The sequence below is a fragment of the Rhodospirillales bacterium genome, from assembly GCA_016872535.1.
Classification (GTDB): domain Bacteria; phylum Pseudomonadota; class Alphaproteobacteria; order Rhodospirillales; family 2-12-FULL-67-15; genus 2-12-FULL-67-15.
This window is the reverse complement of the sequence record VGZQ01000022.1, coordinates 1-41,730: the sequence shown is the minus strand read 5'-3', so window position 1 is coordinate 41,730 and position 41,730 is coordinate 1. Positions and strand designations below refer to the sequence as shown.

The following is a 41,730-nucleotide window of genomic DNA, read 5'->3' as shown; positions in this document are numbered from 1 at the left end:
GGAAGCATCAGACCGGCGACGACGACCGCTGGCTGTTCCTGCCGGCCCTCGATCTGGTCCGCCGCATCGCCGCCTCCGACAAGCGCACCAGCTTCGCGGGCTCGGATTTCTTCTACGAGGACGTCTCCGGGCGATCCATCGACGCCGATGAACATGAACTCGTCGGGACGACCGAGCATTACTACGTGCTGAGAAACCGTCCGAAAGACGCGGGCACGGTTGAGTTCTCCTACTACGACATGCATATCCACAAGGGGACGTTCTTGCCGATCCAGGCCGAGTATTTCGACCGTAACGGCGCCAAGTACCGCGTCTACAAGACCCTGGCGGTCGACACCATCCAGGGACGGCCGACAGTGACCAGGGCCAGCATGTCCGACCTGAAAAAGGGCGGCACCACCACCGTCAGCTACCGGGATGTCGCCTATGACGTCGGCCTGCCCGAGGAAATCTTCACCGAACGCTTCCTTCGCCAGGCGCCAGCGGGGCTTTTGCGGTGAGGCGACTTCTTGTCGCGGGCATCGTTGCGTTTTTCACTGTCCAGGCTTCGGCGGAGGAACCCGCCCTGCCGACGGGACTGGCCCCGGCAACCGAACCGGCGCTGCCGGAAGGATTGACCGGCCCCGCCCCAAAGGACAAACCGGCTGTCGCGCCGCGGCGCGATGAAGGCCCAAGGTTGCGAGGCTTCCTTGAAGGCCGGGGCGCCCTGTGGGTGGACCGCGATCCCCGGCAGCAACATGCGGCGCTGTCGGAAACACGCCTGGAGATCGAGGCGGAGCAGCGGGTAAAAACCGTCTCTTTCCGTGTTGCGGCCGACCTTCTCTACGATCCCCTGGCCGACGGCCATGGCATCGACCTGGAGAACGGCGCCGGGGCGCTCGACTTGCGCGAGGCGCACGCGACGTTCTCGCCGGCCTCCTTTCTTGACGTCAAATTCGGGCGCCAGATCCTCACCTGGGGCACCGGCGACCTGTTGTTCGTCAACGATCTGTTCCCCAAGGACTGGAACGCCTTCCTGCTGGGGCGCCCCGAGCAGTACCTGAAAGCGCCGTCCGACGCCATGAAACTCTCGGTCTTTTCCGAGGTCGCGAATCTCGATTTGGTCTACGTTCCCCGCTTCGATGCCGACCGATTCATCGATGGTCGGCGCATATCATATTTCAACTCGTCCCAACGGCGGATCACCGGTCGCGATACCGTCGTGCAGGAGGATCGCCCAACCGCCTGGGGGCGGGACGACGAATGGACGGCGCGGCTCTACCGCAACTTTGGCGCTTACGAAGGAGCGCTTTATGTTTATGACGGTTTCTGGAAGAGCCCGGCCGGCTCGGACTCGGTCACTGGGCGCTCCACCTTTCCCCGTCTGTCCGTGTTCGGCGCGTCCTTGCGCGGCCCCATGGCGGGAGGGATCGCCAACTCGGAGGTCGGCTACTACCATTCGGCCGAGGACACATCGGGCGGCAATCCCAATATCCGCAACAGCGAAGTGCGTGTCCTCGTCGGCTATGAGCGGGAAGTGGCGCCGGACGTCACTCTCGGGCTCCAGTACTATCTCGAACACATGCGCGATTTTGGGGCCTATCGGGCTTCGCTGTCCTCCGGTTCGCCGGCCAGGGACGAAAACCGCCATGTCCTGACGCAGAGGCTGACCTGGCTCGCCATGAACCAGACCCTGGAATGGTCGCTGTTCATCTTCCTTTCGCCGTCGGACAGGGACGTCTACGTCCGGCCCAAGGCCAGCTACAAGTTCGATGACCATGTGACGCTCGAAGCGGGCGCCAATATCTTCGCGGGCGAACGAAAGCACACATTTTTCGGTCAGTTCGAGGACGGCAGCAATGTCTATGCGGCGGTTCGGTATGGATTCTGAAGCCTTTGAAACCGGAGTTGACCCTTTCCGGTCGCAAGGGTATCAAGAAACCAATTGAATAATGTGATTGTACCGATGAACATCCCACCCAAGATATCGATGTTCGAGCAGTTTGCCATCGTGGCAAAGGCTTTATCCAGTTCGCAAAGGCTCAATCTCCTCGAACTGTTGGCGCAAGGAGAACGCGATGTCGAAGGATTGGCCAAGGCGGCCGACCTGTCCATCGCCAACGCATCTCAACATCTCCAGGTGCTCCGCCGCTCGGGTCTAGTGGTATCGCGCAAAAGAGGCCCCTATGTTCTTTATCGACTCTCCGACGACGATGTTCTGAAGTTGCTGGCCGCCTTGCGGCATACGGCCGAGCGGCATTTGGCCGAAGTCGATCGTCTGGTTCGCAGCTATTTCCGGGAAAAGGATGGTTTGAAGCCCATTTCCCACAACGATCTGATGCTGCGCATGAAGGAAGGCTTGGTTACGGTTCTCGATGTCCGTTCGCCGGATGAATATGCGGCCGGCCATCTTCCGGGGAGCATCAACATTCCCCTCAAGAACCTCAAACGCAAGTTAGGCGATTTGCCCAAGAATCCGGAAATTATCGCGTACTGCCGCGGTCCCTACTGTGTTCTGGCCTATGAGGCCATTGCCGTATTGCGCGCGAACGGTCGCAAGGCCAGACGCATGGAGGATGGATTTCCGGAATGGCGGGCGGCGGGTCTTCCGGTCGAAACAGCCTGCAAGTGATGCAGATCGGGTTTCTTAGGCGGCGGTTGGTGCGGCGTGGGGGTGGCGGTGCGAACGCCGCTCTCTCTTGGGCCTTCTTCGGATATGACCTATCGAACGGAGAGCGTTCGATAGGAAGGAATTGGAGGAAGGGGAGTCCGCCAACACCCTGTTTCGGGCCGTTCTGCATCATCCCTACCCATCCCGTGAAAATGGCCTTTTATAAGGCTTTTCGTCCCTATTCGTCTTGAACTGTCCGCCACCGTTTCGTACAATCCAGCGCGCCTGGATGGGTAGGAGGATGGGTAGAAAGGAAGGCGGAAAATGGCGCTCACGGCCCTTGCAGTCACGCGGGCGAAGACCCCCGGCCTCCACGGCGACGGGAACGGCCTCTACCTTCAGGTTTCGCGCGTGGGCTCGAAATCTTGGCTTCTGCGATTCCGGCTGCATGGCCGCCGGCGCGACATGGGCCTGGGCGCGCTCGCAGACGTTTCCCTGGCCGAGGCCCGCGTGAAGGCCCAGGACGCCCGCAAGCTGATTGCGGCGGGGATAGACCCCATAGACGCCCGGCACGAATCCAGAGCCAAAATCGCCGTTGAGAAGGCCAGCGCGCTAACGTTCGAGCAAGCGGCGCAAGCCTACATCGCGGCCCATGCCGATTCCTGGCGCAACCCGAAGCACCGCCAGCAATGGCCGAACACCCTGGAAACCTACGCCTACCCCGTCATCGGCAAATTGCCCGTCGCGGCGGTCAACGTCGGGCACGTTCTCAAGGTGCTGGAACCCGTCTGGAAGAAAAAGCCCGAAACCGCCTCGCGGGTGCGCGGGCGGATCGAGGCGGTTCTCGATTGGGCCAAGGCGCGGGGATTGCGGACGGGAGAGAACCCGGCGCAATGGCGCGGGCATTTGTCCAAGCTGCTGCCGAGCCCGGTCAAGGTGCGGAAGGTGACCCATCATCCGGCGCTGCCCTATGCCGACGTGGGGGCCTTCATGGCCGCGCTGCGGGAGCAAGAGGGCGTTGCCGCGCTGGCGTTTCGGTTCCTGGTCCTGACGGCCGCGAGGACCAGCGAAATCATCGGCGCGCGATGGGACGAAATCGACCTGGACAACGGCGTTTGGACCATCCCGGCGGACCGGATCAAGGCGGGCCGGGAGCATCGCGTTCCCCTGTCCGCGCCCGCGCTCGCCATCCTGAAGGCGCTCCACAAGACCCGCGAGGGCGAACTGGTGTTCCCCGGCTGGAAGCGCGGCAAGGCGCTTTCGAGCAACGCCCTGCTCGCGCTCTTGAAGCGCATGGGGCGCGAGAACATCACGCCGCACGGGTTCCGCAGCACGTTCCGCGATTGGTGCGCGGAGCAAACGAATTACCCCCGCGACGTTGCCGAGGCCGCGCTGGCTCACGCCATCGGCGACAAGGTTGAGGCCGCCTATCGGCGCGGCGATATGTTCGAGAAGCGCGCCCGCCTGATGGAGGATTGGGCCATTTACTGCGGCACCGTCGCCAAGCCTGAGAAGGGCGCGAAGGTTGTCCCTATGCATGGAAAACGTCGCGCGTGAAAGCTCAGACTGTGACCGCCAGATGGTTAGTGCGGACGTGTATCGTTAGGTAATTTATCGGCAAGTAAACTGTCAATCGCCTTAACAATTCGCTTCCAAACAGAAACGCCGTCCATATCTCCCGCCGCCAGTAATTCATCAGCCCGCATGGCCGCACGGATCGGCGCGTCCCTGCCGTGGTGGTCAATCAGTAGCTTGGCGGAATGGTAGATGTCGAGATCAGATAGCACCTGGTTAAGCCTTCGACTTATCGGCTTCCAGAGTTGGCCACGAGGCGAACGCGAAGACCCACAGCCAAATAACATTGACCAGAGGGATGCAGGCCAGAACGAATTGCCATCTGGACTTACCCGCTTTCTTTAGAATCCAAAATAGCGGCAGATTTGGAACAACAAACATGAGCAATAGGATGATCCAATGCCATAGGCTGAAGGTTCCCATTATGCGCTCTCCTTCGCATGGGGCCACTTTGAAACAGCTAGGACCAGCAAAAGCAGAGAATAACCAGCGATGGGCACAAGTAGGGTGATTAACCAGCCCTTGTTGATTCCCGTCTTGTCATACATTTTCCAAAATGGAATACCGATGATCGCAATAAAAGTGGCGAACCAAAGCCAATCCCCGATATCAGAACCCATATGTGCCTCCTAGTTTTTTTGAGAGCGCCTCCACTCCCACGGCGGGAGAAACTCTGACGCCCATATCCCGCGCTTTGCTTCCCTTGCAGCATCCTCAGCGGCAACGTAGTCCAGCGAATAGTGCCGATAAGCCATCGCCCAGCCCTCACTCACCATCCAGGCGTTCAAGTCCTCGCCATTGAGCCGGCAAACAGCGACGGTGCGCCCGTAGCGGTCCCTGTCTTTCGGGGAACATTCTAGCGGATCGGAGCCAACCTTGTCCGCAAGGGCCTGAGTTGCCTCAATCCCGCAGCGCCATTCCCCGCCGTACCTGTTGCAAGTCTGACGACTTTCGGGTGCGTCAATTCCATACAGGCGTATGCGCTCGCCGTGAATTTCTATGGTATCGCCGTCCTTCACCTGCACCGGGCCGGAGATTTCCGCGAGGGCGGCCGTGGGAAGCGCGCCCGCGAAAAAAAACACGACAAGTCGGATCATTTTTTCCAGGGCGACCGGCACTCCGCGCGCATCAGCGAACTTTTTCTGACCAGCGCGTCGTGTTTAATGGAACTCAGGAGAACCTCGCCGTTGCCGTTCTCGTCCAGGCGGAAATGATAAACTTCGATAGCGCCGCCATACATGACAATGACGACAAAATGGCCGGGACCATTCCCCACAAGAATCGCCTTGCCACCCTCCGCCACGCTATCTTTCAAACCAACGCTGTCCCTATACAAGATGCGCGGTTTGTCACCCTCCATAACCAGGATGGTTTGGCCGCCACTGATTTTATCGTCGGTCCATTCACCTCCACCCTTGAGTTTTGGCACAAGCTGGTTCTGGAAATAATACGCCTTTCCATTCATTGCGCCACATTCGGTGATAACACCGGCTGATGCGGCCCCTGATAGGGCGGCGGTTACCACGACCGCGATGGAGACCAGAAGATATTTTTTCATGGCTACATCCCCAGTATTTCCTCGGGTCACAAGACCCGGTGGATCACCTTCACGGCTAACCTTTCAGCGCCCCCGTACATTTTATCGTGCATCCATTTTTGGAAGCGCGTGAAATACGGGGCCAAGACGACGGCGAGACCGGCGGTCAACCCAATCCGGAAACTTTGCTCGTCCATCCGCAAAGTTTACCACGACCCGGCCCATCGGCAGGGTTCATATCGAGGCGAAAACGAGGCTAAAATTACCCTTCGGCGGGGATAGGCTGATCCCCGACGCGCGCGGCACCGCACCGCGTTTCCCCGCCGGTCCTTTGCGGAGCCCGAGCGGAGGGCGCAGTCATGGACATTTACGTTAAGAAGGCGGTCGGTATACTTGGCTTGCAAGCCGACCTTGCGCCAGTCGCTGAGAAGGTGGCGCGTGATATTTGCGATTTTGTCCGCAAAGAAGCCCGAGCAAGAATCGCGACGCCAACAGAAGCCCGTCGACAGCTGGAAGCGGTTGCAAGGCACGCTGCGTTACTTCGCCGAGCGCTCGAAAAAGTGGAAGCCTACGAGGGATTGCTTCATGCCCATTGGGGCCGCGACGAATCGGCTGATGCACCAGAAGCCGACCGTGCCCTTGCTGCAATCCCACGCCTTATAGGCCTCCGCCGCGAAGAATTCTCCAAAGAAGAAGTGCCCGGCGACCTTTCCCAAGACCTTCAGTTGATCGAATTGTCGGCGCGCGAGGCTATCAACAAGCTCGGACTCGCGGGGCGGCGCGGAAAGGTCAAGGCAAACTGGACCTATCGTCTCGATCCGGTCCAAATGTTCGCGCTTTGCGCGATGCGGCTTTGGATGGTAGCCAAGCAAACGGATCGGAAGCCATCGGAAAAAAACGTGGGGTTTTGCGGATTTCTTACCGAACTCGCACATGCCGCCTTGCCCAACCGCGATGGGGGAGATTTTGCACGTCCGATCCGCGTAGCCCGTTTCCAGGATCAAACCAAAGGAAGGGCGGTTGCGCACCTCGCCGCGCGCCTTAACGCAAGCAACCTTGTGCAGCCGCTAATCGAGGCGATCAACGCGAGTCAGAAAAAAAACGCGAACTGCCGTTGATGCCATCAGCCTCAGATTTTTATTAAATTTTCCCTCCAACGCGGCGACGTGCCGCTGGATTGGAGGGAACATGCAGATTGAACCGCTCGCGTACACCGTTGCCCAGGCCGTCGCGGTTTCGGGGCAGAGCCGAACCAGCCTTTACGCCGCGTTCAAATCGGGCGCGCTGATAGCCCGTAAACGCGGCTTCCGCAGTGTCATTTTAGCCGATGACCTGCGCGCTTGGCTCGAAAACCTCCCGCGCCTTGAAACGCGGCCCGCCGCATGACCCGAAAGGAAAACCCCGCCGGCGCTGGAACGCCGACGGGGCGAAAGATTGTCCGAACCCCTATGAAAGGAATCGAACGTGAGGAAAATACGCCCGCGCCGCATCCGGCGCAATCTCGAAATCTTGCCCCTGCTCGCCTGGATCGAGGCCCGCGACCAGCGGTTTTCGCTGGCCGCGCGGCTGCTGGCCGTCCGCCATCGCCTTCCGCTGGCCCGCGCGGCGCTGGTGGCCGAACTCGCCGGCATCGGCCAGGGAGGCGAGCGATGACCGAGCGTGTCGCAATCAAGGCTATCGTCGCCGACCCGGACCAGCCCGAGCGCATCATCGCCCCGCGCGGGCGCGACGCCTGGGCGCTGTTAGAGCTGGTCAAGGCCGGCGCTCGCGGCTGCACCCCGATAGACCATCCCGGCCCGCGCTGGTCGGGATACGTCCACAACCTTCGCCGCGAGTACGGCCTGCAAATCGAAACCGTCCATGAGCGCCACGGCCCGCCGTTCTCAGGCACGCACGCGCGCTACGTCCTGCGGTCCGTGGTCCGAATCGTGGCCGCCGATGGGCAGGAACCGGAGGCGGCATGAACTGCCTCTGGTGCGACGCTAGTTTCGTTCCCGGCGGGCGGGGCAAGCCGCAAAGATTCTGCTCCGCCCGTTGCCGGTCCGCATTTTTCGCCGCCGCTCGATCCTGGGCGGCGATGGAGGCCCTGGCGGGAAGGCTGCCAATCGACTGCCTCCGAAACGCCTCTAAAAAAACGTGCACGTTTCCTACGCGCAAAACCGGAGGTGAAATTGACCCCGGCAAGGTTTCCGACACATGACCGGCGTGCACGTTTCCTCAGAGGCAGCGCCTAGCCGGGGGCGCTTCTCGCTGGTTCCGCTTGCGACCACCGAAGACGGCCGAATTTCGGATCGGACGTATCGGGTGTTGAACGTGCTATTGGCTTACGCTGACCGCGAGGGAAAATGCTGGCCCTCGCAAGCGAAAATCGCCGCGCATCTTGGCGTCTCCCGCCAAGCCATCGGCCAGCACGTCATGGCGTTGCGAAAACTCGGCTATGTCACGCTGGAACGTCGTGTTCGCCAGCGAGGCGGCTGGGCGTCCAATCGGTACGTCCTCCACAACCCGCCGCTGGTCAATGGCGCTCCCCATGCGGAAGCGGTGCAAGGCCAGGTCTTGCAGCGGTAGGCAAGGCCAGGTCTTGCACTAACTGACCATCTCCTAACAGTAAGATGTCTCCAAGGAAGTAAGGATTAGGGAGAGGAGTTTCGTTTGAAGTCAGGGGCGCGCGGCCCTCAAGGCCAAGCGCGCCTCGACGAAGGCGAACGAATGAAGCGAAAAAGAAAATGCCGAACCTGTAGTCAGCCCTTCGCTGCCAAGAGGTGCCGAGCCCGATTTTGTTCCGGTGCGTGTCGGCAGCGGGCCTACAGGCGACGGGGGCGGCGCGCCATGCTGCTTGCGCTCGGGATACCTGAACGGGTGGTCAGAATGCTCACGAAAGCGTAACGGAGCAGGCGTAAAATAGTTTCACAGAATCAATCCGCTAGCGATTTATATACGGGTTCGAGCGAACCGCGCCTGCGTGTGCTACAGTCCCGGCATGGAAGCCCTGCTTGCCATCCTGCGCGTGTTCGACGTGCTGACCGTCCTCTCGGGCGTGGCGCGTCTTGCTGAGGATGCAGCACAACCTTCCTACCGCCAGCCACCGGCCCACGTAGCGCCCGCTAAGCCCTGCGAGCGCAGCGAGGAACGTCAAAGCGAGCGGTCGCAGCCCAGCTGCTGACGGACAGAACCGCCCCGAATTTCCGAAAATCCCCCGCCCCCTTATGGCCCCCTCTTGGATGGGTAGAAGGATGGGTAGATACTATTTTAAAATATATAAGTGTTTGTATTTATTGCATAAAATGCAGTTAAATGGCGGAAGGGGAGGGATTCGAACCCTCGGTACGGCGTTACCACCGTACGACGGTTTAGCAAACCGCTGGTTTAAGCCACTCACCCACCCTTCCGGCAGACCCCTTACATAGCGGGCCGGGCGCGCCCGTTCAACGGCCCTCGCGGATGGCGCCGCCGCTCATTTCTTCTTCGCGGCCGCCGGCGGCGCCGCGGCTTCGCTCTCCGCCACGATGCTGTAGGAGACGATCGCCCCGGTCATGTCCTTCAAGGCCTCGACCGTGGTCGGGAACACGCAATGGGGATGCCCGGCGGCCGCGAACACGTTGTCGAAGCGCTTGAGGCTGCGATCGAGCACGCACGGCAGCTTGCGCGCGATCCCGACCGGCGCGACGCCGCCCGGCGCGAAGCCGGTGGCGAAGCGCACCTCGCCCGGCTGGGCGAGGCGCACGTCTCCCTTCAGGTTGAGCGCGCGGGCCACGTTCTCCGGCACGCAGGTACGGTCGCCCGCGACCAGGGCGAGCACGAAGCGGTTGCCGACCAGGAACACGAGACTCTTGACGATGGCGCCCAGCTCGCAGCCGATCGCCTTGGCCGCGGCTTTCGCCGTCGCCGCGGTTTCCTTCAACGTCAACACGTCGGTCGGCTGCTTGGCGGCCGCGAGCGCCGCCACCACGCGCTTGACGCCCGGATCTTCGAGCAGGTCGCTCATGGTTTGGCGCTCGGCGCGCGCGAGCCCGCCGCCTCCGGCACCTTCATGCCCTTGATCACCGCCGGACGCTTGCCGATGGTTTCGTACCAGCGCCGGACGTTGGGGAACTCGGCCAGATCGACCTGATGGAACTCGTGGCGCGCGACCCAGGGATAGGTCGCGATGTCGGCGATGCTGTAGTTATCCCCGGCGAGGTAGGCGGCCTCGGCGAGCCGCCGGTCCATCACGCCGTAAAGCCGCTTGGTTTCGTCGTGGTAGCGTTTCTTGCCGTAGGGCACGTCTTCCTTGGCGAACTTGAGGAAGTGATGCGCCTGGCCGAACATCGGTCCGACGCCGCCCATCTGCCACATCAGCCATTGGATGGTGATCGCGCGGGCGCGCGGTTCCTTGGGCAACAGCGGACTGTTGGTTTTGTCGGCGAGATAGATCAGGATCGCGCCGGATTCGAACAAAGACAGCGGCTTGCCGTCCGGCCCGTCGCGATCGACGATCGCCGGGATGCGGTTGTTGGGCGCGATCTTGAGAAACCAGGGTTGGAACTGCTCGTCGGCGTTGATGTCGATGGGATGAACCTCGTAGGCCAACCCCAATTCCTCGAGCATGACCGACGCTTTCCGCCCGTTGGGGGTGCTCCAGGTGTAAAGATCGATCATCGGAAGCCCTCCGTCACGGCCCGGCGGCGGCGCGGAACTTGGCGCCGACATTAGACCAATGGATCGCGGCCATGAAGGCGTCGACGTAGGCGGCGGCCTTGGCGCCGTAGTCCATGTGATAGGAATGCTCGTACATGTCGAGGGCGAGAATCGGCCGGCCCGAGGCGAGCACGTGGGTGTGGTCCGCGGCCCATTGATTGATCAGCCGTTGCTCGCGCGGCGAATAGGTCAACAGCACCCAGCCCGACCCGCCGCCCAAGGCCTTGCCCATCGCCGAAAACTCCGCCCGCCAGCGATCGACCGACCCGAAATCGCGCGCGAGCGCGGCGGCCGCATCGCCCTCGGGCCCGCCGCCCTTGCCCAAACATTCGAAAAACAGTTCGTGCAAGATCATCGAGTTCTCGGCGATCAGTTCCTCGCGCTTCAGGCCGTTGACGACAAAGTTGGGCGCGGTCGCGAAATCGAGCGCGGCCAGTTGCGCGCGGATCGCGTTGAGGCGCTTCACCGCGCCGCCGTAGTTGTTCTCGTAGTGGCTGACGATCAGACGCTCCGACATGCCGGCGATATTCTTCGGATCGCACGCGAGCGGTTTCATTTCGCAGATCACGGCGTGCCCCCCGTCAGCTTCTTCTTCAAGATCTCGTTGACCTGGCCCGGGTTGGCCTTGCCGCCGGTCGCCTTCATCACCTGGCCGACGAACCAGCCGAGCAGCTTCTCCTTGCCGCCCTTGACCTCGGCCGCCTTGTCCGGGTTGGCGGCGATCACCTGATCGACCGCGGCCTCGATCGCGCCGGTGTCGGTGATCTGGCGCAGGCCCTTTTCGGCGACGATGTCGGCCGGATCCTTGCCGCTTTCGGCCATCAACACGAACACGTCCTTGGCGATGCGCCCGGAAATGGTGCCGTCGGCGATCAGGTCGACCAGCCGGCCGAGATGGTCGGCCGAAATCGGGCTCTGGCCGATGGCAAGGCCCTTGGCGTTCAGCAGCCCGAACAGGCCGGTAATGGTCCAGTTGGCGACCTGCTTGGCGTCGCGGGGCTTTTCTTTTCCCCCGCGAGCGGCTTTTTCAAAATAATCCGCCGTCTCGCGCTCGACCACCAGCACGCCCGCGTCGTAGGCCGAAAGCCCGTAATCGCGCATGAAGCGCTCCTTCTTCTCGTCGGGCAGTTCGGGGAGCGTCGCGGCGATGGTATCGACGTATTCGCGCGACAGTTTGAGCGGCAGCAGGTCGGGGTCGGGAAAATAGCGGTAGTCGTGGGCGAATTCCTTCGCCCGCATCGGCCGGGTTTCGCCCTTGCCCGGATCGTAGAGCCGGGTTTCCTGGACGATGGTGCCGCCCTCTTCCCACACGCGCACCTGGCGTTCGGCTTCGTGCGCGATTGCCTGCATGACGAAGCGGACCGAATTCACGTTCTTGACCTCGACCCGGGTGCGCAAGGGCTCGCCGGGCTTGCGCACCGAGACGTTGATGTCGCAGCGCATGGAGCCTTCCTCCATGTTGCCGTCGCAGGTGCCGAGGTAACGCAAAATCGAGCGGAGCTTGCGCAGGTAGGCGCCCGCCTCCTCCGGCGCGCGCAGATCGGGCTTGGAAACGATTTCCATCAGCGCGACCCCGGAGCGGTTGAGGTCGATGAACGAGCGTTTGGGATCCTGGTCGTGGAGCGACTTGCCCGCGTCCTGCTCCATGTGCAGGCGCTCGATGCCGACGCTCCGGCTGGTGCCGTCGGGCATGTCGAGGATCACGGTGCCCTCGCCCACCAACGGATGCTTGTACTGGGAAATCTGATAACCGGCGGGAAGGTCGGCGTAGAAATAGTTCTTCCGCTCGAACACCGAAACCAGGTTGATCTTGGCCTTCAAACCCAAGCCCGTCCGTACCGCCTGCTCGACGCAGCGTTCGTTGAGAACCGGCAGCATGCCGGGAAAGCCGGCGTCGACCAGCGACACCTGGGTGTTGGGCTCGGCGCCGAACGCGGTCGCCGCGCCGGAAAAAAGTTTGGACTCGGAAATGATCTGGGCGTGGACCTCGAGGCCGATCACCGCCTCCCACTCGCCGGTTTCGCCCTGGATGCGGTAATTCATGAAACGGATCCTTCGCCGGGGTTTGTAGCGCCCCGGGCATGGATGAGTCGATGCGCCGCGAAGCCCGCGCCGAGCGCCCGGACACGGGTTCGCACGGCCTTGGCGCAGCCCAAGCGCACATTGCGCCACGCCGGCACCGGGTAAATCAGGCTTAAGTATTTGATATTCCTGGAAACCACCTGATTCCTGTAGGCATTTGTAGGCATGTTTCCATTTTCCTTTTCTTTTCCGGCCTTTTTCCCGAACCGTCGGGCCGGCCCCGCTTTTTATTCATGGGCCCGGACTCTCCGCTTTGCCCGGACCGGAGCCACGAACGGGCTGATTTATGGGTTATATATCCTATGAAATCTATATTGTCCATATTTTTTATTTTTAATGAAAATATTCTTGACACGATGTTCTTAGTGTGTTCTTATGCGGGCCAGCGAACGCCCCAACCATGTCCATCGCATGCCCCGTCTCCAAGGGCCGCTGACCGGCATCGCGAAACTGGGATGCGCGCTTCTTATCGTCCGAAAGCGCGGCGCGGGATGGGAACGCCGGGGCGAAACGTCCGTCGGCGATCAATTCGTTTGGATCACCGATCGGAGGATCTGGAAACCGATCCGGTAACGCGTCCGCCTATCTCCGCCCCACCTGGGATGGGCGGGCATCGAACGCCGACGCGCGCTCGATCGCGGCCCCGGCGCGCAGCACCGTTTCCTCGTCGAAGGCGCGGCCGATCACCTGGAGGCCGAGCGGCAGGCCGTTCGCGCTCAGGCCCGCCGGCACCGAGATCGCGGGCAGGCCGGCCAGGCTCGCCGGCACCGTGAACACGTCGTTGAGATACATGGCGACCGGATCGTCCATCTTTTCGCCCAGCGCGAACGCGGGCGACGGCGCGGTCGGCGCCAGGATCGCGTCCACGTCCTCGAACGCGGCGCGGAAATCGCGCGCGATCAGGGTCCGCACCTGCTGCGCCTTCAGGTAATAGGCGTCGTAGTAGCCGGCCGACAGCACGTAGGTGCCGATCAGGATGCGCCGGCGGACCTCGGCGCCGAAGCCCGCGGCGCGGGTGTTCATGTACATGTCGTCGAGCGTTTCGCCCGGGACGCGCAGCCCGAAGCGCACCCCGTCGTAGCGCGCGAGGTTGGAAGACGCCTCCGCCGGGGCGACGATGTAATAGGTGGGGAGCGCGTAGCGGGTGTGCGGCAGCGACACCTCGACGACTTCGCATCCTTGCGCGCGGAACCAGTCTTCCGCCTTGCGCCAAAGGGCGTCGATCTCGGCCGGCATGCCGTCGAGCCGGTATTCCTTCGGGATGCCGACGCGCAGGCCCTTGACCGGCCGGTCGACCGCCTGGGCGAAATCCGGGCACGGCACGTTGGCCGAGGTCGAATCCCGGGGATCGTGCCCGGCCATGGCCGAAAGCATGAGCGCCGCGTCCTTGACGGTCCGCGTCATCGGCCCCGCCTGGTCGAGGGAGGACGCGAACGCGACGATGCCGAAGCGCGAGCAGCGCCCGTAGGTCGGCTTGAGCCCGACGATGCCGCAGAACGACGCGGGCTGGCGGATCGAGCCGCCGGTATCGGTGCCGGTGGCGCCGAGCGCGAGCCCGGCCGCGACCGCCGCCGCCGAGCCGCCCGACGAGCCGCCGGGAACCAGTTCCTTGTTGCCGACGCGGCCCATGGGCGGTCCCCACGGATTCTTCGCCGGACCGAAGGCTGAGGTGATGTTGGACGAACCCATGGCGAATTCGTCGAGGTTGGTCTTGCCGACGAACACCGCCCCGGCGCGCTTCAGGTTCGCGCTCACGGTCGATTCGTAAGGAGGGACGAAGCCCTTGAGGATGTTCGAGGCGGCGGTGGTCTGCACCCCTTCGGTGCAGAACAGGTCCTTGATCGCGAGCGGAAGGCCGTCGAGGGCCCCGAGCGCCCTGCCGGCGAGCCGGCGCTTGTCCGATTCGGCGGCCTGGGCGAGCGCCAGCTCCGGCGTCTCGACGATGAAGGCGTTGAGCGCGCGCGCCTTCGCCATCGCCGCGAGGTGCGCCTGCGCCAGTTCGACGGCGGAAAATTGGCGCTGGGCGAGCCCGGCCAGCGCCCCGGCGATATCGAGGTCGGTGAGCGCGCTCATGGTAATGGCCTTCGATCGTTAACGATCGAAGGCCCCCTCAGTCGCCGGGCGGCGACCTCCGGTCGCCTTGACTTTCGCGCCATAGGGCGCGCCGCCGCAGTCGCGGCGGCCAACGGCCGCGAAAAAACGATTGTGGCCGTTGGTATCATTCCACCACCTTCGGCACCGCGTAGAAGCCTTCCGCCGGTTCGGGCGCGTTCTTGAGCGCGGCGGCGGCAATGCCGCCGTCGTCGACCTTGTCGGCGCGCAGCCTCAGCGTCATGTCGGCGACCGAGGTCATCGGCTCGACGCCCTCGGTCTTGACCTCGTTCAACTGCTCGATCCAGGCGAGGATGCCGGAGATTTCCCTGGCCATGGCGTCGAGATCCTCGTCCTTGACGCGGATGCGGGCGAGGAACGCGATGGTCCGGACTTGATCGCGGGTAAGCGCCATGGGGGATGACCTGGAACGGCGGAAACGGGCGGCGAAAGTATCACCCGGCGCGCGGCGGCGGCAACCGTCCTAGCGCTTGGCGATCGCCTCCCACGGCTTCGGGCCCCAGGCGGCGAGCGTCAATTCGGCGGCGGCGGCGAGCGCGGCGGCGATTTCGTCGGCCATCGGCCCGTTGGCCTTGCGCGCCACGCGCCGGGGCGCCGGCTTGGTCTTGGCCAGCCATTCCGCCGGCCACGCGGTTTCCACCGCGACCTCGCCCTTGTCGCGATCATAGAACAGGATGGTGGAGAACGCCTGGTCGGGATCGGGCGAGACGCCGAGCACGTCGAGGGCGATCTGGTAGACCGGCCGGGGCCCGCCCTGGTGGGGCATTTCGCTCATGAACATCGGCGCCTCGAAACTGAAGCGCGCGCTTCCCCGGCCGCAGGCGAACGACGCGCTGTAGTCGGCGAGCCGGCCGGAGCCGATCTCGACCTCGGTCCGGCCCTCGAAGCGGATCGTGTAGCGGCAGTCGTGGCCGCCGGCGGCGAGCGATCCCGCAATCTCGCGCGCCAGCGTGCCGTCGAGGATCGGCAGCACCGCGTCCGCCGCGACGAAGCCGAGTTTCACGTCCCCCTTTTGCACCGCGAGCCAGGAACCGGACTTGCCGAACACGCTGACTTCGTCGCCCTTTTTCAAATCGTCGGCTTTCTTGGGGCCCGCCTTACCCTTGTCTTTGTCTTTGTCTTTTTCCTTGCCCTTGTCCTTGGCGGCGGCCTTGCCCTTCTCCGGGGCCGACGCCGCGGCGCGCTCGGGCGTATCGAACACGGGCGTGTCCTTGATCGCGAGGTGGAGGCCGGAAGCCGCCCCCAGCTCGACGCCCCGGAAAATCTCGACGGCACCGGCCGGCGACGGCGCGCCCGATGCCAGCAGGATGCCCAGGATCCACGCGCGGGCGGCGACCAGGGCGTCGCCGGCATCCGGCGGAGAATCGGCCAATCGGGCGTTCGCGCTGACCACTATGCTCCGCGGCCGGCGGGACCTGAGTTTCCCGGCGCGCCGCGCTCCGATATTATGGAGCCTATAATATACGTGTCACCCGCGCTTGGCCACTTGCCCCCACCGCCCACCACTGCCCCGGCATGCCCGTTATTCCCCTCGAAGCCCTGGCGGCGAGCCTGAAAGGCGAGGCCCGCGTGCTCGGCCTCGACGTCGGGACGAAAACCATCGGGCTCGCGCTGTCGGACGCGCGCCGGATGGTGGCGAGCCCGATGGAAACGATTCGGCGGACGCGGCTTGCCGCCGACCTCGCGCGCATCGGGGAACTGGTCGCCAAGCACGGCGTCGGCGGATTTGTGGTCGGGTTGCCGGTCGCGCTCGACGGACGCGAGGGGCCCCGCTGCCAGGCGGTGCGCCAGTTCGCCAAGGACCTGCTCGGCGCGTGCGACCTGCCGCTCGCGTTCTGGGACGAGCGGCTGTCGTCGGCCGCGGTCGAACGGGTCTTGATCGACGAAGCCGACATGAGCCGGGCGCGGCGGCGCGAGGTGGTGGACAAGATGGCGGCGGCCTACATCCTGCAGGGCGCGCTGGATCGAATCGCGCGGGCGAATCCCCGCGCGGGATAGTCAAACTCAATCCTCGTAATCGAACAGCTTGAGCATTTCGCCGGCGTGGCGGCGAAACGCCGCGCGCGCCGCGGCGTCGAAGCGTTCGCGCCAGAATCCGCCGGCGCCGTCGGGGGAAAAATCCGCCGCCGCCTCGAGGCACGGCGCGATGCGGCTCTCGCGCCAGTCGACGCCGAGGAAGCGACAGAGGCGCGAAAGCGTCGGCGTCGGGCGGTCGAGCAGGTGTTCGCTCTTGATCTCGATGAAATGGTCGAGGTGCGCGCGGCCGAACGTGCGCGCCGCCGCCACCGCGCCGGTCCAGCGGCGCGCGAAGGTTTCGGCGAAATCGGCGAACGACGGATGGCGCCGGGCGAAGGCGTTGCCTTCGGTTCCGAGGCCGCGGTCCCACGCCGCCACCGCTTCGTCGCGGCCGTCGCGCACCACGTGGACGTAATAGGCGCCGGGCGCCAAGGATTCCAGCTCGGCGAGCGCGAGCGCGTGTTCGGGCGTGCGCTCGACCAGGCATTTCGCCGGCTTCGATCCGGCGTAGCGCGCGAGCGCCAGGCCGAACGCGACGCGCGCGAGATGCAGGCCGTCGCCCGCGTCCAGCGCCGGCGCGGTGAACGGCAACCCGGCGCGTTCGCATTCGGCCTTCGCTTCCTCCAGCCGCCGGCGGTAGTGGCCGACCGCCTGGCCCATCAGCGGCAGGATGGTTTCGGCGATCCGCCCTTCGCCCTTGGCGGCGATTTCGGGGTGCGCATCGAGGGCGCGCTCGACCAGCGCCGTGCCCCATCGCGTCGCGCCCATGACGAAGGCGATTCGCCGGGAAAAAACCCAATCGAGGCGCTGCTGCATGATCCGCCAGGCGTCGTCCACGCGGATTTCTCCCTCTTGGAGAGGCGACTCTAGCCGACCGCCGGACCGCTTGTCGCCACAAGGCCACCGGCCTATAGTCCCGGCCCGATGACCGGTCCCGCCCGCGCGATGCCGCCCGCACCCTTCGAGGGGTTCGCGCACCGGCATTTGCTGGGGATCGAGGGCCTGACCGCGTCCGAAATCGCGGTCCTGCTCGACCGCTCCGAATCCTACGTCGAACTCAATCGCGGCGCCGCCAAGAAGCAGGCGACCCTCGACGGGCGGACCATCGTCAACCTGTTCTTCGAAAGCTCGACCCGCACGCGCACCTCGTTCGAGCTGGCGGGCAAACGGCTCGGCGCCGACATCATCAACATGTCGGTCTCGACCAGCGCCATCAAGAAGGGCGAAACCCTGATCGACACGGCGATGACGCTGAACGCCATGCACCCCGACGTGCTGGTGCTGCGTCATCCCGACTCGGGCGCCGCCCGGCTGCTCTCCGACAAGGTCAACTGCGCCGTGGTCAACGCCGGCGACGGCTCGCACGAGCATCCGACCCAGGCGCTGCTGGACGCGCTCACCATCCGCCGGCGCAAGGGCAAGCTCGAAGGATTGCGGGTCGCCATCTGCGGCGACATCTCGCATTCGCGGGTGGCGCGCTCGAACATCCACCTGCTGACGACGATGGGCGCGAGCGTGCGCCTGATCGCGCCGCGCACCCTGGTGCCGTCGAGGGTCGAGACCCTCGGCGCCGAGGTGTTCCACGACATGGCGCGCGGGCTCGAAGGCTGCGACATCGTGATGATGCTCAGGCTCCAGACCGAACGCATGCAGTCGGCGCTGTTCCCGTCCTTGCGCGAATACTTCCGCTTCTACGGCCTCGACTACGACAAGCTCGCCGCCGCCAAGCCCGACGCGCTGATCATGCACCCGGGCCCGATGAACCGCGGCGTCGAGATCGACTCGCTGGTCGCCGACGACTTCGGGCGCAGCGTGATCCGCGAGCAGGTGGAAATGGGCGTCGCCGTGCGCATGGCGGTGCTCGAAATCCTCACCGCCAACCTCGCCCGCACGGCGCAGAAGAACCTGTAGGGCGCGCCATGCCGAAACACCCGAGCCCCTCGCGCCCGACCGCCTACGTCAACGCGCGCCTGCTCGATCCGGCGAGCGGGCTCGACGCCCTGGGCGGCCTTTTGGTCGAGGGCGAGAAGATCGCCGCGATCGGCAAGGATCTCTTCCGCGACGGCGCCCGATGGCGCGTCCCCGAGGGCGCGGCCGAGGTCGATTGCCGCGGGCTCTGTCTCGCGCCCGGGCTGGTCGACATGCGCGTTCTTTCCGGCGAACCGGGGGAGGAACACAAGGAAACGCTCGATTCGCTGGGCCACGCGGCGGTCGCCGGCGGCGTCACCAGCCTGGTGTGCCTGCCCAACACCACGCCGGTGATCGACGACATGTCGGTCGCCGAATTCATCGCCCGCCGCGCGCGCAAAGTCGGCATGAGCAAGGCCTACGTCTACGGCGCCGCGACCAAGGGCGCCAAGGGCGTCGAGCTCGCGGAAATGGGCCTCTTGGCCGAGGCCGGCGCGCTCGCCTTCACCGACGGCCTCAACGCCGTCGCCAACGCGCGGGTGATGAAGAACGCGCTCGCCTACGCCTCCAGCTTCGATCTCCTGATCGTCCAGCACGCCGAGGAACCGGCGCTCGCCCAGGGCGGCGCCATGAACGCCGGCGCGCGGGCGACCCGGCTCGGGCTTTCCGGCATTCCGGCCGCGGCCGAGGCGATCATGGTCGAGCGCGACATTCGGCTGGCCGAGATGACCGGCGCGCGGCTGCACTTCGCCCACGTTTCGACCGCCGAATCGCTCGCCGCCATCCGCCGCGCCAAGGACCGCGGCCTCAAGATCACCTGCGACACCGCGCCGCCCTACTTCGCGCTGACCGAGGCCGATGTCGGCGACTACCGCACCTTCGCCAAGCTGTCGCCGCCGCTCCGGAGCGAGGACGACCGCCGCGCCGTCGTCGCCGCGCTCAAGGACGGGACCATCGACGCCGTCGCCTCCGACCACATTCCCGAGGACGAAGAGGTCAAGCGGCTGCCCTTCCCGCAGGCGGCCTTCGGCGGCATCGGGCTCGAAACCCTGCTGCCGATCACCCTCGAACTGGTCCACAACCGCGAGCTCGCGATGCTCGACGCCCTCCGGCTCGTCACCGCCGCCCCGGCCAAGTTGATGCGCCTCGCCGCCGGCGAGTTGGCGGCGGGACGTCCCGCCGATTTCGTCCTGTTCGATCCCGAGCGCGCCTGGCAGGTGGACGCGGACAAGCTCCATTCCAAGTCCAAGAACTCGCCTTTCGACGGCCGCGCCGTGCAGGGCCGCGCGGTCGCCACCTACGTCGACGGCCGCGCGGTATTCGCCGCAGAAAGCGACCGCCGATGACGGCGGCAACCGGCGCGATCGCGCTCGCCGCGGCCGGCGGCTACCTGCTCGGTTCGATTCCGTTCGGCCTGGTGCTGACCAGATTTGCCGGCGTGGGCGACATCCGCCGCGTCGGTTCCGGCAACATCGGCGCGACCAACGTGCTGCGCACCGGGCGCAAGGGCCTCGCCGCCGCGACGCTGATTCTCGACGGCGCCAAGGGCGCGGTCGCCGCGCTCGCGGCGCTCGCGCTTTTCGGGCGCGAGGCGGCGCTCGTCGCCGGCTTCGCCGCCGTCATCGGGCACAATTTTCCGGTCTGGCTCCGCTTCAAGGGCGGCAAGGGAGTGGCGACCAGCCTCGGCACCCTGATCGCCGTCGCCTGGCCGGTCGGGATCGCCGCCTGCGCCACTTGGCTCGCGGTCGCGGCGTTGTTTCGCTTTTCCTCGCTCGCGGCGCTGGCGGCCCTCGGTCTCGCGCCGCTGTACGCCTATCTCATGGGCGACCGGGCGGGCGCGGCGCTGGCCGCCGCCCTCGGCGTGCTCGCCTTCGTCCGCCATCGCCAAAATATTCGCCGCTTGCTCAAGGGCGAAGAACCGCGCATCGGCAAATGATCTCGAAACGCCGGGCGCAACGTGGATGACGTCACCGTATCGTGCAAGGAACAGTTCCCATGAAAAACTTCGCCGCCATCCTCTGTGCCGCCGCCCTCGCCTTTGCCTTCGGTTTCGCCGCCGACGCGGCCAACGCGCAGTCCAGCGCACCGACGCTGTTCGCCCAGGCCCAGGACACCGCCCCGCCCGCCAAGGCCAAAGCCAAGACCACCGCCAAGGCGAAAAAGAAATCGGAAACGAAGGGAAAGGCCGCCGCCAAGGCTAAAAGCGACAGCCCGAAAAAAGCGGCCAAGAAGAAAAAGAAGTCGACGGCTAAAAAAGCCGCGACAAATTCTGAGGCGAATAAGTCCTAATCCTAGACTCCCGCCCCGGCCGATAGGGGCTTCGTCCATGAGTGCGCGAGGGACGGGAACGTTCCGCGTTTACGCCGGATCGCGCATGTCTTCGCCGATCCCCGCTGGAAGATGACCCTCTCCGGTTGGGATCGTGGCCGCCGACCGCCACGCCGGGTCGATGTGACGGGCGATGCGATCGTCGAGATCGCCCCGAAGGCGCTCAACCGCATAGGCGTAGCCGATCTCCACGATCTCGGGCATGGCGTCGAAGCCGAAGATGGCGAATTGCTCGATCGGCGGTACGAAGAGAACGTCCGCCATCTCTTTAGCGCGCTTGCTTAGGCGGTTGCTGCTCAGCGTGGCGGCGCGCACGAGAATTTCGAAGATTCGGGGCACGTCGAGCGATTGGCGAAACGGATTCAGCCTGCGCCAGAGAACCCTCCAGCCCGAAGGTACCTGGTCGATATCCTCCGGCACTTGCATCGCGCTTTGCCGCGATACGTCGATGGCGATCAAGCTCCCCTCGTGGCGTTCGCGCGCCAGATCGACCGGCAAATTGTTGAGAATGCCGCCGTCAACCAACATGTGGCCGTTCCGGAACAGCGGCGGGCCAATCCCCGGAATCGATATGCTGGCTCTCACGCCCTCCCACAAGGAACCCCGGTCGTGAAGAACAAGGTCGGCCGTCGTGAGGTTCACGGAAACGCAAAAGAACGGGATCGGCGTATCTTCCACGTCCCAACCGCGCAGGGCGTTCTTAATCATATTGTGAAGCCGCCGGCCCCGGATGATCGCCAGGGCGGGAAAGGTGTAGTCGGAGAGTGGTCTCCCTTTGACCCATATTTCGTGGCTGATGCGCGCGACATCGTCAAGCGAGTGCCCAACCGCATAGAGCGCGCCGATGATCGATCCCATGCTCGTCCCGCAGATTCGGTCAATGGGCACGCCGGCTTCGCGCAGGGCTTTGAGAACGCCGATCTGCGCGAATCCTCGCGCGCCGCCACCGCCGAGAACGACATTGACGGCGTTGCCGGTCAAAAGCCGCGCCAAACGAGCGAAATCGTCATCGAGCCATGCGCGGACATGATGGTGCTCCCTGGGAGTCCGCGCCTGCAGCCAGCGTCGGGTGTCGCATGGCAGCCGCCATTGTTCAGGATGCAGTAGAACGAGATCGCACCGGGGCGCGAGATCGGGATCCATGCGGGCAAGAAGCGTCTTCTCGGCTTCGTTCAGCCCGGAATCGCCGTTGACCGCGCTCACGACGAGCACCAGGTCCGCCTGCCGAAGGCAAAACTGCGTCCACTCCGTCGATTCATGATCCGCCAAGTAGAGGGCTACCTCGCCCTCAGACTCGTGAGCCGTTGCCTCGCGCGCGGCGCAAATGATCGCCGGCGCGAAATTCGCAAGTTGTCCCCGCAGCATTTCCGCGAACCGGATTACGTCGATTCGGTCGTCCCGAGGCAGAATGGCGATCACTCGGTAGGGGAGCGTCCGTCGCTGTTCGCTCAATCCCTTGCGCAGGCGCTTAATCACCATCCGGGCGACCTGGAGCGCGGCCGCAGGCGACGATTCCATCAACTGCTTGTAGGATTCGCGCGAGAAGCGCACGAGCTCGCAATCGTGCGTGGCGCGAACCGTCGCGGCAGTCAGATCGTTCGTCAGCAGCGACATTTCGCCCACTCCCTCGCCGGGCAGAACATCGCCGACGCGCCGTGACATGCCGTCCTTGCCGGCGACGAAGGCCCGCAACCGGCCGTGAACCAGCAGATAAAAGGCATCTCCCTGCCGTCCTTGCTCGATCAACGTGTCCCCGGTCCGAATGGAAATCAACTGGGGAGGCGGGTCGAGCGCGCGCAAGAGGTTTTCCGGAACGCCGGCCAGAAGGTCCGTTCGCAACAGCCGTTCGATCGCGTTGTGTTGCATTTGCGATTTCGTGCGCGGAGGGATTGCCGGGGGCTCAATCCTCGACAAAAGCCGTCGCGGTCTTCTGGGGCTTGGCTTTCGGGACCAGCAACAACAGCGGCGTGGACAGAACCGCCAGCCACATCAAGAGGGTGAAGTCGTTGAGGAAGGCGATGGTCGCCGCCTGGCGCGTCACCTCGCCGTCGAGCGCGGCGACGCCGGCCGCGGTGCGCCAATCCCACGTTCCCGGAAGCCACGGCCCGTGCAACGCGGCGTGGAAGGGCGTCAGGCCGTTGGCGATCTCCATGTGCGCGACCTGGATGTCCTGCGTCAATAAAGTGACCACGACCGAAATTCCGATGCTACCGCCGATGTTGCGCATCAGGCTGAACATCGCCGTGCCCTCGGTTCGGTAGCGTGGCGCCAATGTCGCAAAAGCCATGGTGCTGAGCGGCACAAAGACAAAGCCCAACCCCAACCCCTGGACGAAGCCGGTCCAGACGATGGTCATGACGGGCACCTCGGCGGTGAAGCCTGATAGTTCCCACAGGGAGAAGGCATTGAAGATCATGCCGAACAGAATTAGAAGCCGCCCGTCGATCTTTCGGGCCGCGCGGCTGACGAGAATTAAGCCAACCATGGTGCCGAGGCCGCGCGGGGCAATGACGTACCCCGTGGTCAGAGCCGGAAAGCCCATCAGATTCTGCAAAAATGGCGGCAGCAGGACGAGCGTTCCGAGATGCACGACGCCGACCACGAAAACCAAGATCAAACCAAAAGCAAAATTGCGGTCCCAGAACAGGCCCGGTTCGAGAAAGGGATGGCGCGTCGTGAACATGTGGACCAGAAACATGTAGAGGAACAGCGCGGCGGCGACCGCTTCGACGACGATTTCGGTTGATGCGAACCAGTCCTGCGACTCGCCGCGGTCAAGCATCAACTGCAGCGCGCCAATGGCGACGCACAGGGCGATGAAACCAAAATAATCGAAGCTGCCGGCCGCATGACGAGGCGTCTCGGGCACGAACGCCAGAATTCCGAGCAGCGCCAGAATTCCGAGGGGCAGATTGATGTAGAAAATCCAACGCCAGTCGTAGAACTCCGTGATGTAGCCGCCGAGCGTTGGCCCGAGGATCGGACCCACCATGACCCCGAGTCCCCACACCGCCATAGCCGAGGCGTGCTTTTCGCGCGGATAGGTATCGAGCAATACGGCCTGCGACAGCGGTACCAGCGCGGCCCCGAACCCACCTTGCAGGACGCGGAAGAGCACGAGTTCGACCAGCGACGAGGCCGCTCCGCACAGCATCGAGGCGACGGTGAACCCCACCACCGCGACGACGAACACGCGCCTGCGCCCGAGCCGCGCGGCCAGCGCTCCGGCCGGGGCGGTCATGATCGCGGTGGCAACGATGTAGGACGTCAGGACCCAGTTGATCTGGTCGCGAGTCGCCGACAGGTTTCCCTGCATCGACGGGAGAGCCACGTTCGCGATGGTGGTGTCCAGCAACGGCATGATCGTCGTCAGCATGATCGAGGCCGTGATGAGGCCGCGGTCGAGGGTGGAGCGCCTGGCAACAGGCACCGTCAACGCTCCTGCACGGTGGCCGCCCGCGTCGTGCGCGATGCGGAGGACCAGCGCAACGCCGTCGCCAGGAAATTCGGGAGCGCGCGGGAAACCCCGGTGTCGATCTCGACGATGGCGCTCATCCCGGCGCGCAGCACCGGCTCGGGTCCGTTCGCCCCGATCGAGACGCGCACCGGGATTCGCTGCACGACCTTGACCCAGTTGCCAGTCGCGTTCTGCGGTGGGATGACCGAAAACTCGGCGCCCGTCGCCGGACTGATACTCTCAACTACGCCCCGCCATTCACGGTCGGGGTACGTGTCGACACGGATCGTCGCCGGCAGCCCGGGCCGGACGTGGGTCAGGTCCGTTTCCTTGAAATTAGCCTCGATCCAAACGCCTCGATCAGCGACGATGCTCATCGCCAGCGAGCCGAGTGGGCCGCCACCGCCGACGTACCGGCCCGGCTCCGGGATATTCCGGGTTACCCCGGCGAAGGGAGCGCGGACGACGGTGCGCTCGAGATCGAGGGCCATACGCTCGCGGGTCGCCCTGGCGGCTTGATAACGCGGATCGACCTCGACGGCGGCCTCTGGATCGCCACTCAACTGGGTCAGAATCTGCTCCAACTCCTGCTCGGCGATGCGGATGCGTTGGCGCGCCACGTCGAGATCATGGCGGACATCTTCAAGCTTTTTCTGCGAGGTCGCATGGGTCGCCAGCAACTTCGACTGGCGCTGGACCTCGTTGCCAGCAAAGGTCGCGTTCGCTTGCGCCAGCCTCAATTCCTCCTGTTTTTGCCGGTAAGCCGCTTTGAAGCCGGCGATTTCGTCGCGCACCCTGGCCAACCGCGCGTCGGCCTCAGCAAGCGCGATGCGGTAAGTGCGATCATCGATGTGGAACAATACGTCGCCTTTGGCCACGCGCTGATTTTCACGCACCAGGACTTCGAGGATCACGCCGGAAACCTCCGCCGAAATCACCACTTTGTCGGCTTTGACGTACGCATTGTCGGTGCTGACGTAGCGTCCGCTCGTGAAATATGCATATCCGGCCGCGGCGGCGACGATGATCGGGCCGAGGGCGAGCAGAATGCGCCGCACGTTGCGCGTGCGGCCGCTCGGTTCGGGGCGGTCGAGTGGGTTCGGCGGCGGTAACGCCGGTTCACTGGGATCGGGCGATGGTTCGGTTTTCTGCGGAGTCATTCGTTCTTCCCCGTTCACCCTTCAGACCGCCGGACAGTCGACCGCGCATACGTCATAGTCCTTGCCCCCATCGACGACCCTCGTCAGGAAACGGCACGCTGACCCACCGCCGCAAGCAAACTGCCCGTGGTCATGTCGAGGCGTTCACACAGCGTAATAGAAAGATTCCATAGCACCCGCGCCGCCACCGCCGGCTTCGACGCCGTTAGCCGTTCAAAGAAATCGCGATCCAACATCAGTAATTCGCTGTCGCCAATCGCGATCACGTCGGCCGTGCGCGGCTGCCGGCGCAAGAGCGCCATCTCGCCGAAGACTTGGCCCCTGCCAAGGGTCGACAAAACGACGAAAGAACCATTACCGGCCGTTCGGCGGACCTCGGCCGCTCCGGACAGCAGCGTGTACATTTCGCTGCCGGCATCGCCCGCGCGCACGATGGCCTCCCCTTCGCGGACACGGATGATGGTTCCCGATCGCACGACATGATCCACTTCGTCCGGTTCAAGCCCGCGCAGCAGCGGGTGGTCCTTCATATAGATGTGGTCGGTCAGATAACTCAAAAAGTCGTCGGTTCCCATCACCCGCGCGCAACTCGGCTGGGCGTACTCGACGAACGTAGAGGTGAACCAACGACCGTGCTCGGAATCGTTGGCGTAATCGGCGGCGAAACGGGCGAGTGGAGAACGCGTGCGCTTCAAGTGTTCGACATCGTCCGCCACCAGGGCCACGGGAATCCTCAATCCCACGTCCGGATCGGCGATGTTCGGTTTGAACCGGCGAAATCCCATGACCTCGTACAGCGCGACCAGCGCCGGCGTGCAATGTACGAAGTCGAGCCAGGCGCCCTTGTCGCGCCCATCGCGGTAGGCCGCTTCGAGCAAATAAGCGAAGGCCTTCGTCTGTCGCCACTCAGGGGCGATTATCAGATGACCAGTGAACACGATCTGTTCGCGCGGCACGCGCGCGAATAGCGTGTTCAGGCCGTAATGCGCCACGTGAATCTCCGGCACCGCCTGCGCGGCCCAGAGGTTGCGCAGGGTGGCGACGATCTCAGCGTCGTTGGCGACGTAGAAAATCGTGCCGAGGCGGTCGAAATCGTCCGTCAACAGCTTGCGCGCATGATCGGCCGCACCCAGTTGCTTGCCCATCTCCTCAACGGAGACACGATAGCGGAGCCGGTAGCATGCTTCCCGCTCCGCCACGCTCGTCGCCGTGCCGAGACGCAAAGTCTTGGTCGAACCGTCGTGGACCTCGTTGCTGGATGAAGACATGCTCCCCCGAGTGCACCGATCTCATATCGCATCTTCTCACACTCTCAGGCCGAGGTTTAGCCGTTCCCAGCGGTCATAATCATTGCCCGACGGTCATAATCGCAGCGCGGGATGAAGAGCTGCGGACAACTTCGAGGCCAGGGGGTGAGACGAGGGGGCTCAACAACCCCCTTGAAAAAGAACAAATCATGAACTATGATGGTGCAATTCCGGGAGTTGGCGAATGGCGAATCAGGCGCCGGGCGGGTCCGGCGGCGGACGAAGCCGGGTCTTGGCGGCGGCGGAAAAGCGGGATTGGCTGCGCCTGATCCGCTCCGAGCGGATCGGCCCGGTCACTTTTTTCCGCCTGCTCGAGCGGTTCGGCTCCGCCGCCAGGGCGCTCGAGCGCCTGCCCGATCTCGCCAAGCGCGGCGGCGGATCGGCGCCCGCCCTCTATCCCGAGGCCGAGGCCGAAGGGGAACTGGAGACCCTCGCCAAGCTGGGCGGCAGTACCGTCGCCGTCGGCGAGCCGGACTATCCGCCGCTGCTCGCCCACGTCGAGGACGCGCCGCCCTTGCTCGCCGTGCTCGGCCATCGCGCGCTCCTGCGGCGCAAGGCGGTCGCCGTGGTCGGCGCGCGCAACGCCACCCTCGGCGGACGGCGTTTCGCGCGCGCCTTGGCCTCCGATCTCGGGCGCGCCGCGTACGTCGTCGTGTCGGGCCTCGCGCGCGGCATCGACGCCGCCGCGCACGAGGGCGCGCTTCAAACCGGCACCGTCGCGGTGCAGGGCGGCGGCGTCGACGTGGTCTATCCGCCGGAGAACGCCGCGCTCCACGACAAAATCCGCGCGCACGGCGCGATCGTTTCGGAAATGGCGTGCGGCACGCAACCGCTCGCGCGCCATTTTCCGCGCCGCAACCGGATCATTTCCGGAATCGCGCGCGGCGTGGTGGTGGTCGAGGCCAGCCCGCAGTCGGGCTCGCTGATCACCGCGCGCTTCGCCCTCGATCAGGGACGCGAGGTGTTCGCGGTGCCGGGCGCGCCGGGCGATCCGCGCGCGCAGGGCACCAACGGCCTCATCCGCCAGGGCGCGGTGCTGACGGAATCGGCGGCCGACGTGATCCAGCACCTCGCGCATTTCGCCGATCGGCAGATCGACGAGCCCGCCCAGCCGTTCGCCGCGCGCGACATGGTTAATGTCGATCACGGCGAGGCCGAGCTGGCGGCGGCGCAAAAAATAATCGTTGAAAATCTGGGCTTTACGCCCCTGCCGGTTGACGAAATCATCCGTAGCTGCCAATTCTCCCCTGCCGTCGTGCTGACCGTTCTGCTCGAATTGGAACTGGCGGGACGACTGGAACGCCATCCCGGCAATCAGGTTTCGCGCCTGCGGGGGGCTTGAAACGAAGTCAACAACAACGGAGTTGCCGGCAGAAGCCGGACAGAAAAACGTATGGACGTCGTCGTCGTCGAATCGCCGGCCAAGGCCAAGACGATCAACAAATACCTCGGGTCCGGCTACAAGGTTCTCGCCAGCTACGGCCATGTGCGCGATCTGCCCTCCAAGGACGGCTCGGTCCGGCCCGAGGACGATTTCGCCATGGACTGGGAGGTGGACGGCCGCGCCCAAAAGCGCCTGCAGGAGATCGCCAGCGCGCTCAAGGGCGCGAAACGCCTCTACCTCGCCACCGACCCCGACCGCGAGGGCGAGGCGATTTCCTGGCACGTGCGCGAGGTGCTGAAGAACAAGAAGGCGCTGGAGGGCGTCGAGGTCCACCGCGTCGTCTTCAACGAAATCACCCAGAGCGCGGTCAAGGCCGCGTTCGAGCACACCCGCGCGCTCGACCGCGAGCTGGTCGACGCCTATCTCGCCCGCCGCGCCCTCGATTACCTGGTCGGGTTCACGCTGTCGCCGGTGCTGTGGCGCAAGCTCCCCGGTTCGCGTTCCGCCGGGCGGGTGCAATCGGTCGCGTTGCGCCTGATCTGCGAGCGCGAGCTGGAAATCGAAAAGTTCGTGCCGCGCGAATACTGGACCGTCGCCGCCGAATTCCGCACCCCCGCGGGAGAGCCGTTCACCGCGTTCCTCACCCACCTCGACGGCGCCAGGCTCGACAAGTTCGCGCTGGCCGACAAGGCGAAGGCCGAGGCCGCGCGCCGCGCCGTCGAATCCGGCCGCTACGCGGTCGCCGCCGTCGAGCGCAAGCAGCAGCGGCGCAACCCGCCGCCGCCCTTCATCACCTCGACCCTGCAGCAGGAAGCCTCGCGCAAGCTCAATCTCGGCGCCAAGCGCACCATGCAGATCGCGCAATCGCTCTACGAGGGCGTCTCCCTCGGCGGCGAGACGGTCGGCCTCATCACCTACATGCGGACCGACGGCGTGCAGATGGCCGACGAGGCGATCCGCGCCTGCCGCAACCTGATCGAGCGCGATTACGGCCGCCAATACGTGCCCGACGCGCCGCGTATATATAAGAGTCGCGCCGCCAACGCCCAGGAGGCGCACGAAGCGATCCGCCCGACCGACCTCGGCCGCCGGCCGGACAGCCTCGCCCGCTTCCTGGACGCCGACCAGCTCAGGCTCTACACCCTGATCTGGAAGCGCACGCTGGCGAGCCAGATGGAAGCCGCGGTCCTCGACCAGGTCGCCGCCGACATCGCCGGCGCCGACGGCAAGACCATCTTGCGCGCCACCGGCTCGACCTTCGCCTTCGACGGCTTCTACCGGCTCTACCACGAGGACCGCGACGACAACGAGACCAACGGCGTCTCCCCCGTGTCCGCCGACGACGACACCGAACGGCGCCTGCCGCCGCTCAAGGAAGGCGCCGCCGCCCAGCTCGGCTCGTGCGCCGCCGAGCAGCATTTCACCCAACCGCCGCCCCGCTACACCGAGGCGAGCCTGGTCAAGAAGCTGGAAGAACTCGGCATCGGCCGTCCCTCGACCTACGCCTCGATCCTGTCGGTCCTGCAGGACCGCAACTACGTCCGCCTGGAGCGCAAGCGCTTCATCCCCGAGGATCGCGGCCGCCTGGTCACCGCGTTCCTGTCCAGCTTCTTCGACCATTACGTCGAATACGGCTTCACCGCCGGCCTCGAGGAAAAGCTCGACGACATCTCCGGCGGCCGGATCGACTGGAAGACGGTGCTGCGCGATTTCTGGAACGAATTCAGCAAGGCGGTCGAGGGCACCCGCGAATTGCGCGTGTCGCAGGTGCTGGACGCGCTCGACGCCTCGCTCGGGCCGCATTTCTTCCCGCCGCGCGCGGACGGCAAGGATCCGCGCGCCTGCCCGGCCTGCGCCAACGGACGGCTGACCTTGAAGCTCGGGCGCTTCGGCGCCTTCATCGGCTGTTCCAACTACCCCGACTGCCGCCACACCCGCCCGCTCGCGGTGCAGAACGGCAACGGCGAAAGCGACGGCGAGCACGCGACGGCGGCGCAAGGACCGAAGCTGCTCGGCCGCGACCCGGCGAGCGGCGAGCCGGTCACGCTGCGCAAGGGGCCCTATGGGTTCTACGTGCAGCTCGGCGAAACCCCCGCCGCCGAGAAGAAAGCCGCGACCAAGGGCGAAAAGAAGGGCAAGAGCGCCGCGCCCAAACCCAAGCGCCAGTCGCTGCCGAAGGGCGTTTCGCCCGCGAGCGTCGACCTCGACCGCGCGCTGCAGCTCCTCAGCCTGCCGCGCGAGGTCTGCCGCCATCCCGACACCAACGAGCCGATCGAGGCGGCGATCGGCCGCTTCGGTCCCTACATCCGCCATCACGGCCATTACGTCTCGCTCAAGGGCGAGGACGACGTGCTGACCATCGGCGCCAATCGCGCGGTCACGCTCCTGGCCGAGGCCGCTCAGCGTTCGTCGGCGCGCACTCTCGGCACCCATCCCGACGACGGCCTGCCGGTGATCGTGCGGCGCGGGCGCTTCGGCGCCTATACCCAGCACGGCAAGACCCGCGCCAACCTGCCCAAGGGAGTGGACATCAAGACCATCGATCTCGACCAGGCGATCGCGCTGCTGGCCGAGCGCGGCAAGACGCCGACCGGAACCGCCTTCGGGCGCGGGCGCAGGCGTCCCAACAGGGGCGCTCCCGCGACCTCGGTCCCGCCCAAGGCCGCGCGCAAGGCGGCGAGCAAGAAATCCGGCGCGCTCGCGTCGTAACCCGTTGGCCAAACCGCCGAAGACTCCCGCGCCGTTTCCCAGCCGCGAGGACATCCTGCGCTTCGTTCGCGCAAGCACCGGCCGCATCGGCAAGCGCGAAATCGCGCGCGCGTTCCGCCTCGATTCCCGCCAGAAGAGCGAATTGCGCCAGGTCCTGAAGGACCTGGAGGGCGAGGGCCAACTCGAACGCCACCGCCGCCGCTACGTCGATCCCGGCCGCCTGCCGGAAACGGCGGTGCTGGTGGTCACCGGCACCGACGCGGACGGCGAACTGATGGCCGAGCCGGTCGCCTGGGCGGGCGCGAGCGCGCCGCCCCGCGTGCGCGTCGCCGAGGATCGCGCCATGCGCCCCGCGCTCGGGCGCGGCGACAAGGTGCTGGCGCGCCTCTCGCGCGAGGCCGACGGCGATTACACGGCGCGCGTCATCCGCCGCCTCGCCCACGCGCCCGCGCGCATCGTCGGCGTGGTGCGCGAACGCGACGGCCGGCGCTGGATCCATTCGGTCGACCGGCGCGACAAGCACGACTTCCTGGTCGAAAGCCGCGACTTGCGCGGCGCCGGCGCGGGCGAGGTGGTGGTGGCCGAGGCCTTCCCCACCCGCCGCCTCGGCCCGCGCCAGGCGCGCGTGGTCGAGCGGCTCGGCCCCTACGGCGGGCCGAAATCGGCGAGCGCGCTCGCCGTCGCCGAGCTCGGCATCCCCGAGGCGTTTTCGGCCAACGCGCTGGCCGAGGCCAAGGCCGCCGGTCCCGCGCCGCTCGACGGGCGCGAGGACTTGCGCGACCTTCCGCTGGTGACCATCGACGGCGCGGACGCGCGCGATTTCGACGACGCGGTGTGGGCGGCGCCCGACGACGACCCCGCCAATCCGGGCGGCTGGGTGCTGGTGGTGGCCATCGCCGACGTCGCCTGGTACGTACGCCCCGGCGGCGCCCTCGACGACGCCGCCTACGAGCGCGGCAATTCCGTTTATTTTCCCGACCGGGTGGTGCCGATGCTGCCCGAGGCCTTGTCCAACGGCTGGTGCTCGCTGAAGCCCGGCGAAGACAGGCCATGCCTCGCCGCGCGCATCTGGATCGACGGCGAAGGCGTGCCGCTCCGGCACCGTTTTGCGCGCGCCATGATGCGTTCCGCCGCGCGCCTCACCTACGAGCAGGTCCAGCAAGCCCATGACGGCATGCCGGACGAAACCACCGCGCCGCTGCTCGACGCCCTGATCCGGCCGCTGTACGGCGCCTACCGGGCCCTCGCCAAGGCGCGCGCCGAGCGGGGTGTCCTCGAACTCGACGTGCCCGAGCGCCGCGTGGTGCTCGACGACGACGGGCGCATCGTCCGGGTCGAGCTGCGCGAGCGCTACGACAGCCACCGGCTGATCGAGGATTTCATGATCGCCGCCAACGTCGCCGCCGCCGAAACCCTCGAACGCATGCGCCAACCGAGCATGTACCGTATCCACGACGAGCCGACGCGCGAAAAGCTCGACGCGCTGCGCGAATTCCTCGACACCATCGGGCTCAGGCTGGTGCGTGGCCAGGTATTGCGCCCGGCGCATTTCAACATCATCCTGGAAAAAGCCCGGCGCACGCCGCACGCCCACATCGTCAACGAGGTGGTGCTGCGTTCCCAGGCCCAGGCCGAATACGCGCCCGAGAACATCGGCCACTTCGGCCTCGGCCTGGTGCGCTACTGCCACTTCACCTCGCCGATCCGCCGCTATTCGGACGTGCTGGTCCACCGCGCGCTGATCCGCGGCCTCAGGCTCGGCGAGGGCGGCCTCGAGGACGCGCACCGCGATTTCCGCCGCATGGGCGAGCATCTGTCGATGACCGAGCGGCGCGCGGCGGAGGCCGAGCGCGACGCGGTCGATCGCCTGACCGCCGCGCATCTTGCCGAACGGGTGGGCGCGAGTTTCGCCGGCAAGGTGCGCGGCGTGACCCGCGCCGGCCTGTTCGTGGCCCTCGACGACACCGGCGCCGACGGGCTGCTGCCCATGTCGCTGCTCGGCCCCGAGCGCTACGTTTTCGACGAACGCCGCCACCGCCTCAAGGGCCAGCGCAGCGGGCGGGAATTCCGCTTGGGCGACCGGCTCAGGGTGCGGTTGCGCGAAGCCGATCCGGTCAGCGGCGGAATCATCTTCGCGCTCGACGGGCACGAAGAGACGGACGGGCGCGATTCCCGGCGCCCCTGGGGCGACCGCGGGCCGCGCCGGCCGGGTTCGGGCGGCCACCGGCGGCCGCGCCGAGGGGGCTGACGCGGCACCGAAAAAGGCGCACAATTACAAAATGTTCCATTGGCGTCGCCCGTCCCGCCGCCTGGCCGCGTTCGCGGCCGTGGCCCTGCTCGCCGGTTGCGCCGGCACCGGGCCGCGCCCGCCCGCGCCGTTTTCCCCCGAGACGGCCGAGGAAGTGTTCACGGTCGGCTTTTCCGGCATCGCGGCGCGCTACATCGAACCGGTGGCGGTCGAAAAACTGACCCTCGACGGCCTGCGCGGGTTCGGCGCCATCGATCCCGCCATGACCGTCACGCGCAAGGGGGACACCGTCGCGATTCTGGCCAGCGGCGGGATCGTCGCCTCCATGCCGCTGCCGACCACCGACGATCCGCAATCGTGGGCGCGGCTGGCGACGGGAATGGCGGTGGCGGCGCGGGCTCATTCCGCCGACATGGCCGCGGCCGACGCGGAGAAAATCTACGAAGCGGTGTTCGACGGCGCGCTGGCCCGGCTCGACGTCTATTCGCGCTACGCCGGCGCGGAGGAGGCCTCGCGCAACCGGGCGCGGCGCGACGGCTACGGCGGCATCGGCCTGCGCTTCAACATCCTCGACGGCGCCGTGCGCGTCACCAGCGTCCTGCCCGACACGCCGGCGGATCGCGCCGGCGTCCGCAAGAACGACCGCATCACCCATATCGGCGATTTGCCCGTCGCCGGCATGGACAACGCCGAAATCTCCAAGCACCTGCGCGGTCCCGTCCACAGCCGCGTGCGTCTCACGGTCGAACGCGAGGGCGAGCAAGCGCCGCTTCGGTTTTCGATCGAGCGCGCCCACATCGTGCCGGCGACCGTCACGACCCAGGTCCGCGACGACGTGCTGCATGTCAAGATTTCCAACTTCAATCAGGAAACGGCGGCCGCGGTCGAAACCGCCGTCCTGAAAAGCAAGCGCGATCTCGGCGCCAAGTTGCGCGGCCTCGTGCTCGATCTGCGCGGCAATCCCGGCGGGATCCTCAAGCAGGCGACCCGCGTCGCGGATCTGTTCCTGGCCCAGGGGCGGATCGTCTCGACTTCCGGCCGGCATCCCGACAGCATGCAGTTCTTCGAAGCCACCGGCGAAGACATCTTCGAAGGCCGCCCGATCGTCGTGCTGATGGACGGAAAATCCGCGTCGGCGGCCGAGATCGTCGCGTCCGCCCTGCAGGACCGGGACCGGGCCCTGGTCGTCGGGACGACGTCCTACGGCAAGGGGACCGTGCAAACCGTCATTCGCCTGCCCAACGACGGCGAGATCACGCTGACCTGGTCGCGCCTGGTGGCGCCGTCCGGTTACGTCCTGCACGGCCTCGGTATCACGCCGAATATCTGCACCAGCGGGCTCGCCCCGGCCGACGAAAAAAGCGTCGCCCAAGCGCTGAAACGGGCCGACAAGGACGCCGCCACCTTGGCGAAATGGCGCCAGGCCGGAACCCCGAACGAGAAGCGGCGCCAGGCGATGCGCACCGCCTGCCCGGCGGAAGCCAACGAAGGCGCCGGGATCGAGCCGGAGGTCGCCGCGCGTCTGCTGCGCGAGCCGGCGGCGTTCCGGCGCGCCCTGGCGCGGTCGGCCACGACCTCCGAAGCGCGGCGTTGACCGCCCCCGCCGGACGGCTTGACAGCCGGAACGGCGGCGTTAAGGTGCGCCGCCCCCGAGAGGGGCGCAGGACATTGACGGACCACACCCCATGGCCAAACCCACCACCATTTTGATCAAGATGGTCAGCACCGCGGACACGGGCTTTTATTACGTGACGCGCAAGAACCCCCGCAGCTCGACCGAAAAGCTCGAAATGAAGAAATACGACCCGGTGGTGCGCAAGCACGTCGTGTTCCGGGAAGCCAAGATCAAGTGATTTTTTGCGTGGTTCCGCCGTCCGCGACCACGACCCGGTTGCGGCCCTGGCGCTTGGCCTCGTACAGCGCCGCGTCCGCCCGCTGAATCAGCGCCTCGGCGCTGTCGCCCGACGCCCGGCTTTGCGCGATTCCGATACTGATGGTGATCGATAGTTTTTCCGCCGCCCCGTCCACGGCGATCGTCGTCGTCGCGACGCGCTCGCGCAGGCGGTCGGCGACGACGGCGGCGATGTCCGAGGTCGTATCCGGCATGACGACCGCGAATTCCTCGCCGCCGTAACGCGCCAAAAGGTCGAAGCCGCGCACGTGGCGCGCGATGATGCCCGCGATTTCGGTGAGCACCGCGTCGCCCGCGGGATGGCCGTGGGTGTCGTTGATGCGCTTGAAATGGTCGATGTCGATCATCAGCAGCGAGGCCGGCTTGCCGCTGGCGGCGGCGCGGCGCATGACCGAAATCAGGTGGGTCGAAAAATAGCGCCGATTGTGCAGCCGGGTCAGCGGATCGATCAGCGCGAGCGACAGGTTCTGGATGAAGTTGCTCTGCAGCCGGTCGTGATACCGCTTGCGGCGGACCTGGGTGCGAATGCGCGCCTTGAATTCGCCTTCGTCCACCGGTCGGAGAATGTAATCGTTGGCGCCGATCTCCAGCCCTTTATTGAACAGCCCGCCGTCGTTTTCGCCGCCGATCAGGACGATCGGGATGTAGCGCATGACTTCCGCCATGCGGCATTGCGACACCAGGCGCAACGATTCCGCCGGCTCGTCGACGGCCAGGCCGACGACGATCACGTCCGGATTGGCGGCGACGATCCGGGGGAGAACCTCGCCGGCGCCGGCGTCGAGCACGACGTGGGCGTGCTCGCCGGCGAGGATGCCGCGCAGGAAATCGCCCTCGGTCCGGCTGGTTTCGATGATGAAAATTCGCCCCCGGCGACCATCGTCGGTCAGGCTCACCGGCGCCGCGAGAAGTCCGAGGCGGGCGGTGATTTCCTCGCGCATCCGCCACTGGTCGACCATGCGCTTGAGCCGGATGGTGGAATTGACCCGCGCCAGCAACGCGGCGTCGTCCACCGGTTTCGCCAGGAAATCGTCGGCGCCGGCCTCGAGCCCGCGGATCCGTTCCGCCGGGTCGGTGAGCGCCGTCACCATGATCACCGGGATGTGGGCGGTGTCGGGATCGCGCTTGAGGCGGCGGCAAACCTCGAACCCGTCCATGCCCGGCATCATGACGTCCAGCAGGATCACGTCCGGGTCGTTGGCCTTGGCCATTTGCAGGGCGGTCGGCCCGTCTTCGGCGACGATCACATCGTAATATTCGGCGACCAGCTTCGCCGCGAGCATGCGCGCGCTGGCGGCGATATCGTCAACGACGAGGATTCGACCCGGCACCGACCAGCCACCCTCGTTGCATGCCCTATCCGAAAAACTTCGCGACCGTTTCCAGGAAAATCGGGACGGAAATGGGCTTGGACAAATAGCCGTCGCAGCCGCTTTCCATGATTTTGTCCTGATCGCCCTTCATCGCGAACGCGGTCACGGCGAGGACCGGGATTTCCTTCAGCGCCGGGTCGGATTTGATCTGCCTGGTCAACTCGACGCCCGAAACGCCGGGAAGTTGGATATCCATGATGATGAGGTTGGGATGGTGCTGGCGGACCTGCCTCACGACATCCTTGCCGTCCATGACTTGGACGGTTTCATAGCCCTGAGCCTGCAACAAATCGTTGAACAACTTCATGTTCAACTCGTTATCCTCGACGATCATGACTTTTTTCATGGCGAACCGTCCCCGACCGACGAAGCGACAAAAGGCCGCGCCCGAAACGCCATTGTCGCATTCGACGCGATCATGTCAAACGCCAAACCGGGGATTTCGACGACCGGTCATTCGCCCCGGACGGTTTCCGCCATGCGGGCGAGCCGGGCCACGTCCTTGACCACGAGGGCGTTCTTGGTCCGCACCACGATTCCCTGGCGGGTCAAATCGCCGAGCACCCGGGCAACCGTTTCGCGGGTGGTGCTGACCCGGCTCGCCAGCTGGCCGTGGACCGGAATGGGGGAGATGCTGGCCTCGTTCGGCCCGCTCATGCTGGCGCGCGCCTCGCGCAGGAGTTCGGCGAACACGCGGTTGTTGGCCGCGAGCGTGCTGAGATTCATGATGCGCTCGGTCGAATGCCGCACCATGGAGGCCAATCGTTCCATCACGCTGTAACCGAGCTTGGGGTGCGTTTCCACCAACTCGCGGAACTGCGCGCGCGTGAGCGTCGCGATCAGCGTCGGCGTGAGCGACATGACGTTGGCCGATCGCGGGCGGCCGTCGATCGCCGCCAGTTCGCCGAAATACTCGCCGGCGACGATATCGTCGAGCGTGATTTCGCGTCCCGAGGCGGAATAGTTGACGACCCGCACGCGCCCCTCGACCACGAAACAGAGATCGCTGCTGTCGCCTTCGCGGTCGATGATCTGTTCCTCGGCGCCGTAGCGCCGCCATCGGCACAATTTTTCGACCCGCTGGCGTTCGCCGACCGTCAGGTCCTTGAGCAACGCGATTCCCGCCAATGTTCCCGGTTCGGGCCCCTGCGCCATGTCGCGATCTTCCGCAATTCCGTGCGCGGCGGGCCCCCCTGGGCCTGCCCCAACGCCACACGCCCTAGTTTTAAGGTAGCGCCCCGGTTTTGACTAGGCCGCGCCCCGCCACGATACCGCATGACAACGCGGAAGGCCGATTCTAAGGTTTTCCCGTCAACCCGCGCTTGGCGCGGACATTCGGACGATTAACGTGAACGTATCTTCTTCCGGCTCCGGAACGGACTCGAATGCGCCGCCGCCCACCGTCGCGGTGGTCGTGCCGTGTTATCGGGAAACGGAGAACATTCTCGACGTGCTCGGGCGCATCGGCCCGGAGGTCGCCCGCGTGGTCGTGGTCGACGACGCATGCCCCGACGGCACCGGCCGGTCGGTCCGGGAACGCTGCCGCGATCCGCGCGTCGAGGTCGTCGCCCACGACGCCAACCAGGGCGTCGGCGGCGCGACTCTCACCGGGTATCGCCGCGCCCTCGCGGCCGGCGCCGACATCATCGTCAAAATGGACGGCGACGGCCAGATGGACCCGGCGTTGATCCCGAGCCTGATCCGTCCCCTGGTCGAGGGCCGCGCGGATTACGCCAAGGGCAACCGATTTCACCATCTCGACGGGCTCGCGGCGATGCCGCGCCCGCGGCTGATCGGCAACCTGGCGCTGTCGTTCGCAAGCAAGTTCTCGAGCGGGTACTGGGACCTGTTCGATCCGACCAACGGGTTCACGGCGATCCGGGCGCAAGTCGTCCGCGCGCTGCCGCTGGACAGGATCAGCCGGTCCTACTTCTTCGAATCCGACATGCTGTTTCATCTCTATGTGCTGCGCGCGGCGGTTGTCGATGTGCCGATGCGGGCGCGTTACGGATCCGAGCGGAGCAGCCTTCGCATTTCGCGGGTGATCGGCGAGTTCGCCTGGAAGCACTGCCGCAACGCCTGTCTCCGAATTTTCTATACTTATTATCTCAGGGACTTTTCCATCGCCTCGCTCGAATTGGCGGGCGCCTTTATCTTGCTTGCGTTCGGCGTCGGATTCGGAATTTGGCAGTGGAGCGCCAGCGTCGCGTCGGGCGTGCCGGCGACGGCGGGGACGGTCCTGGTCGCGGCGCTGCCCGTGATTCTCGGCTTTCAGCTGCTGCTTGCCTTCCTGCAATTCGACGTCGACAACGTGCCCCGCCGGCCCATCCACCCCGATTTGCCCGTTTTCCCCGGTGCGTAGGACGGCCGCCGCGCGCGCCCGGAAAATCGGCAAGGAGTTGTTGACAGAACTTGGGCGGGAAATGATGATTTGGCGGTACTCCCCGGCGATGAACCCGCGAGTCCCGTCAATGAAATTCGGAGCGTTTCCGCGCGCGCTTGCCCGGCCCACGGTCCTCGCCGTGCTGGTCGGTGCGGCCCTGCTGTCCTTCGCCGCATTCGCGCAGGACAAGGCGCCGGCCGAAGCGGGCGGTGCCGGCCCAGCGGCACCCGCCGTGGTCAACGCGGTCAGCTTCCAGCCCTTGCCCGAACGCGCGGTCTTCGCCGTCCGTCCCCTCGACAACTCCGACGCCAACCTGCGGCTCAAGGTCGCGATCGAGGAGGCGTTGCGCGCGCGGGGATTCGGCGTGGCCAAGGAATCGTCCCTGATCTTGAGTTTCGACACCCGCGACGAAGTCGGCGTGTGGACGGATTCCGGTCGCCGCACCATTCTGGAGCTGCAGGCCCAGGGCGGACGCGACGGCGGCGAATACGCGCACGCCAAGGTCAACGTGTTCGACAGCGCCAGCGGCGGTTTGCTCAACGAAGGCCGCGGCGGTACGTCGATCGCCACGCCCAGCACCTACCGCATCGACGCCACCATCGACGACCGGACCAACGGGCGGCGATTGTGGCAGGGATGGGCGATCGCCAACCTGTCCCACGGCGACCGGACCGAGCTTGACCGGGCCATGATCCCGGCCATCGTCCAGAACGTCGGCCGTTCGGTCACGCGCCAGCCGTTCGAGTTGAAATAGTCCATTCGGCCGCGCGCGCGGCCGCGGGCGGCCCATCGCCATGACCGATAACATCGCGGACAAGAGCCTATTGCCGGCCGGAATACGGGACGTGCTTCCTCCCGACGCGACGTTCGAGGCCGAAGCGGTCGGTCGTCTGATCGATCGCTTCGCGCTGCACGGTTACGAGCGCGTCAAGCCGCCGTTGCTCGAGTTCGAGGAAACCCTGCTCGCCGGCAACGGCGCGGCCCTCGGCGACCAGACGTTTCGCCTGATGGACCCGGAATCGCGACGGATGATGGCGCTGCGCCCGGACATGACCCTTCAAGTCGCGCGCATCGCCGCGACCCGGCTCGGACGCCGGGCACGGCCCTTGCGCCTCTGCTACTCCGGCCAAGTCCTGCGCGTGAAAGGTACCCAGTTGCGGCCCGAGCGCCAGTTCGGCCAAGTCGGCGCCGAACTGATCGGCGCCGCGAGCGCCGCGGCGGACGTTGAGGTCATCCTGATGGGAATCGAGGCCTTGATCGACGCCGGCGTGCAACGCCTCGGCGTCGACATCGGCATGCCGACCCTGGTGCCGGCCCTTCTTGCCGAGCGCAAGATCGCGCCGGTATCGCTCGACCGGCTGCGCCTGGCGCTCGACCGCAAGGACGCCGCCGCCGTCGCCGAGCTCGGACCCTCGCTCGGCGCCGGGCCCGGCGGCAATCTCGGCGAGACGCTCAGCCGCATGCTCGTGTCGGCCGGCCCGGCGGCGAATGCGCTCGTCGCGCTCGCCGACCTCGACCTGCCGCCGGCCGCGGCCGCGGCGCGCGCGGACCTGATCGACGTCGTCGGTCGCGTCGCCGACGGGCTCGCCGTCCTCGACGCCGGCCACGTGACGCTGACCGTGGACCCGGTGGAAAATCGGGGCTTCGGCTACCATACCGGCGTCGGCTTCACTTTCTTCGCCGGCGGGGTTCGCGGCGAGCTGGGCAGCGGCGGGCGCTACCGCACGGGCGGCAACCCGATGAACGGCTTGGCGAACGGCGAGCCGGCGACCGGACTGACGTTGTTCACCGACACGCTTCTCGCCGCCCTGCCCCGGCCCGATCGCGGACGGAGGGTATACGTGCCGCTCGGCGTTTCGGCCGCCGTCGCCCGCCGACTGCGCGGGGAAGGATGGGCGACGGTCGCGGCGCTCGGCGCCGACGCCGATCCGGTCGCGGCGGCCCGAGCGATGGGCTGCGGCCACATCTGGGATACCGGCAAGTCCGCCCCGGTCGAAATTTCACGCTCACCCTGAGACAGATGGACGAGGAACCCTAACCATGGCCAACGTGGTGGTCGTCGGATCCCAATGGGGCGACGAAGGCAAAGGCAAGATCGTGGATTGGCTCTCGGAGCGGGCCGACGTCGTCGTCCGCTTCCAAGGCGGCCACAACGCCGGACACACGTTGGTCATCGACGGCGTGACCTACAAGCTCAGCCTTCTTCCGTCCGGCATCGTCCGCAAGGGCCGCCTGTCCATCATCGGCAACGGCGTGGTTCTCGACCCGTGGGCCCTGCTTGCGGAAATCGAGACGGTTCGCAAACTGAACGTCGAGGTTTCGCCGCGCAACCTGGTCGTGGCCGAAAACGCGCCTCTCATCCTGCCCTTGCACCGCGAGCTCGATCTCGCGCGCGAAAAATCCGCCGGCGCGGGAAAGATCGGCACCACCGGCCGCGGCATCGGCCCGGCCTACGAGGACAAGGTCGCGCGGCGCGCGATCCGGCTCGGCGATCTCGCCGACCCCGAATTCCTCGGCGCGCGCGTCGATTCCCTGCTCGCGCACCACAACGCGCTGCTGCGCGGGCTCGGCCTGCCGGAGGCCAAGCGCGACGTGTTGATGCGCGAGCTGCTCGAGGTGGCGCCCAAGGTGCTGCCGTTCGCCGGCACGGTCTGGAAACGGCTCGACGACCTGCGCCGCGCCGGCAAGCGGATCCTGTACGAGGGCGCCCAGGGCACCTTGCTGGACATCGACCACGGCACGTATCCCTACGTCACCTCTTCCAACACCGTGGCCGCCCAAGCGGCGGTCGGATCGGGACAGGGGCCCGGAGCGGTCGACTACGTTCTCGGCATCACCAAGGCCTATACCACCCGTGTCGGCAGCGGGCCGTTCCCGACCGAGCTGACCGACGAGATCGGGCGGACGCTCGGCGAACGCGGACGCGAATTCGGAACCGTTACCGGCCGCCCGCGGCGCTGCGGCTGGTTCGA

General features: G+C 65.9%; 43 protein-coding genes and 1 tRNA gene. 23 read left to right on the top strand and 21 right to left on the bottom strand.

Annotation, left to right across the window (positions count from 1 at the left end; all coding sequences use genetic code 11):
* From FJ311_06310 to FJ311_06295, 4 genes are all read left to right on the top strand, one after another.
* Positions 1-500: outer membrane lipoprotein-sorting protein (locus tag FJ311_06310; GenBank protein MBM3951049.1), on the top strand; the 500-nt coding region annotated here is incomplete at its 5' end.
* Positions 497-1,870: a hypothetical protein gene (locus FJ311_06305; GenBank protein ID MBM3951048.1), complete on the top strand. Its 1,374-nt coding sequence runs from the start codon at positions 497-499 to the stop codon at positions 1,868-1,870. The genes FJ311_06310 and FJ311_06305, both read left to right, overlap by 4 nt.
* A 75-nt stretch (positions 1,871-1,945) precedes the next feature.
* On the top strand, positions 1,946-2,611 hold the full coding sequence (locus FJ311_06300; protein ID MBM3951047.1) for a metalloregulator ArsR/SmtB family transcription factor: 666 nt from the start codon (positions 1,946-1,948) through the stop codon (positions 2,609-2,611).
* 303 nt (positions 2,612-2,914) lie between these two features.
* Positions 2,915-4,147 carry a DUF4102 domain-containing protein gene (locus tag FJ311_06295; protein MBM3951046.1) on the top strand — a complete coding sequence of 411 codons (1,233 nt, stop codon included), beginning with the start codon at positions 2,915-2,917 and terminating at the stop codon, positions 4,145-4,147.
* A 26-nt stretch (positions 4,148-4,173) separates the two neighbouring features.
* Here FJ311_06295 and FJ311_06290 read toward each other — a convergent pair whose 3' ends face one another.
* The 5 genes from FJ311_06290 to FJ311_06270 are packed head-to-tail and all read right to left on the bottom strand — an operon-like array spanning position 4,174 to position 5,723.
* Positions 4,174-4,377, bottom strand: coding sequence for a hypothetical protein (locus tag FJ311_06290; GenBank protein MBM3951045.1), 204 nt, complete (start codon positions 4,375-4,377; stop codon positions 4,174-4,176).
* Positions 4,378-4,381: 4 nt separating this feature from the next.
* On the bottom strand, positions 4,382-4,588 hold the full coding sequence (locus FJ311_06285; GenBank protein MBM3951044.1) for a hypothetical protein: 207 nt from the start codon (positions 4,586-4,588) through the stop codon (positions 4,382-4,384).
* A complete protein-coding gene (locus FJ311_06280; protein MBM3951043.1) occupies positions 4,588-4,785 on the bottom strand; it encodes a hypothetical protein in 198 nt (65 codons plus the stop codon). The genes FJ311_06285 and FJ311_06280 overlap by 1 nt, the downstream gene beginning before the upstream one ends.
* A 9-nt stretch (positions 4,786-4,794) precedes the next feature.
* Entirely contained in the window at positions 4,795-5,262 is a 468-nt protein-coding gene (locus tag FJ311_06275; GenBank protein ID MBM3951042.1) for a thermonuclease family protein, read from the bottom strand.
* Complete coding sequence (locus FJ311_06270; protein MBM3951041.1) at positions 5,259-5,723, bottom strand: hypothetical protein; 465 nt, start codon at positions 5,721-5,723, stop codon at positions 5,259-5,261. The genes FJ311_06275 and FJ311_06270 overlap by 4 nt, the downstream gene beginning before the upstream one ends.
* A gap of 338 nt (positions 5,724-6,061) precedes the next feature.
* Here FJ311_06270 and FJ311_06265 point away from each other — a divergent pair, with 338 nt between their 5' ends.
* The 5 genes from FJ311_06265 to FJ311_06245 all read left to right on the top strand — a co-directional run bounded on the left by FJ311_06265 (position 6,062) and on the right by FJ311_06245 (position 8,270).
* Positions 6,062-6,820, top strand: a complete 759-nt coding sequence (locus FJ311_06265; GenBank protein MBM3951040.1) for a hypothetical protein — start codon at positions 6,062-6,064, stop codon at positions 6,818-6,820.
* A 70-nt stretch (positions 6,821-6,890) separates the two neighbouring features.
* Positions 6,891-7,088 carry a helix-turn-helix domain-containing protein gene (locus FJ311_06260; GenBank protein MBM3951039.1) on the top strand — a complete coding sequence of 66 codons (198 nt, stop codon included), beginning with the start codon at positions 6,891-6,893 and terminating at the stop codon, positions 7,086-7,088.
* 78 nt (positions 7,089-7,166) lie between these two features.
* Entirely contained in the window at positions 7,167-7,355 is a 189-nt protein-coding gene (locus FJ311_06255) for a hypothetical protein (protein ID MBM3951038.1), read from the top strand.
* Between the two features lie 14 nt (positions 7,356-7,369).
* Complete coding sequence (locus FJ311_06250) at positions 7,370-7,666, top strand: hypothetical protein (protein MBM3951037.1); 297 nt, start codon at positions 7,370-7,372, stop codon at positions 7,664-7,666.
* A gap of 232 nt (positions 7,667-7,898) precedes the next feature.
* A complete protein-coding gene (locus FJ311_06245) occupies positions 7,899-8,270 on the top strand; it encodes a helix-turn-helix domain-containing protein (protein MBM3951036.1) in 372 nt (123 codons plus the stop codon).
* Positions 8,271-8,997: 727 nt separating this feature from the next.
* On the opposite strand, the gene FJ311_06240 is transcribed toward FJ311_06245, so the two are convergent.
* From FJ311_06240 to FJ311_06205, 8 genes are all read right to left on the bottom strand, one after another.
* A tRNA-Ser gene (locus FJ311_06240) sits at positions 8,998-9,091 on the bottom strand.
* 65 nt (positions 9,092-9,156) lie between these two features.
* Positions 9,157-9,687, bottom strand: a complete 531-nt coding sequence (locus tag FJ311_06235; GenBank protein ID MBM3951035.1) for a YbaK/EbsC family protein — start codon at positions 9,685-9,687, stop codon at positions 9,157-9,159.
* Positions 9,684-10,340 (bottom strand): glutathione S-transferase family protein, encoded by a 657-nt coding sequence (locus FJ311_06230; protein ID MBM3951034.1) that lies wholly within the window; start codon positions 10,338-10,340, stop codon positions 9,684-9,686. The genes FJ311_06235 and FJ311_06230 overlap by 4 nt, the downstream gene beginning before the upstream one ends.
* A 13-nt stretch (positions 10,341-10,353) precedes the next feature.
* Positions 10,354-10,947 (bottom strand): superoxide dismutase, encoded by a 594-nt coding sequence (locus FJ311_06225; GenBank protein MBM3951033.1) that lies wholly within the window; start codon positions 10,945-10,947, stop codon positions 10,354-10,356.
* Positions 10,944-12,422, bottom strand: coding sequence for an Asp-tRNA(Asn)/Glu-tRNA(Gln) amidotransferase subunit GatB (gatB, locus tag FJ311_06220; GenBank protein ID MBM3951032.1), 1,479 nt, complete (start codon positions 12,420-12,422; stop codon positions 10,944-10,946). Before gatB ends, FJ311_06225 begins: the two co-directional genes overlap by 4 nt.
* Positions 12,423-13,043: 621 nt before the next feature.
* Positions 13,044-14,534, bottom strand: a complete 1,491-nt coding sequence (gene gatA / locus FJ311_06215) for an Asp-tRNA(Asn)/Glu-tRNA(Gln) amidotransferase subunit GatA (protein MBM3951031.1) — start codon at positions 14,532-14,534, stop codon at positions 13,044-13,046.
* 145 nt (positions 14,535-14,679) lie between these two features.
* A complete protein-coding gene (gene gatC, locus FJ311_06210) occupies positions 14,680-14,967 on the bottom strand; it encodes an Asp-tRNA(Asn)/Glu-tRNA(Gln) amidotransferase subunit GatC (GenBank protein ID MBM3951030.1) in 288 nt (95 codons plus the stop codon).
* Positions 14,968-15,036: 69 nt separating this feature from the next.
* Positions 15,037-15,945, bottom strand: coding sequence for a hypothetical protein (locus FJ311_06205; protein ID MBM3951029.1), 909 nt, complete (start codon positions 15,943-15,945; stop codon positions 15,037-15,039).
* A 143-nt stretch (positions 15,946-16,088) separates the two neighbouring features.
* Here FJ311_06205 and ruvX point away from each other — a divergent pair, with 143 nt between their 5' ends.
* Positions 16,089-16,571: a Holliday junction resolvase RuvX gene (gene ruvX, locus FJ311_06200; protein MBM3951028.1), complete on the top strand. Its 483-nt coding sequence runs from the start codon at positions 16,089-16,091 to the stop codon at positions 16,569-16,571.
* A 6-nt stretch (positions 16,572-16,577) separates the two neighbouring features.
* Here ruvX and FJ311_06195 read toward each other — a convergent pair whose 3' ends face one another.
* Positions 16,578-17,573, bottom strand: coding sequence for a sulfotransferase (locus FJ311_06195; GenBank protein MBM3951027.1), 996 nt, complete (start codon positions 17,571-17,573; stop codon positions 16,578-16,580).
* Between FJ311_06195 and FJ311_06190 the strand changes: the two genes are divergently transcribed.
* Genes FJ311_06190 through FJ311_06175 form a run of 4 tightly spaced genes read left to right on the top strand, consistent with a single transcriptional unit; the run spans position 17,535 to position 20,786 of the window.
* Positions 17,535-18,500: an aspartate carbamoyltransferase catalytic subunit gene (locus tag FJ311_06190; protein MBM3951026.1), complete on the top strand. Its 966-nt coding sequence runs from the start codon at positions 17,535-17,537 to the stop codon at positions 18,498-18,500. The two genes, FJ311_06195 and FJ311_06190, sit on opposite strands and share 39 nt — an antisense overlap.
* Before the next feature lie 8 nt (positions 18,501-18,508).
* Positions 18,509-19,843 carry an amidohydrolase family protein gene (locus FJ311_06185; GenBank protein ID MBM3951025.1) on the top strand — a complete coding sequence of 445 codons (1,335 nt, stop codon included), beginning with the start codon at positions 18,509-18,511 and terminating at the stop codon, positions 19,841-19,843.
* Complete coding sequence (plsY, locus tag FJ311_06180) at positions 19,840-20,433, top strand: glycerol-3-phosphate 1-O-acyltransferase PlsY (GenBank protein MBM3951024.1); 594 nt, start codon at positions 19,840-19,842, stop codon at positions 20,431-20,433. The genes FJ311_06185 and plsY overlap by 4 nt, the downstream gene beginning before the upstream one ends.
* Positions 20,434-20,492: 59 nt before the next feature.
* Positions 20,493-20,786, top strand: coding sequence for a hypothetical protein (locus FJ311_06175; GenBank protein ID MBM3951023.1), 294 nt, complete (start codon positions 20,493-20,495; stop codon positions 20,784-20,786).
* 69 nt (positions 20,787-20,855) lie between these two features.
* On the opposite strand, the gene FJ311_06170 is transcribed toward FJ311_06175, so the two are convergent.
* The 4 genes from FJ311_06170 to FJ311_06155 form a co-directional block, all read right to left on the bottom strand.
* Positions 20,856-22,691 (bottom strand): cyclic nucleotide-binding domain-containing protein, encoded by a 1,836-nt coding sequence (locus FJ311_06170; protein ID MBM3951022.1) that lies wholly within the window; start codon positions 22,689-22,691, stop codon positions 20,856-20,858.
* A 34-nt stretch (positions 22,692-22,725) separates the two neighbouring features.
* Complete coding sequence (locus tag FJ311_06165; protein MBM3951021.1) at positions 22,726-24,201, bottom strand: DHA2 family efflux MFS transporter permease subunit; 1,476 nt, start codon at positions 24,199-24,201, stop codon at positions 22,726-22,728.
* A gap of 56 nt (positions 24,202-24,257) precedes the next feature.
* Positions 24,258-25,442, bottom strand: a complete 1,185-nt coding sequence (locus tag FJ311_06160; protein ID MBM3951020.1) for an HlyD family secretion protein — start codon at positions 25,440-25,442, stop codon at positions 24,258-24,260.
* An 83-nt stretch (positions 25,443-25,525) separates the two neighbouring features.
* Entirely contained in the window at positions 25,526-26,710 is a 1,185-nt protein-coding gene (locus FJ311_06155; protein MBM3951019.1) for a cyclic nucleotide-binding domain-containing protein, read from the bottom strand.
* A gap of 223 nt (positions 26,711-26,933) precedes the next feature.
* Between FJ311_06155 and dprA the strand changes: the two genes are divergently transcribed.
* The 5 genes from dprA to rpmG all read left to right on the top strand — a co-directional run bounded on the left by dprA (position 26,934) and on the right by rpmG (position 34,943).
* Positions 26,934-28,091, top strand: a complete 1,158-nt coding sequence (gene dprA / locus FJ311_06150; GenBank protein MBM3951018.1) for a DNA-protecting protein DprA — start codon at positions 26,934-26,936, stop codon at positions 28,089-28,091.
* Positions 28,092-28,142: 51 nt separating this feature from the next.
* On the top strand, positions 28,143-30,842 hold the full coding sequence (gene topA / locus FJ311_06145; GenBank protein MBM3951017.1) for a type I DNA topoisomerase: 2,700 nt from the start codon (positions 28,143-28,145) through the stop codon (positions 30,840-30,842).
* Between the two features lie 4 nt (positions 30,843-30,846).
* Positions 30,847-33,090 carry a ribonuclease R gene (gene rnr / locus FJ311_06140; GenBank protein ID MBM3951016.1) on the top strand — a complete coding sequence of 748 codons (2,244 nt, stop codon included), beginning with the start codon at positions 30,847-30,849 and terminating at the stop codon, positions 33,088-33,090.
* 31 nt (positions 33,091-33,121) lie between these two features.
* A complete protein-coding gene (locus FJ311_06135; GenBank protein MBM3951015.1) occupies positions 33,122-34,684 on the top strand; it encodes a S41 family peptidase in 1,563 nt (520 codons plus the stop codon).
* Between the two features lie 91 nt (positions 34,685-34,775).
* Positions 34,776-34,943: a 50S ribosomal protein L33 gene (gene rpmG, locus FJ311_06130; GenBank protein ID MBM3951014.1), complete on the top strand. Its 168-nt coding sequence runs from the start codon at positions 34,776-34,778 to the stop codon at positions 34,941-34,943.
* On the opposite strand, the gene FJ311_06125 is transcribed toward rpmG, so the two are convergent.
* From FJ311_06125 to FJ311_06115, 3 genes are all read right to left on the bottom strand, one after another.
* Positions 34,936-36,333, bottom strand: coding sequence for a PleD family two-component system response regulator (locus tag FJ311_06125; GenBank protein MBM3951013.1), 1,398 nt, complete (start codon positions 36,331-36,333; stop codon positions 34,936-34,938). The genes rpmG and FJ311_06125 overlap by 8 nt on opposite strands.
* A gap of 25 nt (positions 36,334-36,358) precedes the next feature.
* Positions 36,359-36,721, bottom strand: a complete 363-nt coding sequence (locus FJ311_06120) for a response regulator (GenBank protein ID MBM3951012.1) — start codon at positions 36,719-36,721, stop codon at positions 36,359-36,361.
* Between the two features lie 107 nt (positions 36,722-36,828).
* Positions 36,829-37,530 (bottom strand): Crp/Fnr family transcriptional regulator, encoded by a 702-nt coding sequence (locus tag FJ311_06115; GenBank protein ID MBM3951011.1) that lies wholly within the window; start codon positions 37,528-37,530, stop codon positions 36,829-36,831.
* A 187-nt stretch (positions 37,531-37,717) separates the two neighbouring features.
* Between FJ311_06115 and FJ311_06110 the strand changes: the two genes are divergently transcribed.
* From FJ311_06110 to FJ311_06095, 4 genes are all read left to right on the top strand, one after another.
* The gene (locus FJ311_06110; GenBank protein ID MBM3951010.1) at positions 37,718-38,737 is read left to right on the top strand and encodes a glycosyltransferase; all 1,020 of its coding nucleotides are present in this window, start codon (positions 37,718-37,720) and stop codon (positions 38,735-38,737) included.
* Positions 38,738-38,846: 109 nt separating this feature from the next.
* The gene (locus FJ311_06105) at positions 38,847-39,512 is read left to right on the top strand and encodes a DUF4136 domain-containing protein (protein MBM3951009.1); all 666 of its coding nucleotides are present in this window, start codon (positions 38,847-38,849) and stop codon (positions 39,510-39,512) included.
* Positions 39,513-39,552: 40 nt separating this feature from the next.
* Positions 39,553-40,773, top strand: coding sequence for an ATP phosphoribosyltransferase regulatory subunit (locus FJ311_06100; protein MBM3951008.1), 1,221 nt, complete (start codon positions 39,553-39,555; stop codon positions 40,771-40,773).
* A 25-nt stretch (positions 40,774-40,798) separates the two neighbouring features.
* A partial coding sequence (locus FJ311_06095) for an adenylosuccinate synthase (protein MBM3951007.1) occupies positions 40,799-41,730 on the top strand: 932 nt, incomplete at its 3' end.

Excerpts from the sequence above, each read along its gene's own strand:
- FJ311_06300 (MBM3951047.1), top strand. The coding sequence starts at position 1,946 with ATGAACATCCCACCCAAGATATCGATGTTCGAGCAGTTTGCCATCGTG.
- FJ311_06295 (MBM3951046.1), top strand. The coding sequence starts at position 2,915 with ATGGCGCTCACGGCCCTTGCAGTCACGCGGGCGAAGACCCCCGGCCTC.
- FJ311_06285 (MBM3951044.1), bottom strand. The coding sequence starts at position 4,588 with ATGGGAACCTTCAGCCTATGGCATTGGATCATCCTATTGCTCATGTTT.
- FJ311_06280 (MBM3951043.1), bottom strand. The coding sequence starts at position 4,785 with ATGGGTTCTGATATCGGGGATTGGCTTTGGTTCGCCACTTTTATTGCG.
- FJ311_06275 (MBM3951042.1), bottom strand. The coding sequence starts at position 5,262 with ATGATCCGACTTGTCGTGTTTTTTTTCGCGGGCGCGCTTCCCACGGCC.
- FJ311_06270 (MBM3951041.1), bottom strand. The coding sequence starts at position 5,723 with ATGAAAAAATATCTTCTGGTCTCCATCGCGGTCGTGGTAACCGCCGCC.
- FJ311_06265 (MBM3951040.1), top strand. The coding sequence starts at position 6,062 with ATGGACATTTACGTTAAGAAGGCGGTCGGTATACTTGGCTTGCAAGCC.
- FJ311_06260 (MBM3951039.1), top strand. The coding sequence starts at position 6,891 with ATGCAGATTGAACCGCTCGCGTACACCGTTGCCCAGGCCGTCGCGGTT.
- FJ311_06245 (MBM3951036.1), top strand. The coding sequence starts at position 7,899 with ATGACCGGCGTGCACGTTTCCTCAGAGGCAGCGCCTAGCCGGGGGCGC.
- FJ311_06235 (MBM3951035.1), bottom strand. The coding sequence starts at position 9,687 with ATGAGCGACCTGCTCGAAGATCCGGGCGTCAAGCGCGTGGTGGCGGCG.
- FJ311_06230 (MBM3951034.1), bottom strand. The coding sequence starts at position 10,340 with ATGATCGATCTTTACACCTGGAGCACCCCCAACGGGCGGAAAGCGTCG.
- gatB (MBM3951032.1), bottom strand. The coding sequence starts at position 12,422 with ATGAATTACCGCATCCAGGGCGAAACCGGCGAGTGGGAGGCGGTGATC.
- gatA (MBM3951031.1), bottom strand. The coding sequence starts at position 14,534 with ATGAGCGCGCTCACCGACCTCGATATCGCCGGGGCGCTGGCCGGGCTC.
- gatC (MBM3951030.1), bottom strand. The coding sequence starts at position 14,967 with ATGGCGCTTACCCGCGATCAAGTCCGGACCATCGCGTTCCTCGCCCGC.
- ruvX (MBM3951028.1), top strand. The coding sequence starts at position 16,089 with ATGCCCGTTATTCCCCTCGAAGCCCTGGCGGCGAGCCTGAAAGGCGAG.
- FJ311_06190 (MBM3951026.1), top strand. The coding sequence starts at position 17,535 with ATGCCGCCCGCACCCTTCGAGGGGTTCGCGCACCGGCATTTGCTGGGG.
- FJ311_06195 (MBM3951027.1), bottom strand. The coding sequence starts at position 17,573 with ATGCCGGTGCGCGAACCCCTCGAAGGGTGCGGGCGGCATCGCGCGGGC.
- FJ311_06185 (MBM3951025.1), top strand. The coding sequence starts at position 18,509 with ATGCCGAAACACCCGAGCCCCTCGCGCCCGACCGCCTACGTCAACGCG.
- plsY (MBM3951024.1), top strand. The coding sequence starts at position 19,840 with ATGACGGCGGCAACCGGCGCGATCGCGCTCGCCGCGGCCGGCGGCTAC.
- FJ311_06175 (MBM3951023.1), top strand. The coding sequence starts at position 20,493 with ATGAAAAACTTCGCCGCCATCCTCTGTGCCGCCGCCCTCGCCTTTGCC.
- FJ311_06170 (MBM3951022.1), bottom strand. The coding sequence starts at position 22,691 with ATGCAACACAACGCGATCGAACGGCTGTTGCGAACGGACCTTCTGGCC.
- FJ311_06165 (MBM3951021.1), bottom strand. The coding sequence starts at position 24,201 with ATGCTGACGACGATCATGCCGTTGCTGGACACCACCATCGCGAACGTG.
- FJ311_06160 (MBM3951020.1), bottom strand. The coding sequence starts at position 25,442 with ATGACTCCGCAGAAAACCGAACCATCGCCCGATCCCAGTGAACCGGCG.
- FJ311_06155 (MBM3951019.1), bottom strand. The coding sequence starts at position 26,710 with ATGTCTTCATCCAGCAACGAGGTCCACGACGGTTCGACCAAGACTTTG.
- dprA (MBM3951018.1), top strand. The coding sequence starts at position 26,934 with ATGGCGAATCAGGCGCCGGGCGGGTCCGGCGGCGGACGAAGCCGGGTC.
- topA (MBM3951017.1), top strand. The coding sequence starts at position 28,143 with ATGGACGTCGTCGTCGTCGAATCGCCGGCCAAGGCCAAGACGATCAAC.
- FJ311_06135 (MBM3951015.1), top strand. The coding sequence starts at position 33,122 with ATGTTCCATTGGCGTCGCCCGTCCCGCCGCCTGGCCGCGTTCGCGGCC.
- rpmG (MBM3951014.1), top strand. The coding sequence starts at position 34,776 with ATGGCCAAACCCACCACCATTTTGATCAAGATGGTCAGCACCGCGGAC.
- FJ311_06120 (MBM3951012.1), bottom strand. The coding sequence starts at position 36,721 with ATGAAAAAAGTCATGATCGTCGAGGATAACGAGTTGAACATGAAGTTG.
- FJ311_06115 (MBM3951011.1), bottom strand. The coding sequence starts at position 37,530 with ATGGCGCAGGGGCCCGAACCGGGAACATTGGCGGGAATCGCGTTGCTC.
- FJ311_06105 (MBM3951009.1), top strand. The coding sequence starts at position 38,847 with ATGAAATTCGGAGCGTTTCCGCGCGCGCTTGCCCGGCCCACGGTCCTC.
- FJ311_06100 (MBM3951008.1), top strand. The coding sequence starts at position 39,553 with ATGACCGATAACATCGCGGACAAGAGCCTATTGCCGGCCGGAATACGG.